Origin of the sequence: Methylobacterium sp. UNC378MF, assembly GCF_900103195.1 — a bacterium.
Taxonomy (GTDB): Bacteria; Pseudomonadota; Alphaproteobacteria; order Rhizobiales; family Beijerinckiaceae; genus Methylobacterium.
Genome location: NZ_FMWU01000018.1, coordinates 53,365 through 109,471, shown reverse-complemented (window position 1 = coordinate 109,471; position 56,107 = coordinate 53,365). Strand labels below are relative to the sequence as shown.

51 protein-coding genes (2 of these 51 running past the window's edge) are annotated in these 56,107 nt (G+C 70.3%); 22 read left to right on the top strand and 29 right to left on the bottom strand.

Features of this window, described 5'->3' with window-relative positions; all coding sequences use genetic code 11:
- Positions 1–912, top strand: partial view of a molybdenum ABC transporter ATP-binding protein gene (gene modC, locus BLT59_RS19420; protein WP_091784013.1) — the 3' portion only. The gene continues 192 nt to the left of window position 1, outside the view; only the last 912 of its 1,104 coding nucleotides appear in the window; its start codon lies off the left edge, out of view; its stop codon occupies positions 910–912.
- Positions 913–1,251: 339 nt separating this feature from the next.
- Here modC and BLT59_RS19415 read toward each other — a convergent pair whose 3' ends face one another.
- From BLT59_RS19415 to BLT59_RS19400, 4 genes are all read right to left on the bottom strand, one after another.
- Positions 1,252–2,412, bottom strand: coding sequence for a M20 aminoacylase family protein (locus tag BLT59_RS19415; protein WP_091784010.1), 1,161 nt, complete (start codon positions 2,410–2,412; stop codon positions 1,252–1,254).
- Positions 2,413–2,415: 3 nt separating this feature from the next.
- Positions 2,416–3,678: a GNAT family N-acetyltransferase gene (locus tag BLT59_RS19410; RefSeq protein ID WP_091784007.1), complete on the bottom strand. Its 1,263-nt coding sequence runs from the start codon at positions 3,676–3,678 to the stop codon at positions 2,416–2,418.
- Positions 3,679–3,832: 154 nt separating this feature from the next.
- Positions 3,833–4,582: a glycerophosphodiester phosphodiesterase family protein gene (locus BLT59_RS19405; protein ID WP_091784004.1), complete on the bottom strand. Its 750-nt coding sequence runs from the start codon at positions 4,580–4,582 to the stop codon at positions 3,833–3,835.
- 2 nt (positions 4,583–4,584) lie between these two features.
- On the bottom strand, positions 4,585–5,058 hold the full coding sequence (locus tag BLT59_RS19400) for a RidA family protein (RefSeq protein WP_091784002.1): 474 nt from the start codon (positions 5,056–5,058) through the stop codon (positions 4,585–4,587).
- Between the two features lie 374 nt (positions 5,059–5,432).
- Here BLT59_RS19400 and BLT59_RS19395 point away from each other — a divergent pair, with 374 nt between their 5' ends.
- The 4 genes from BLT59_RS19395 to BLT59_RS19380 all read left to right on the top strand — a co-directional run bounded on the left by BLT59_RS19395 (position 5,433) and on the right by BLT59_RS19380 (position 10,496).
- Positions 5,433–6,623 carry an aspartate aminotransferase family protein gene (locus BLT59_RS19395; protein WP_091784142.1) on the top strand — a complete coding sequence of 397 codons (1,191 nt, stop codon included), beginning with the start codon at positions 5,433–5,435 and terminating at the stop codon, positions 6,621–6,623.
- Between the two features lie 168 nt (positions 6,624–6,791).
- On the top strand, positions 6,792–7,772 hold the full coding sequence (argF, locus tag BLT59_RS19390; RefSeq protein WP_091783999.1) for an ornithine carbamoyltransferase: 981 nt from the start codon (positions 6,792–6,794) through the stop codon (positions 7,770–7,772).
- A 299-nt stretch (positions 7,773–8,071) separates the two neighbouring features.
- Positions 8,072–9,115: an Hsp33 family molecular chaperone gene (locus BLT59_RS19385; RefSeq protein WP_091783997.1), complete on the top strand. Its 1,044-nt coding sequence runs from the start codon at positions 8,072–8,074 to the stop codon at positions 9,113–9,115.
- Positions 9,116–9,284: 169 nt separating this feature from the next.
- Complete coding sequence (locus tag BLT59_RS19380; protein WP_091783994.1) at positions 9,285–10,496, top strand: hypothetical protein; 1,212 nt, start codon at positions 9,285–9,287, stop codon at positions 10,494–10,496.
- A gap of 197 nt (positions 10,497–10,693) precedes the next feature.
- Here BLT59_RS19380 and speG read toward each other — a convergent pair whose 3' ends face one another.
- From speG to apaG, 3 genes are read right to left on the bottom strand one after another with little or no spacing between them, the layout of a single operon-like run.
- Positions 10,694–11,245, bottom strand: a complete 552-nt coding sequence (gene speG / locus BLT59_RS19375) for a spermidine N1-acetyltransferase (RefSeq protein ID WP_280141061.1) — start codon at positions 11,243–11,245, stop codon at positions 10,694–10,696.
- Positions 11,246–11,259: 14 nt separating this feature from the next.
- The gene (argE, locus tag BLT59_RS19370) at positions 11,260–12,429 is read right to left on the bottom strand and encodes an acetylornithine deacetylase (RefSeq protein WP_091783988.1); all 1,170 of its coding nucleotides are present in this window, start codon (positions 12,427–12,429) and stop codon (positions 11,260–11,262) included.
- A gap of 34 nt (positions 12,430–12,463) precedes the next feature.
- Positions 12,464–12,856, bottom strand: a complete 393-nt coding sequence (gene apaG / locus BLT59_RS19365) for a Co2+/Mg2+ efflux protein ApaG (RefSeq protein WP_012319280.1) — start codon at positions 12,854–12,856, stop codon at positions 12,464–12,466.
- A 259-nt stretch (positions 12,857–13,115) separates the two neighbouring features.
- Here apaG and BLT59_RS19360 point away from each other — a divergent pair, with 259 nt between their 5' ends.
- Together BLT59_RS19360 and BLT59_RS19355 are read left to right on the top strand one after the other, a co-directional pair.
- Positions 13,116–14,264, top strand: a complete 1,149-nt coding sequence (locus BLT59_RS19360; protein WP_244514056.1) for a 2'-deoxycytidine 5'-triphosphate deaminase — start codon at positions 13,116–13,118, stop codon at positions 14,262–14,264.
- Between the two features lie 35 nt (positions 14,265–14,299).
- Positions 14,300–14,761 carry an Lrp/AsnC family transcriptional regulator gene (locus BLT59_RS19355; protein ID WP_091783984.1) on the top strand — a complete coding sequence of 154 codons (462 nt, stop codon included), beginning with the start codon at positions 14,300–14,302 and terminating at the stop codon, positions 14,759–14,761.
- A 17-nt stretch (positions 14,762–14,778) separates the two neighbouring features.
- On the opposite strand, the gene BLT59_RS19350 is transcribed toward BLT59_RS19355, so the two are convergent.
- The 7 genes from BLT59_RS19350 to BLT59_RS19320 form a co-directional block, all read right to left on the bottom strand.
- Positions 14,779–15,300, bottom strand: coding sequence for a cysteine dioxygenase (locus BLT59_RS19350; RefSeq protein WP_091783980.1), 522 nt, complete (start codon positions 15,298–15,300; stop codon positions 14,779–14,781).
- A 318-nt stretch (positions 15,301–15,618) separates the two neighbouring features.
- A complete protein-coding gene (gene pgl, locus BLT59_RS19345; protein ID WP_091783975.1) occupies positions 15,619–16,344 on the bottom strand; it encodes a 6-phosphogluconolactonase in 726 nt (241 codons plus the stop codon).
- Between the two features lie 16 nt (positions 16,345–16,360).
- The gene (gnd, locus tag BLT59_RS19340) at positions 16,361–17,338 is read right to left on the bottom strand and encodes a phosphogluconate dehydrogenase (NAD(+)-dependent, decarboxylating) (protein ID WP_091783970.1); all 978 of its coding nucleotides are present in this window, start codon (positions 17,336–17,338) and stop codon (positions 16,361–16,363) included.
- A gap of 282 nt (positions 17,339–17,620) precedes the next feature.
- Complete coding sequence (locus BLT59_RS19335; protein WP_091783964.1) at positions 17,621–20,467, bottom strand: bifunctional transaldolase/phosoglucose isomerase; 2,847 nt, start codon at positions 20,465–20,467, stop codon at positions 17,621–17,623.
- A 182-nt stretch (positions 20,468–20,649) separates the two neighbouring features.
- A complete protein-coding gene (tkt, locus tag BLT59_RS19330) occupies positions 20,650–22,725 on the bottom strand; it encodes a transketolase (RefSeq protein WP_091783959.1) in 2,076 nt (691 codons plus the stop codon).
- Positions 22,722–24,611: a glycoside hydrolase family 15 protein gene (locus BLT59_RS19325; RefSeq protein WP_091783954.1), complete on the bottom strand. Its 1,890-nt coding sequence runs from the start codon at positions 24,609–24,611 to the stop codon at positions 22,722–22,724. Before BLT59_RS19325 ends, tkt begins: the two co-directional genes overlap by 4 nt.
- 290 nt (positions 24,612–24,901) lie before the next feature.
- Positions 24,902–25,540 (bottom strand): hypothetical protein, encoded by a 639-nt coding sequence (locus BLT59_RS19320; RefSeq protein ID WP_091783948.1) that lies wholly within the window; start codon positions 25,538–25,540, stop codon positions 24,902–24,904.
- Positions 25,541–25,758: 218 nt separating this feature from the next.
- Here BLT59_RS19320 and BLT59_RS19315 point away from each other — a divergent pair, with 218 nt between their 5' ends.
- From BLT59_RS19315 to cysG, 7 genes are all read left to right on the top strand, one after another.
- Positions 25,759–26,346: an ANTAR domain-containing response regulator gene (locus BLT59_RS19315; protein WP_091783942.1), complete on the top strand. Its 588-nt coding sequence runs from the start codon at positions 25,759–25,761 to the stop codon at positions 26,344–26,346.
- Positions 26,343–27,344 (top strand): CmpA/NrtA family ABC transporter substrate-binding protein, encoded by a 1,002-nt coding sequence (locus BLT59_RS19310; protein WP_091783937.1) that lies wholly within the window; start codon positions 26,343–26,345, stop codon positions 27,342–27,344. Before BLT59_RS19315 ends, BLT59_RS19310 begins: the two co-directional genes overlap by 4 nt.
- Before the next feature lie 921 nt (positions 27,345–28,265).
- A complete protein-coding gene (locus BLT59_RS19305) occupies positions 28,266–29,534 on the top strand; it encodes an NAD(P)/FAD-dependent oxidoreductase (protein ID WP_091783931.1) in 1,269 nt (422 codons plus the stop codon).
- A 10-nt stretch (positions 29,535–29,544) separates the two neighbouring features.
- Positions 29,545–31,362 (top strand): NirA family protein, encoded by a 1,818-nt coding sequence (locus BLT59_RS19300; protein WP_091783923.1) that lies wholly within the window; start codon positions 29,545–29,547, stop codon positions 31,360–31,362.
- Positions 31,359–32,963, top strand: a complete 1,605-nt coding sequence (locus BLT59_RS19295; RefSeq protein ID WP_091783920.1) for a sulfite reductase subunit alpha — start codon at positions 31,359–31,361, stop codon at positions 32,961–32,963. The genes BLT59_RS19300 and BLT59_RS19295 overlap by 4 nt, the downstream gene beginning before the upstream one ends.
- Before the next feature lie 88 nt (positions 32,964–33,051).
- On the top strand, positions 33,052–35,748 hold the full coding sequence (locus tag BLT59_RS19290; protein WP_091783917.1) for a nitrate reductase: 2,697 nt from the start codon (positions 33,052–33,054) through the stop codon (positions 35,746–35,748).
- A gap of 205 nt (positions 35,749–35,953) precedes the next feature.
- A complete protein-coding gene (cysG, locus tag BLT59_RS19285; RefSeq protein ID WP_244514055.1) occupies positions 35,954–37,486 on the top strand; it encodes a siroheme synthase CysG in 1,533 nt (510 codons plus the stop codon).
- A 15-nt stretch (positions 37,487–37,501) separates the two neighbouring features.
- Here the strand turns inward: cysG and nudC are convergent, their stop codons facing one another.
- The 5 genes from nudC to BLT59_RS19260 all read right to left on the bottom strand — a co-directional run bounded on the left by nudC (position 37,502) and on the right by BLT59_RS19260 (position 41,666).
- A complete protein-coding gene (gene nudC, locus BLT59_RS19280) occupies positions 37,502–38,404 on the bottom strand; it encodes an NAD(+) diphosphatase (RefSeq protein WP_091783914.1) in 903 nt (300 codons plus the stop codon).
- Positions 38,405–38,411: 7 nt separating this feature from the next.
- Positions 38,412–38,831: an HIT domain-containing protein gene (locus BLT59_RS19275; RefSeq protein WP_091783911.1), complete on the bottom strand. Its 420-nt coding sequence runs from the start codon at positions 38,829–38,831 to the stop codon at positions 38,412–38,414.
- An 81-nt stretch (positions 38,832–38,912) separates the two neighbouring features.
- Positions 38,913–39,440, bottom strand: a complete 528-nt coding sequence (locus tag BLT59_RS19270; RefSeq protein WP_244514054.1) for a hypothetical protein — start codon at positions 39,438–39,440, stop codon at positions 38,913–38,915.
- A 186-nt stretch (positions 39,441–39,626) separates the two neighbouring features.
- Positions 39,627–40,490 carry a universal stress protein gene (locus tag BLT59_RS19265; RefSeq protein ID WP_091783908.1) on the bottom strand — a complete coding sequence of 288 codons (864 nt, stop codon included), beginning with the start codon at positions 40,488–40,490 and terminating at the stop codon, positions 39,627–39,629.
- Positions 40,491–40,571: 81 nt separating this feature from the next.
- Positions 40,572–41,666: an acyltransferase family protein gene (locus BLT59_RS19260; protein WP_091783905.1), complete on the bottom strand. Its 1,095-nt coding sequence runs from the start codon at positions 41,664–41,666 to the stop codon at positions 40,572–40,574.
- A 286-nt stretch (positions 41,667–41,952) separates the two neighbouring features.
- On the opposite strand from BLT59_RS19260, the gene BLT59_RS19255 reads away from it, so the two are divergent.
- Positions 41,953–42,654 carry a DUF4142 domain-containing protein gene (locus BLT59_RS19255; RefSeq protein WP_091783901.1) on the top strand — a complete coding sequence of 234 codons (702 nt, stop codon included), beginning with the start codon at positions 41,953–41,955 and terminating at the stop codon, positions 42,652–42,654.
- Positions 42,655–42,915: 261 nt separating this feature from the next.
- Here BLT59_RS19255 and BLT59_RS19250 read toward each other — a convergent pair whose 3' ends face one another.
- The 3 genes from BLT59_RS19250 to BLT59_RS19240 all read right to left on the bottom strand — a co-directional run bounded on the left by BLT59_RS19250 (position 42,916) and on the right by BLT59_RS19240 (position 44,986).
- Positions 42,916–43,581 (bottom strand): carbonic anhydrase, encoded by a 666-nt coding sequence (locus BLT59_RS19250; RefSeq protein WP_091783898.1) that lies wholly within the window; start codon positions 43,579–43,581, stop codon positions 42,916–42,918.
- Between the two features lie 44 nt (positions 43,582–43,625).
- A complete protein-coding gene (locus BLT59_RS19245) occupies positions 43,626–44,141 on the bottom strand; it encodes an NUDIX hydrolase (protein WP_091783895.1) in 516 nt (171 codons plus the stop codon).
- A 101-nt stretch (positions 44,142–44,242) separates the two neighbouring features.
- The gene (locus tag BLT59_RS19240; RefSeq protein WP_091783892.1) at positions 44,243–44,986 is read right to left on the bottom strand and encodes a DUF429 domain-containing protein; all 744 of its coding nucleotides are present in this window, start codon (positions 44,984–44,986) and stop codon (positions 44,243–44,245) included.
- Between the two features lie 106 nt (positions 44,987–45,092).
- Between BLT59_RS19240 and BLT59_RS19235 the strand changes: the two genes are divergently transcribed.
- Both BLT59_RS19235 and dut read left to right on the top strand, forming a co-directional pair.
- Entirely contained in the window at positions 45,093–45,974 is an 882-nt protein-coding gene (locus BLT59_RS19235) for an HpcH/HpaI aldolase/citrate lyase family protein (protein WP_091783890.1), read from the top strand.
- Entirely contained in the window at positions 45,971–46,441 is a 471-nt protein-coding gene (gene dut / locus BLT59_RS19230) for a dUTP diphosphatase (protein ID WP_091783887.1), read from the top strand. Before BLT59_RS19235 ends, dut begins: the two co-directional genes overlap by 4 nt.
- 6 nt (positions 46,442–46,447) lie before the next feature.
- Here dut and BLT59_RS19225 read toward each other — a convergent pair whose 3' ends face one another.
- Complete coding sequence (locus BLT59_RS19225; protein ID WP_091783885.1) at positions 46,448–47,323, bottom strand: ATP-binding protein; 876 nt, start codon at positions 47,321–47,323, stop codon at positions 46,448–46,450.
- Positions 47,324–47,489: 166 nt separating this feature from the next.
- On the opposite strand from BLT59_RS19225, the gene BLT59_RS19220 reads away from it, so the two are divergent.
- The 5 genes from BLT59_RS19220 to BLT59_RS19200 all read left to right on the top strand — a co-directional run bounded on the left by BLT59_RS19220 (position 47,490) and on the right by BLT59_RS19200 (position 51,234).
- Entirely contained in the window at positions 47,490–47,933 is a 444-nt protein-coding gene (locus BLT59_RS19220; protein WP_091783882.1) for an OsmC family protein, read from the top strand.
- 80 nt (positions 47,934–48,013) lie between these two features.
- Positions 48,014–48,379, top strand: a complete 366-nt coding sequence (locus BLT59_RS19215; protein WP_091783878.1) for a YybH family protein — start codon at positions 48,014–48,016, stop codon at positions 48,377–48,379.
- Between the two features lie 100 nt (positions 48,380–48,479).
- Entirely contained in the window at positions 48,480–49,826 is a 1,347-nt protein-coding gene (serS, locus tag BLT59_RS19210) for a serine--tRNA ligase (RefSeq protein WP_091784133.1), read from the top strand.
- The gene (surE, locus tag BLT59_RS19205; RefSeq protein WP_091783875.1) at positions 49,826–50,590 is read left to right on the top strand and encodes a 5'/3'-nucleotidase SurE; all 765 of its coding nucleotides are present in this window, start codon (positions 49,826–49,828) and stop codon (positions 50,588–50,590) included. Before serS ends, surE begins: the two co-directional genes overlap by 1 nt.
- A complete protein-coding gene (locus tag BLT59_RS19200; protein ID WP_091783872.1) occupies positions 50,587–51,234 on the top strand; it encodes a protein-L-isoaspartate O-methyltransferase family protein in 648 nt (215 codons plus the stop codon). Before surE ends, BLT59_RS19200 begins: the two co-directional genes overlap by 4 nt.
- A gap of 31 nt (positions 51,235–51,265) precedes the next feature.
- Here BLT59_RS19200 and BLT59_RS19195 read toward each other — a convergent pair whose 3' ends face one another.
- The 6 genes from BLT59_RS19195 to BLT59_RS19170 form a co-directional block, all read right to left on the bottom strand.
- Positions 51,266–52,144, bottom strand: a complete 879-nt coding sequence (locus tag BLT59_RS19195) for a phytoene/squalene synthase family protein (protein ID WP_091783869.1) — start codon at positions 52,142–52,144, stop codon at positions 51,266–51,268.
- Positions 52,144–52,542: an Mth938-like domain-containing protein gene (locus tag BLT59_RS19190; RefSeq protein WP_091783866.1), complete on the bottom strand. Its 399-nt coding sequence runs from the start codon at positions 52,540–52,542 to the stop codon at positions 52,144–52,146. Before BLT59_RS19190 ends, BLT59_RS19195 begins: the two co-directional genes overlap by 1 nt.
- Positions 52,543–52,554: 12 nt before the next feature.
- Complete coding sequence (secF, locus tag BLT59_RS19185) at positions 52,555–53,496, bottom strand: protein translocase subunit SecF (RefSeq protein WP_091783862.1); 942 nt, start codon at positions 53,494–53,496, stop codon at positions 52,555–52,557.
- Between the two features lie 226 nt (positions 53,497–53,722).
- Positions 53,723–55,327, bottom strand: a complete 1,605-nt coding sequence (gene secD, locus BLT59_RS19180) for a protein translocase subunit SecD (protein WP_091783859.1) — start codon at positions 55,325–55,327, stop codon at positions 53,723–53,725.
- 57 nt (positions 55,328–55,384) lie between these two features.
- Positions 55,385–55,717: a preprotein translocase subunit YajC gene (gene yajC, locus BLT59_RS19175; protein WP_091783856.1), complete on the bottom strand. Its 333-nt coding sequence runs from the start codon at positions 55,715–55,717 to the stop codon at positions 55,385–55,387.
- 132 nt (positions 55,718–55,849) lie between these two features.
- Positions 55,850–56,107: the 3' portion of an alpha/beta fold hydrolase gene (locus tag BLT59_RS19170; RefSeq protein ID WP_091783853.1), read on the bottom strand. It continues 624 nt past the right edge of the window; the window shows 258 of its 882 coding nt (coding positions 625–882); its start codon lies beyond the right edge, outside the window; its stop codon occupies positions 55,850–55,852.

Below are 56,107 nucleotides of genomic sequence, written 5' to 3'. Positions count from 1 at the left end.
ACCGCGACCGGGCTGATCCTGCCGCCGCATCGGCGGCAGGTCGGCGTGGTGTTCCAGGATGCGCGGTTGTTCCCGCATCTCAGCGTCCGGAGCAATCTCGGCTACGGCCGCGTCTTCGCGCGCCGCCGTGCCGATCCCGCGGCCTTCTCGGCGGTGACGGGGATGCTCGGCATCGACCATCTCCTCGAGCGGCGACCCGCGGGCCTCTCGGGGGGTGAGCGCCAACGGGTGGCGATCGGGCGGGCGCTGCTGGCCAAGCCGCGCCTGCTGCTAATGGACGAACCCCTCGCGGCCCTCGACGAGGCCCGCAAGGCCGAGATCCTCCCCTATATCGAGCGGCTGCGCGACGAGGCCGGCGTCCCGATCATCTATGTCAGCCACGCCGTGTCCGAGGTGGCGCGGCTCGCCACCACGGTGATCGTGCTGGAATCCGGGCGGGTGGCCGCCATCGGCCCAGCGGAAACGATCCTGCGCCGGGCCGATCTCGTGCCGATCCACGAGGCCGAGGCCGGCGCGCTCCTCGACATGGTCGTCGAAGCCGTCGATGGTGCGACGGGGCTCACATGCCTCACCGGCACCGCCGGGCGCCTCCTGGTGCCGGGGCTGTCGCGCCCCCCCGGGACGCGGCTGCGCGTCCGGATTCCCGCCCGCGACGTGCTCGTCGCCATCGAGCGCCCCCGCGGGCTCAGCGCCCGCAACGTGCTGGCCGGCCGGATCTGCGCATCGGCTCCCGTGGGCGCCGAGACGGCGCTGGAGATCGACTGCAACGGCGCACGCATCGTGGCGCGCGTGACGACGGCGGCCGTCCGTGAACTCGGGCTCACGCCGGGTTGCGACGTCCACGCCATCATCAAGAGTGCGGCCTTCGATCCCGCCGGGATCGGTCTGCTGCGGCCGCCGAGGGCGATCTGAGCGCCGCCGCGACCGACGATGTCGGGGCGGCGGGCGCCGCAGCGAGCGCCATCATCGAGCAGCGTCGCACTGCCTGCCGCGCCTTACCCGAGCTGCGTGAGCAGCGTGAAGGCGCCGAAAATCAGGACCGCTCCTACCGAAGTGGCTAGCAGGATAAGCGCCGCGCGCGATTCCCGTATCTCCGGTGACATTGCCTCCTCCCGTCGAGGCCCGCGTTGGTTCGCGGGCCTAGTCTGTCAGGATTCGCACCGTTCGGCCGGCCTGTCGACGGCCGCCCTGGCAGACGGGGCGACATCGCCCGCCATCCGGAAAGCCCGGCTGGCGCGGGAGGCCGGCACCTCAGGCGGCGGTGCGGCGCTCGACCATCCGCGCGAGGAAGGCGCTGCCGATCGGGATGATCGAATCGTCGAAATTGTAGGCGGCATTATGCAGCCCCGGTCCGGGATTGGCGCCGAGCCAGACATAGGCACCGGGCACCGCCATGGTCATGTCGGCGAAGTCCTCGCTGCCCATCTTCGGCACGACGTTGGCCTCGACCTTGTCCGCCCCCAACAGCTCGGTGGCGACCTCCGTGGCGGCGGCCGCCTGCTCGGGGGCGTTCTCCAGCACGGAGAACACGTCCTGCAGATCGACCGTGACCTCGGCGCCGTAGGCCGCGCCGAAGCCCGCCGCCAGCTCGCGCATGCGGGTACCGGCGAGCGCCCGGATCTCCTTGTCGAAGGTGCGGATCGTTCCGGCGAGATGGGCCGTCTCCGGAATGACGTTGTAGGCGGAGCCCGCCTCGATCCGGGTGATCGAGAGGACGATGGACTTCAGCGGATCGGCGTTGCGCGAGACGATCGACTGGAGCGCCTGCGCGAGGCCGGTGGCGATGATGATCGGATCGACGCCCCGGTGCGGCTGGGCGGCGTGGATGCCCTTGCCGCGAATGTGGATGTCGAAGAAGTCGGCCGCCGCCATGATCGGACCGGGCCGCAGCTTGATCATGCCGTGGCCGCCGCCGGGCTGGTTGTGCAGGCCGTAGATCTCGTCGCAGGGAAAGCGCTCGAACAGCCCGTCCTTCAGCATGGCCCGGGCGCCGCCGCGGCCCTCCTCGGCCGGCTGGAAGACGAACACCGCCGTGCCGTCGAAGTCGCGGGTCTCGGCGAGGTAGCGTGCCGCGCCGACCAGCATCGTGGTGTGGCCGTCATGCCCGCAGGCGTGCATCTTGCCGGCGTAGGTGGAGCGGTAGGGGAGGTTGGTCTCCTCCTCGATTGGCAGGGCGTCCATGTCGGCGCGCAGGCCGATGCGCCTCCCGTTGTCGGTGCGCCCCCTGAGCAGGCCCACCACGCCGGTGCCGCCGACCCCGCGATGCACCTCGCAGCCGAATGTTTCCAGCAGGTCGGCGACGATGCCGGCGGTGCGAACTTCCTCGAAGCCGAGTTCCGGGTGGGCATGCAGGTCGCGGCGCAGCGCCGTCAGCTCGTCAGCATAGGTCTGAATGCGGTCGATCGGGCTCATGTCTCAGGGGCTCTCGGGGGGTGATGGTTTGGAACGCACCGCGCCGTCGCAGGCGTCGCCCTCATCCGTACGCCGGAAGGGCGTCAACGTGTCGAGGACGTCCACCGCCTCGGCGACGTGGGCGCGTTCGCGCTGCAAGTAATCGGCCACCGCGCGGCGCAGCGCCGGGTCGGCGATGTCGTGGGCCGAGTGCATGAGGACGGGCCGGTAGCCGCGGGCGAGCTTGTGCTCCCCCTGGGCGCCGGCCTCGACGCGCTTCAGACCCCGGGCGATCGCGAAATCGATCGCCTGGTAGTAGCAGACCTCGAAATGCAGGAACGGGTGATCCTCGACGCAGCCCCAGTTGCGCCCGTAGAGCGCCGTGTCTCCGATCAGGTTGATCGCGCCGGCGATGTAGGCGCCCGCCCGCTTGGCCATCACGAGGAGCACCCGGTCGGCCATGCGCTCGGACAGAAGCGAGAAGAACCGGCGGTTGAGGTAGGGACGCCCCCATTTCCGGGAACCCGTGTCCATGTAGAAGGCGTAGAACGCGTCCCAATGGGCCTCGGTGATGTCGGCGCCGGTCAGGTGCTCCACGGTGATCCCGGGGGCGAGGGCGTCGCGGCGCTCCTTGCGGATGGTCTTGCGCTTGCGCGAGGCGAGGGCGGCGAGGAAGTCGTCGAAGCCCGCGTAGCCGTCGTTCTGCCAGTGAAACTGCTGATCGGTGCGCTGCAGGAACCCGGCAGCCCCCGCCCTGTCCCACTCCGCCTCGCGCATGAACGTGACGTGGATCGAGGAAGCCTTGGTCTCGCCGCGCAACGCCCGCAGGCCCGCAACGAGCCCGGCGGTGGCCTCATCCGGATCGGCGCCCGGGGCGATCAGGAAGCGCGGACCGGTCACCGGCGTGAACGGCACGCTTACCTGCAGCTTCGGGTAGTACTCGCCGCCGGCCCGCTCGTAGGCGTCGGCCCAGCCGTGATCGAACACGTACTCGCCCTGGCTGTGCGATTTCAGGTAGCAGGGCGCCAGGCCGAGACGCTCGCCGTCGCGCTCCACGGAGACATGGAGCGGCAGCCAGCCGGTCCTGCGCGAGACGCAGCCGGACTCCTCCAGCGCCGAGAGGAAGGCGTACGACACGAAGGGATTGTGGGTCTCGTCGCCGTCGGCCAGGGTCTCGGGTGAGAAGGCGCAGGCATCCCAATCCGCGGCGCCGATCTCCTTCAATCCGGGAAGCGCTCGCACGGTCAGTGCGGCGGTCTCCGGCGTCGGCCCGGGTGCTTGCTTCATGGGCGTGAGTCTAGCCCGTGCCCGGCGCGGAGCAAGCGGGCGGATGCGCGCGGCGGCGGTCGAAGCCTTGTCAGACGGCCGCGGACGTCACTCCGCCGGTTCGCCGAAACCGGATCCGCGCGCCGTCGCCATGACCGGGCCCGCCGCAGAATATTTACGGCACGAACCCCTCGAACACCATCTGGTCCGCATGCGCGGCGGCACGGGCACGCTGCTCCGCGGTCCGGACCGTCCAGGTCATCACCGGGATCCGCCCGAGCAGCCGGCAGAGATGGGTCGGCGCGCAGGGCAGGTCGTCCACCCGCCAGGACAGGAAGTCGGGCCGCGTCTCGGCGAAATGCAGCAGGTCGGAGAGCGACCTGCGGAGCGAAGGAGTCAGAGCCGCGTAGACCGGATCGTCCTGGGTCGTTTCCGCCACGATCCCCCGCGGGATCGTGGCCGGGCAGAGATCGCGCAGGGCCGCGACCACCTGCGGATCGAAGGATTTCAGCGCCACCGGCCCGGCATAGGCCGCGGCGATTTCGGCGCTGCGGGTCGCGAGCCGCAGGTCGCCGTCGTAGCGGGACTTCACCTCGATCACCACCGGGACCGCCCCGGCCACCGCCGCCAGGAAGGCCGGCAGGGTCGGGATCGTCTCCGCGGATCCCGCCACGGCCAGCGTCCCGAGTTCGGCGGCCGACCTGTCGGCTACTGCCTCGCGCGCCCCCGTGAGACGCCCGAGGGCGACATCGTGGAAGACCATGGCCTCGCCGTCGGCGCTCATCTGGACGTCGCACTCGATGCCGAAACCGCCCGCAACCGCCGCCCGGGCGGCCGCCAGCGTGTTCTCCGGCCGGCCCGCCGCCCGGTCGTGCAGACCGCGATGGGCGATCGGCCGCGCGGTGAGCCAGTCGGGGGCGGCCATGGTCAGCGGACCTCGAACAGGGCCTCGACCTCGACGGCGGCGTCGAGGGGCAGCTCCGCGACGCCGACGGTGGAGCGGGCATGGCGTCCGCGGTCGCCCAGCAGCTTGACCATCAGGTCGGAGGCGCCGTTCATCACCCCGGCCACGGCCGAGAAGCCCGGCGCCGCGTTGATGAAGCCACCGAGCCGCACGCACTGGACCACCGCGCGGTCGAGGTCGCCCACCGCCGCCTCGAGCTGGGCGAGGACGTTGAGCGCGCAGAGCCGGGCGGCCGCCTTCCCGGCTTCGGCAGTGACCCCGCCGCCGACCTTACCCTTGTGTTCGGCCGCGATGGCGCCGTCCGCGCCGAAGCAGACCTGACCGGAGATCACCACGAGGTTGCCGGTGCGCACGAACGGCACGTAGTTGGCGACCGGCGCCGCCGCCTTGGGCAGGGTGAGACCCTGCGCTTCCAGGCGTTCCTTGATCGTGCTCATCGGGATCTCCCAGCTTCCGTCGAATCCGCGGGAGCAGGAGCACGGCGGCACCCTGCGGCGCAAGGGCTGGACCGCCCGAAGGCTGGACGCGCGGCGGCGATGGCCTGTCCCGGCGGCGGCCTTCGGGCGTCCGTTCCGCGGGCGGGTGATTCGCCGACGGCGCACGGTAAGGCCCTACAGATCGGCCGCCGAGATCAGCGCTGTGCGAGCCCCGTGCAGGCCTGCCCGGCGGGTCCGCCGGCCATTGAAACGTTGACAGCGGCCGGCTCTTTCATAGTAATCGCGCGCGTGCCGCCCATCCCTGAGGCGGCACTTTCATTTGGAGCCGGCTCAACGCTGGCTCCGAGATCCTGCGTGAAACGGAGATGGGACCCGTGACGTCAGCCCTTCTGCCGACTTACGCCCGCGCGCCGCTCGCCTTCGAGCGCGGCGAGGGCGCTTGGCTCGTGACGGAGGGCGGCGAGCGATACCTCGACTTCGGCGCCGGCATCGCAGTGAACGGCCTCGGCCACGCGCATCCGCACTTGGTCGGCGCGCTGACCGAGCAGGCGGCCAAGATCTGGCACACCTCGAACCTGTTCCAGATCCCGGGCGGCGAGCGCCTCGGGCAGCGCCTCGTCGACGCGACCTTCGCGGACGTGGTCTTCTTCTGCAACTCGGGCGCGGAGGCCAACGAGGCGGCGATCAAGATCGCCCGCAAGTACCATGCGGCCGGCGGGCATCCCGAGCGCTACCGGATCGTCACCTTCGCGGGCGCCTTCCACGGGCGGACGCTGGCGACCCTCGCGGCCGGCGGCCAGCAGAAATACATCGAGGGCTTCGGGCCGAAGGTCGAGGGCTTCGATCAGGTCCCGGCCGGCGACTGGGCGGCCCTGGAGGCGGCGATCGTGCCGGAGACGGCGGCGCTGATGATCGAGCCGATCCAGGGCGAGGGCGGCGTGCGGGTCATTCCCCACGCAAATCTGCGCCGGCTGCGCGAGATCTGCGATGCTCAGGGTCTGCTGCTGATCATGGACGAGGTCCAGACCGGCGTCGGCCGCACCGGCCGGCTGTTCGCGCATGAATGGTCCGGCATCACCCCGGACATCATGAGCGTGGCCAAGGGCATCGGCGGCGGCTTCCCCCTCGGGGCGTGCCTCGCGACCCGAGAGGCCGCCCGCGGCATGACCGCCGGCACGCACGGCACGACCTTCGGCGGCAACCCGCTCGCCATGGCGGTGGGCAACGCCGTGCTGGACGTGGTGCTGGCGGACGGCTTCCTCGAACACGTCGCCCGCTCCGGCCTACTGCTCAAGCAGAAGCTCGCCGCCCTGCGCGACCGCCATCCGCATGTCATCGAGGAGATCCGCGGCGAGGGGCTGATGCTCGGCCTCAAGCTCGGCGTGCCGAACACGGATTTTGCCGCCGCCGCACGGGACGCGCATCTTCTGGTGATTCCGGCAGGCGACAACATCGTCCGCCTGCTGCCGCCGATGACCATCGGCGAGCCCGAGATCGACGAGGCGGTCCGGCGCCTGGACGCGACGGCATCCGGTTTCGAGGCCGTGCGCGGCGCGGCCGAGTAGCGCCGAGCCCCGAATTTGCGAACACCGCCCTCCGGACCTCGAAGGGCGGCCCGAAGCGTTTCCGGGTGCGGCCGATCCCGCCGCGCCTGACGGAAATGCCCCTGCCAGGAGGTAGAGTGCGGTTCATGATCAGGTGATCGTTGAGCAGACTCTAGTAATTGTGACGCGATGAAAGCCCAGATTGACGGCCGGGCACAGGCCCCGGCCAGGCACCTGAACGGTGCCGGCCCTCGTCATTTCCTCGATCTCAAGGATTTCTCCGGGGCGGAGCTGCGCCGGGTCCTCGATGCCAGCGCCGCCATCAAGGCGCGCCGCCGAAAGGGCGAGTTGGCCACCGAGCGCCCACTGGCGGGCAAGACCCTCGCCATGGTGTTCGACCGGCCCTCGACCCGCACCCGCGTGTCCTTCGACGTCGCCATGCGCGAACTCGGCGGCGAGACCCTGATGCTCACCGGCTCCGAGATGCAGCTCGGCCGTGGCGAGACGATCGGTGACACCGCGCAGGTGCTCTCGCGCTTCGTCGACGCGATCATGATCCGCATCCTGGACCACGGTCAGATGCTGGAACTGGCCGAATACGCCACCGTCCCGGTGATCAACGCCCTCACCAAGGTCTCGCACCCGTGCCAGATCATGGCCGACGTGCTGACCTTCGAGGAGCATCGCGGGCCGATCCGGGGACGGAAGGTCGCGTGGTCGGGCGATTCGAACAACGTGCTGGCGAGCTGGGTTCATGCGGCCGCTCGCTTCGACTTCACGCTCAACGTCGCGAGCCCGCCCGAACTCGCGCCGCCGCCCGCGCTTCTCGCCTGGGCGCAGCAGGAGGGCGCCGACGTCCACGTCACCACCGACGCCTTCGCGGCGGTGGACGGCGTCGATGCCGTGGTCACCGATTGCTGGGTGTCGATGGGCGACGACGACGAGGCCCACCGCCACAACCTGCTCAGCCCCTATCAGGTCAACGACAAGCTGATGGCGGCGGCGAATCCGGGCGCGATCTTCATGCACTGCCTCCCGGCTCATCGCGGCGAGGAGGTGACGGCCGAGGTGATGGACGGGCCGCGCTCGGTGGTGTTCGACGAGGCCGAGAACCGTCTGCACGCGCAGAAGGGCATCCTGGCCTGGTGCCTGGGCGCGAACGGGCTCTGATTCCGTCGCCACACGTCGCCGGGTCCGACCGCACCCTGTCCGGCCTCGCGCTGGCGGGGTCGGCGCACCATATAGGCGTGAGCGGGCGGCCCGTGCCGTCCGCCTCCCCATCACGGCTGCCGGAAGGCGGCATCCCGGCGACGAACGGAGCGCGCTGCGCCGCCGCTCCCGCTCCGGGCCGGACGGGGTGAGGGATCCGATCGCTCCGCCAAGGTCATCGCCTCACGCCGCCCGGCCGCCGGGAAGACGGATCCCCGCCTTGCCGGCATGAGCCGCCGGACGCATCGATCGGAGAGGGCATGACCTCAGGAACGCAGTCGCACCCCCAGTCGCCATCGCAGCCGCAGGTCCAGAACACCGGTAACGGCCATGCCGCTGCGGACGACGCCGTGCTGCCCTTTGCCGTCGAGGCGCTCGACGTGCGCGGGCGCGTCGTCCGGCTCGGTCCCGCCGTGGACACGATCCTGCGCCGCCACGGCTATCCCGACCCGGTGGCGCGGCTCCTCGGCGAGGCCGCGGCGCTGACGGTGCTGCTCGGCTCCTCCCTCAAATTCGAGGGCCGGTTCCAGCTCCAGACCAAGACCGACGGCCCGGTCACGATGATCGTGGTCGATTTCGAGGCCCCCGATCGGCTGCGCGCCACGGCCCGCTTCGACGCGGAGCGGGTCGCCGCCCTCGGCACCGGCCCGCTCCGGGATTCCGACCTGATCGGCACCGGCCATCTGGCCATGACGATCGACCAGGGTACCGCCGCCAGCCGCTATCAGGGCGTCGTGGCGCTGGAGGGCCAGAGCCTGGAGGAGGCCGCACACCAGTATTTCCGCCAGTCGGAACAGATCCCCACGCAGGTGCGCCTCGCCGTGGCCGAGGCCGTGGAGGAGGGGGCCGGGCACTGGCGGGCCGGCGGGCTGCTCGTGCAGTTCCTGCCCCAGTCGGTGGACCGGGCACGCCTCGCCGACCTGCCGCCGGGGGATATCCCGGAAGGCCACGCGCATCTCTCCGGCGGGGCGCCGGAGGACGATGCCTGGGTCGAGGCGCGCTCGCTGGTCACCACCGTCGAGGATCACGAGCTGGTCGATCCGCACGTGTCGAGCGAGCGGCTGCTCTACCGGCTGTTCCACGAGCGCGGGGTGCGGGTGTTCGATCGGCAGCCGGTCCACGAGACCTGCCGCTGCTCGCGCGAGCGCGTGATGGGCATGATCCGCTCGTTCTCGCCGCAGGAGCGGCACGACATGGTGGCGGATGACGGCCGCATCGTCATCACCTGCGAGTTCTGCTCCCGGCGCTACGATCTCGATCCGCAGGAGATCGAGGCGGAGATCGCCGGACAGCCGAGCCAGTAGAGAGCCGCTCCGCGGGCGCAGCGGACAGCATAGCTGCGCTTACGGCCAAGCTTTTTCGCGCGAAACGCCCGAAGTTCGGTATTCGTTGCGTAAATTTTTGGGACCTCCAGGCTGAACCGTTTCGCGACCTTTGACGTTGCGTGGCAGATTCAACATTGGAGGATTCGCTATGCGGACATTGTCGATCGGGTTGGCCGCGCTGCTGATCAGCACCTCGGCCTATGCCCAGCAGGGTGGGGCCGAGCGCGGCGCCGGGATGGGTGGACGCGGCGGCCAGGGCGCCGCCGAGTCCGGCATGAAGGCCGGCGGCGAGCGCGGCGGCATGCAGGGGGACATGAAGGGCGATCGTCAGGCCGCGTCCGACCGCTCCGGCGCCGATGCGGGCCGGGCCGCACAGGGACGCGACGCCGGCAACGAGGGCCGCATGGCCCAGGATCGAGATCAGAATCGCGATCGTGCCGGAGCCGAGCGCGGCGGTCGCGACGGTGCCCGCGCCGACCGGAACGAGCGCGGCGACCGTGACGGCGCCCGGGCCGAGCGTGACGACCGCCGCGGTGACCGCCGCGCCGACCGCACCGATTTCCGCGGCCGGACCGATGTCAGCCGGACCGACGTCCGGTCCGAGCGGGTCGAGGGCGGCTTCCGCCGCGAGGGCCGCTACGTGTTCATCGGCGGCCGCCGGGTCGTGTACGGCTCGCCGGAGTATCGCCGCCTGATCGTCACCGAGAACCGTGGTCCGCGCGCGCGCTACGTCGTCATCCGCGGCCAGCGCGTTCTGTACGGCTCGCCCGAGTACCGGCGTCTCGTCAGTGTCCGCGAGACGGGGCCGCGCGAGCGCTACGTGGTCATCCGCGGCCAGCGGGTCGTCTACGGGTCGCCCGAGTACCGGCGCCTCGTCTCCGTCCGGGAGGACCGCTTCGTGACGATCCGCGGCCAGCGGGTGCGCTACGGCTCCGACGAGTATCGTCGCCTGAGCGGCGGCGGCGCGGTCAGCGCAAGCTTCCGCTCCGAGCAGCGCGCCGGGGCGCACTTCGACAAGCGCGAAGGGCGGGACGGCGTCCGCGATGTGTCGCAGAAGGAAGGCCGCAACGACGGCCGCATGGACCGCACCGACCGTGGTCAAGACCGCGGGATGGATCGGGCGTCCGGCCGGGACGGCAAGAATGACGGCATGCGCAACAGCGACATGCGCGGCGGTCAGCAGGACGGCATCCGCAACGCGTCGGATCGCGGCGGCCAGCAGGGCGGCATGAAGTCCGGCGCCGAGGGCGGCCGGATGGGCGGCGCGGAGCGCGGCGGCATGAGCGGCGGCAATGCTGGCATGGGTGGTACCCAGGGCGCCGGCCGGACCGGCGGCCAGACGGGTGCCGGTCGCAACTGAGCGGAAGAGAACGGGGAGGGGCCGTTCGGCTCCTCCCTCATGGCGCTTCCGGCCGTTCGCTTCGCGATCGTCCCGGCAAGCGCTGCGGAGGAAGTCCGCGGCACCCCGCCCGCTGATGTCGCCTGACCTGAATTTATCGCCTCGCGCGTGCGGTCGGAAGGCGCAGCATCAAGCGGAGGTTTCAGGCGAAGGCCGTCTCACACCTTTAGGACGGGCTCCGCGATGTCGCCGCCCCCGCCGCGGGCCTTCAGATATTCGGGCTGGAACAGGCACATCCGCACCGCGTCGCGATAGCGCCCGTTCACGAAGAACTCGTCCTTCAGCACGCCTTCGGGATGGAAGCCGCAGCGCTCGTAGATGCGCACCGCCCGGGCATTGTCCCGGTCGACGTGCAGGTAGAGCTTGTGGATGTTGAGCACGCTGAATGCGTAATCCATGGCGATCCGCGTGGCCTGCCAGGCATAGCCGCGTCCCTGGAAGCTCGGGTGGATCGCGATCTGGAACTCGCAGCGCCGGTGCAGGTGGTTGATCTCCACCAGCTCGATCAGCCCGGCCGGCTCGCCACTGGGTTCGGCGACGATGAAGCGGCGCTCGGTCTGATTGTGGATATTGCGCTCGTAGAGCTGCTGCAATTCGGCGAAGGACTCGTAGGCCTCCTCGAACCAGTAGCGCATGATGCTGTCGTTGTTGTTGAGCTGGTGGACGAAGCGCAGGTCCTCCCGCTCCAGCGGCCGCAGCTTGATGGTGATTCCGGTCACCGCATTCATGACGCACTGGCCTCGATCAGTTTGCGCAGGAAGCGCTCCCCCTGGCCGAGGGCATCGAGGGTGATGAACTCGTCGGGCTGGTGCGCCTGGGCGATGTCGCCGGGGCCGCAGACCACGGTCGGCAGGCCCGCCGCCTGGAATCGCCCGGCCTCCGTGGCGTAGGGGACCGCGATGGTGCGGTTGCGTCCGGCGAAGCGCAGGCAGAGCCGCTCCGCCTCCGAGCCGGGCTCCGGGGCGAGACCCGGGATATCAACCTCCTCCAGGGTCTCGATCCGCCCGAACGCGCCATAGCGATTGAGGCGCTCGCGGGTCACCCGCTCGGCCTCCTGGGCGAAGAGGCGCGGAATCTCGGCCGGGTCGAGATCGGGCAGACCGCGATACTCCCAGTGGAAGCGGCACTCCTTCGCCAGGATGTTGCGGGCGGTGCCGCCGTGAATCGTCCCGACATGGATTGTGGTCGAGGCCGGGTCGAACCGGCCGGACGAGTCGCCGCGCTCGATCATCAGATCTGCGATCCGGTTGAGGCCGGCGACGAGGTCGCAGGCGGCCGACACGGCATTGGCGCCGAGGGCGGGCCGGGCGGAATGGGCCTCGTGGCCGTGAACGGTGGTGAGGCAGGTGACGATGCTCTTGTGGGCGTCCGCCACCTCCATCCCGGTGGGCTCGCCGACGATGACAGCGGCCGGCCGGGGCAGGTCTTCGCCGAACCGTGCGATCCCATCCAGGGAGCCGAGGCAGGTGGTCTCCTCGTCGTAGGAGAGCAAGATGTGGATCGGCCGCTTCAGGTCGGCGGCGAGCATGTCGGGCACCAAAGCCAGCGCCAGGGCATCGAAGCCCTTCATATCGACGGCGCCCCGGCCATAGGCCCGGCCGTCGGCGACGCGCAGCGTGAACGGGTCGCCGGTCCAGGCCTGCCCCGTCACCGGCACCACGTCTGTATGGCCGGAGAGGACGACGCCGCCATCGACCATCGGCCCGATCGTGGCCAGGATGGCCGCCTTATCGCCCGTAGCGTTCGGGAGGCGCAGATATGGCACGCCCCAGCCGTCGAGATAGGCGCAGACTGAGTCGATGAGGTCGAGATTGGACTTGTCGCTCTCCGTGTCGAAGGACACGAGGCGGGCGAGCATGTCGAGGGGGCTCTGCCGCTCGCCGGTCGCGGACATGTATTCCTCCGGGGCGAGGCCCCGGGCCGGGACCTCAATGCAGGCTGCGGCGGACGTGCGGGCTGTCGAGGGAGAAGGCGGGGATCTCGGCCTCGAAGCTCTCGCCGGCCACCGTCGCCATGGTGTAGCTGCCGGCCATCAACCCGTCGGGCGTGTTGAGCGGACAGCCGCTGGTGTAGCAGAAGGACTCGCCCGGCTCCAGCACCGGCTGCTTGCCGACCACACCGGTGCCGCGCACCTCCTGGCAGGCTCCGTGCCCGTCGATGATGCGCCAATGCCGCGAACGCAGCTGAACCTGCTCGCTGCCGTTGTTCACAATCTCGACCGTGTAGGCGAAGAAGTACCGGCTCTCGGTCGGCGAGGATTCCTCCTCGACGAAGCGAGATTGAACAGTCACACTTATTCCCCGCGTCTCGGCCTTGTACATCGCCCTAATAGGCCCTTCTTCGGACGGTGCGACTCGCTGAAGCCGAATGGAACACGCTTCCCGGCCGGTGGTAGTAGGCTGCGGAATCGCCGTCAATTGCGGGGACTACCTCGCGCGGCGCCGGACCGGGTGCCCCGATCGTCCCGGGCGCCGCAGTCTCGCGGAGCCCATCCATGGGTTAAGCCGGTATTAGCCGGTCCGGGCAGAAAACGGGCGGTGGACGCGGACCTGCCGGGGCGCGCGAGGGAGTCGGAGCGCGATGAACGCGGGCGCAGGCCAGGAGGGTACCAAGGAGGGTGCCGAGGGAGCCGCCAATCCGGGCGCGGACAGCCGCTCCGGCATTCTGCCGGCCCAGGCGATCGCCGCCCTGGCCAAAGCGGGCGGCATCCGCGCCGGAGCCCCCTTCGCGCCCGATCAGATCCAGCCCGCGAGCCTCGATCTGCGCCTGGGCGCCAAGGCCTACCGGGTGCGGACGAGCTTCCTGCCCGGTTCGGGACGAACGGTCCAGACCTGCGTCGACCGGCTGTCGCTGCACGCGGTCGATCTGCGCCCCGGCGCCGTCCTGGAGACGGGCTGCGTCTACATCGCGGAACTCCAAGAGAGCCTGGCTCTTCCCGGCAACCTGGCCGCGGCGGCAAATCCGAAAAGTTCGACCGGCCGCATCGATGTCTTCACCCGGGTCATCACCGACCGGGGTGAGGCCTTCGATCAGGTCGAGCCCGGCTATGACGGGCCGCTCTACGCGGAGATCTCACCGCGCACCTTCCCCGTCCTGGTGCGCAGCGGCTCCCGGCTGTCGCAGATCCGATTCCGCCGCGGGACGCCGCGGTTGACCGAGTCCGAACTCGGCCTGCTGCATGCCCGTTCGGCCCTGGTCGACGCGGGCAGCCCGTCCTTCCAGGGCGGCGTCGCGGTCTCGGTGGACCTCGCCGGCTTCGACGGCCTCGTCGGCTACCGGGCGAAGCGCCATACCGGCCTCGTCGACGTGGATGCGCCCGGCCGCCACCGGGCTGCCGATTTCTGGGAGCCGCTCGCCGCCGACGGGTCGGGCAGCCTGATCCTCGACCCCGGGCAGTTCTACATCCTGGCTTCCAAGGAGGCGGTGCAGGTCCCGCCGGACCACGCCGCCGAGATGGTGCCGTTCGATCCCCTGGTGGGCGAGTTCCGGGTCCACTACGCGGGCTTCTTCGACCCGGGCTTCGGCTATGCCGGGGCCGGCGGGGCGGGGGCGCGGGCCGTGCTGGAGGTCCGCTCCCGCGACGTGCCGTTCCTCCTGGAGGACGGGCAGATCGTGGGCCGCCTCGTCTACGAGCGCATGCTCGACCTGCCGGAGACGCTCTACGGGGCGGGGGCGGGCTCGAACTACCAGGCTCAGGGGCTCAAGCTCTCGAAGCATTTCACGCTGTAATCCGGCCCGGACCCGTCGGCGGGAGCATCGATCGCATGGACGCGGTGGACCGGAAGATCCTCGACCTGCTCCAGCAGGACGCGACGCTCCCGATCGCCGAGCTCGCCGAGCAGGTCGGGATCAGCGCGGCGCCGTGCTGGCGCCGGGTGAAGAAGCTGGAAGCCTCCGGCGTGATCCGGCGACGGGTCGCCCTGGTGGATCGCCGCAAGGTCAACGTCCCCACCACAGTGTTCGTGGCCGTGAAGGCGCCGCGCCACGCCGCCGACTGGTCCGACGCCTTCCGGCGGGTGGTGGCCGGCTTCCCCGAAATCGTGGAGGCCTGGCGCCTGACCGGCGAGATCGATTACCTGCTGCGGATCGTGGTGCCGGACATCGAGGCCTACGATGCAGTCTACCAGCGCCTCATCGCCAAGCTCGACTTCTCGAACCTGTCCTCGTCCATCGCCATGGAGGAGATGAAGTACACGACCGCCGTCCCGACGATCTACGTGACGTGATCGCGCCGCGGCGGACCTCAGCCCGCCGCCACCGCGTAGGTCCGGTGGATCGAGGTATCCTGCGCCCGGTGGTCGTAGCCGTAGACGTGGATCGAGACGGCCACATCCGGTCCGTCATTGGCGATCCGGTGCAGGTTCGGCCCCGAAGGCATCATGCAGGCGACGAAGCCGGGCTCACGGACGACGTCCTGCGTCGCCACCGCGTGGGTCTCGCTGATCGGGCGATACCACGTCTCCCGCAGGCTGCCGCGCAGCAGGCCGAAGCAGCACGAGCAGTGATGGTCGTGGACCGGCGTCACCGCGCCGGGAGCCCAGACCATCGCCCAGACGCTGATCGCCTCGCTGCCGAACAGAAGATTGCGGCTCAAGCCCGGACCGCGGCCGAGCAGCTTCGTCGAGTCGAGAAGGTCCGGCCGAGCCAGGATGCGGAGCAGAGCGGCGCGCGCCGAGGCCAGATAGGCATCCGGCGAGCGGCGCGCGGAGCGGGCGAGACTCGCCAACATCGCCTCGACATCGGTCGGGCTGGTCGTCTGCGGCATCGGCGGGTCTCCTTCGGCGCGCTTCGCGAGGCTGTGCAAAGGGTACCGAAAGGCCGACGCTGCCGGATTGCGTTGTTGCGCGCATTTCCCCCCGACGCGGCAATGACATTGCGTTCCAGGGCTCATTTGCGGAATGCTGTTGCGCGCTTTGCGCGCGCGCTGCGAAGCCGCCGCCGAAACAGGGGATCGTGCTGCGGACGCGACTCTCTTTGCGCCACTCAGGTCCTTCGCGGCACCGAGGCAGTCCAGCGCGCGGTCTCTGCCGCGCACAGCTGCAGACGGTCCGTGCAGCGCCGAGGGGAGAGTACCCCGGGGGTCTTAACCCGCCGCGGCCTCATCGAGCAGCCACGCCACCGCGCCCGTGCTGGTTACGCGACCGGCGGGCAGGTCCTCACCCGCGGCGAGCCGGGTGAGGGGCGCCCTCTTGCCGGCACCCGTGACCAGGAACAGGACGTGCCGCGAGGAGGCGAGCGCCGGCAGCGTCAGGCTGATCCGCGGGACGAAGGGCTCCAGACCGGCCTCGGGCACGGGGGCTACGAGCCGGTGGGTCTCGTCGACGGCGGGCTTTCCGGGGAACAGCGAGGCGGTATGCCCATCCTCGCCGAGGCCGAGCAGCACGAGGTCGAACAGCGGCCGTGCCGGATCGAGGCGCTCGGCGCCGTAGAAGTCCAGGAGTGTCCGCTCATAAGCGCGGGCCCCCACCTCCAGTCCCAGGTCGGAGGGGATGAAATGGAGATGCGTCGGCGGGATCCGCGAGCCGTGACTGAACGCCTCGCGGACCATCCGCACGTTGCTGCGGGCATCGTCCCAGGGGACCGCGCGGTCGTCGCCGAAGAACCAGTGGATCCGCTCCCATGGCACACGCGTCGCGTAGTCCGGCCCGGCGAGCAGACCGTATAGAAGCTTCGGCGTCGAGCCGCCCGAGAGGCTGATCGCGATCCGCTCGGAGCGGCTCTCGCCGCAGGCCGCGATCAGCCGCTCGGCCGCCTCCCGGGCGACCGCCTGCGGATCCTTCAGGACGTGGGTGCCGATGGGAAGGCTCACGCGCTGACCCCTTTCTCTACGTCTTCGGCTCCTGGTGGCCGCCGAAGCCCTTGCGCATCGCCGAGAGCAGCTTGTCGGCGTAGCTGGCGTGCTCGCGGGAGCGGAAGCGGCGGTAGAGAGCGGCGGAGAGCACCGTCGCCGGGACGCCCTCCTCGACGGCGGCGTTGATGGTCCAGCGGCCCTCGCCCGAATCCTCGACGTAGCCCGAAAAGTCGGTCAGTTGCTCGTCGCCGGCCAGCGCCTGGGCGGTCAGGTCGAGGAGCCACGACGACACGACGCTGCCGCGCCGCCAGACCTCGGCGACGTCGCCCATGTTGAGGTCGAAGCGGCGCTCGGCCGGAAGCTCCGCGGCATTGGCGTGGCGGAGGATGTCGAAGCCCTCGGCATAGGCCTGCATCAGGCCGTACTCGATGCCGTTATGGACCATCTTGACGAAGTGTCCGGCGCCAGTCGGGCCGGCATGGATATAACCCTGCTCGGCCCTCGGGTCGCGACCCTCCCGGTTCGGGGTCTTGGGGATGTCGCCGACCCCCGGCGCAAGGGTCTTGAAGATCGGATCGAGGCGGTCGACAGTCTCTTTGTCGCCGCCGATCATCATGCAGTAGCCGCGCTCCAGTCCCCAGACGCCGCCCGAGGTGCCGACATCGACGTAGTGCAGGCCCTTTTCCTTGAGGGCGAGGCCGCGGCGGACATCGTCGCCGTAGAAGGAATTGCCGCCGTCGATGATGCAGTCGCCGGACTGCATCAGGTCCGAGAGGGTCTGGACCGCCTGCTCGGTGATCGCGCCCGCCGGCAGCATCACCCAGGCCGCCCGCGGCACCTCCAGCTTGGAGACCAGATCCTCCAGGCTGGACGCGCCGACCGCGCCGGCCTCAACCAGGGCCGCAACCGCGGCGGGGTTCTGGTCGAACACCACGGCTTTGTGGCCATCGCGAAGGAGACGCCGGACGATGTTGCCGCCCATCCGGCCGAGGCCGATCATGCCGAGTTGCATTGCTGCCCTTCCTTACCGGTCGACCCCGCGAGGCGGGGTTGAGGTTCTACGGCTTCGCCGACGTCAAACCCTGAAACGCGACGCTTTCCCGGACCCCTGGAACGCCGTGGACGGTGATCCAGGACCCGGCACGAGACGTGCCGTGAAACGGCTCCGAACACCTAGCCATCTTCATCCGGATGCTGCGCGTCTCCTTGTGCCGGGTCCCGGCTGGCATTCCGCTGGCGCTGCATGCGCCCGGCAAAGGGCGGCGACCACCGGCCGCCGCCCCTTCCCGACGCATCACGCCACTGCGGCCTTGAGCGCCGCCGCAACGCGCTTCAGCCCCGTCTCGAGATCACCCTTGATATGGACCCGCAGCGCCCGCCGGCCGCGTTCGGCGAGAACCGCGAAATCGCCTCGCGCCTGTGCGGCCACAACGGTGGCGAAGCCGAGCTTCCGGCCGGGGATCGGCAGGTCGCGCGTCGGATCCGCGGTGATCTGGAGGAACACGCCGCTATCCGGTCCGCCCTTGTAGGCTTGCCCCGTGGAGTGGAGGAACCGCGGACCGAATTCCAGGCAGGTTGCGACCTTGCGGGCGTCTCGCACGGCGATCCGCGCCTCCTGCAGGATACCGGCGGTCGTGGCATCGCGCGGCACGTAGGCGAGGAGCCCGAGATAATCGCCGTCCTTGAGCCGGGCGAGCTGCGCCTTGAGGGCGGGCTCCAGGCCGTCGGCCGCCTGCTTCAACCCTTCCGCATTCTGCGGGTCGGCGTAGAGGGCGATCGCGTCGTCCGCGTAGAGCGGCGTCTCCGCCGGGAGGGCGCCGCTCGCCTCGGCCTCCGCGAACAGCTTCTTGGTCTCGACCTTGCTGGCCTCGACGTCGGGCTGGTCGAACGGATTGATGCCGATCACCGCGCCGGCCACCGCGGTCGCCATCTCCAGCCGGTAGAATTCCTGCGGCAGCTGCTCGATCGAATCCAGAGTGATGCGGGCGACCGGGTGGCCGTCGCGCTCCAGAGCACGCAGTGCCTCGTCCTGCGTGGCCTCGGCGTTGCCGTCGAGGCGGAGATAGAGGAAGAACCGGTCGTGGCCGTAGACCGCCGGCACCCCCACCGGCTCGCCGTCCACCGGGACGAGGCCCTTGCCCTGCTTGCCGGTCGATTCCGCGATCAACTGCTCGGCCCAGGCGCCGAAGCTGGCGATCGCCGGTGAGGCGATGACCGTCACCTTGTCGCGCCCGGCGCGCGCGGCGGCGCCGATGGCGGTGCCGAGAAGGACGCCCGGGTTCACGGCCGGAGGCACGGCCGGGCCGCAGGAGCGGACCATGATCCGGGCGGTCTCGAGGAGCGCCTTCACGTCGAGGCCCATGGCGGCGGCCGGCACGAGGCCGAAGGCCGAGAGCACCGAGTAGCGCCCGCCGATCTGCTTCACGCCGTAGAAGATCTTTTTGAACCCATCCGCCTTGGCGGCGCGCTCCATGTCGGAGCCGGGATCAGTGACCGCCACGAAATGCTCGCCGGCCCTCTCGCCCAGCACGTCCCTCGCGCGGGCCAGGAAGTAGTCGCGGAAGACGTTGGGCTCCAGGGTCGAGCCGGACTTCGACGCGACGATGAACAGCGTCTTGCCCAGGTCGATGCTCGCCTCGAGGGCGCGGACCTGATCCGGATGGGTCGAGTCGAGGATCTGGAGCTTCGGGAAGCCCTCGCGCTGGCCATAGGTCAGGCTCAGAACCTCCGGACCGAGGCTCGAGCCGCCCATGCCCAGCACCACCGCGTCGGTGAAGCCTTGCGCCTTCACCCAGTCGGAGAAGGCGGCGTAATCCGCGGCCTTCTCCAATTCCTCCTCGACGATGTGCAGCCACCCGAGCCAGTTCGCCTCGTCATGGCCGGACCAGACCGAGGCGTCGCCCGCCCAGAGCCGGCGGATCGACCCGCTCGCGCGCCAGGATTCGACCGTCTTCTTCGCCTCGGCCGCGAGGGACTCGTCCAGGGCGAGGCTCTGGCCGTCCAGACGGTGCCCGAGGAGGGCCAGCCGCTTGCCGGCGACCGCGCCCAGCAGGTTGTCGGCCGCGTCGATGAAGAGCTGCACGCCCTCCTTCACTAGCTGCTCGGCGATCTTTTCGATCTCGATGCCGCTCCGGGCGAGCCGTGCCATCACGGCCTCGGCGCCGGGGACATCCTCCTCGATCGTCGCCCGCACCACGCCGTGGTCGCGGAACGCGTCCATCGTTGCCGGCGGCATGGTGTTGACGGTGTTCGGTCCGATCAGCTCCTCGACGTAGAGGACGTCGGAATAGGCCTTGTTCTTCACGCCCGTCGAGGCCCAGAGGAGCCGTTGCGCCTTGGCGCCCTTCTCGGCGAGAGCCGTCCATTTCGACTCGGCGAAGATGCGCTTGTAGCGCTGGTAGGCGAGCTTGGCGTTGGCGATCGCCACCTTCCCCTTGAGCTGCTCCAGGGCGATCTTCTCGTCGGGGTCGTTCGCCTGGGCGATCTTCTCGTCGAGGAGCTTGTCGACCAGCACGTCGATGCGGCTGATGAAAAAGCTCGCCACGCTGGCGATCCGCGAGACGTCGTGACCGGCCTTCGCGCGCTCGTCGAGACCGTCGATGAAGGCGCGGGCCACGGCCTCGTAGGCCTCCTGCGAGAACAGCAGGGTGACGTTGATCGAGATGCCCTCGGCGGTGAGCTGGCGGATCGCCGGGATTCCCTCGGGGGTCGCCGGCACCTTCACCATCAGGTTGTCGCGCGAGACTGCCTTGTGCAGGCGCCGGGCTTCGATCAACGTCGCCTCGGTATCGAGGGCGAGGTAGGGCGAGACCTCCAGGCTAACGTAGCCGTCGGCACCGTCACTCGCCTCGTAGACCGCGCGGAGCACGTCGGCGGCCGCCTGGATATCGGCGATGGCCAATCCCTCGTAGAGGTCGATCACGCGGCTGTCGCCGGTCGCCTGCACGGCCTTGAGGCTGTCGTCATACTCGTCCGAGTGGCCGATCGCCTTCTCGAAGATCGACGGGTTGGAGGTGACGCCCCGCAGGCCGTCCCGCTCCACGAGTTGCTTCAGTTCGCCCTTCGCGATGAATCCGCGGGCCACGAAGTCGAGCCAGACCGCTTGATCCTGTTCGTCGTGCAGGGCCTTGAGCGCGTTCATGTCGGTTCCTCGTCTCGCGTACCGCGTCCCGGACCCGGAACGCGCTCTCCTCCTTGCGGGGAGGAGTTTGGGGATCGAAGATCCCGCCTGGGGGTGGCGCAGGAACGAGCGCATCGGTGCCTTCTGCACCACCCCCACCCCTGGCCCCTCCCCACAAGGGGGAGGGGGGAATGGCCGTCGGGCTACTTCTTATGCTTGGCCACCTGCGCCTTGGCGGCCTCCAGGACCTTCTCGGGGGTAAAGCCGAACTTGGTCTGGAGATCCTTGATCGGCGCCGAGGCGCCGAAGGTGTGCATGCCGATGATCGCGCCCTCGGAGCCGGCATAGCGGTCCCAGCCGATGACGCTGCCCTGCTCCACGGCGACCCGGGCCTTCACGGCGGGCGGCAGAACCGAGTCGCGGTAGGCCGCGTCCTGCCGCTCGAACAGGTCCCAGGACGGCATCGACACCACCCGAGCCTTCACGCCCTGGGCCTTCAGGGATTCGTAGGCACCGATGCAGAGCTGCACCTCGGATCCCGAGGCCAGCAGGATGACGTCGGGCGTGCCGTCGCAATCGGCGAGCACGTAGCCGCCCTTGGCGGTGCCCGAGGCCGCACCGTACTTGGTGCGGTCGAGAGTCGGCAGCGGCTGGCGCGAGAGGGCGAGCACCACCGGCTGGTTCCGCAGCGAGAAGATCACCCGGTAGGCCTCGGCGACCTCGTTGGCGTCGGCCGGCCGCAGGGTCACGAGGCCCGGGATGCACCGCAGCGACAGGAGCTGCTCCACCGGCTGGTGGGTCGGCCCGTCCTCGCCCACGCCGATCGAGTCGTGGGTGAAGATGTGGAAGACCGGCAGCTCCATCAGCGCGGCGAGCCGGATCGGCGGGCGCATGTAGTCGGCGAAGACCAGGAAGGTCGCCCCGTAGGCCCGCAGGCCGGAGAGGCCCAGGCCGTTCACGATCGAGCCCATGGCGTGCTCGCGGACGCCGAAATGCAGGTTGCGGCCGCCCGGCGAGAACGGACCGAACGAGCCCGCGCCCTCGAAGGTCAGGTTCGACTTGTTGGACGGCGCCAGATCCGCCGAACCGCCGAGCAGGAACGGCACGTGCTGGGCAATGGCGTTGAGCACCTTGCCGGAGGATTCGCGGGTGGCGAGCCCCTTGGCGTCCGGCTCAAAGACCGGGATGTCCTTGTCCCAGCCCTCCGGCAGGCGGCCCTCCAGGAAGGCGTTCAGCTCCTCGGCGTGCTCGGCATCAGCCTCCTTGGCCTTGGCGAGCAGACCCTGCCACGCGTCGTAGAGGCCGGCGCCGCGCTTGCCGATGCCGTCGCGGAAGTTCTCCTGCACGCCGTCCGGCACGAGGAACTGGGCGTCCTCGGGCCATCCGTAGGCGCGCTTGGCGCCCTTGACCTCGTCCTCGCCGAGCGCGTCCGAGTGGGCCTTCGAGGTGCCCTGCTTCTTGGGCGCGCCGTAGCCGATCACCGACTTGACGATGATCAGCGTCGGCCGGTCGTTGGTGGCGAGGAACGTCTCGATGGAGCCCGCCAGCGCGTGCACGTCGTTGGCGTCGGCTACGCGCAGCACCTGCCAGCCATAGGCCAGGAAGCGGGTCGCCACCTCCTCGCCGAACGCCAGTTCGGTGTGACCTTCAATGGTGATGGTGTTGTCGTCGTAGATCCAGCAGAGGTTGGCGAGCCGCAGGTGGCCGGCGAGCGAGGCAGCCTCCGAGGCGACACCTTCCATCAGGTCGCCATCCGAGCAGACGGCGTAGACGTTGTAGTCGAACAGCGGCAGGTTCGGCCGGTTGAGGTGCTGGCCGAGGAAGCGGCTGCCCATCGCCATGCCGACCGAGTTGGCCACACCCTGGCCGAGCGGGCCCGTAGTGGTCTCGACGCCGGTGGTGAAGTGGTATTCCGGGTGGCCCGGGGTGCGGCTGTCGAGCTGGCGGAACTTCTTGATGTCCTCCAGCGACACCGCCGGAGCGTTGCCGCCGTCGCTTTCGGCGACGCCCGCGAGGTGCAGGAGCCCGTAGAGCAGCATCGAGGCGTGGCCGCAGGACAGCACGAACCGGTCGCGGTTCGGCCAGTGCGGATGCGCCGGGTCGTAGCGCAGATAGCGGTTCCACAGGGTGTAGGCGACCGGCGCCAGCGCCATGGGCGCGCCGGCATGGCCGGAATTGGCCTTCTGCACCGCGTCGATCGCGAGCGTCCGGATCGTGTTGATGCTGAGGGTATCGATCTCAGCGAGGGCCGCCTTGGCCGGAGTGTCAGCACCGCTCATGATGTCGCGTCTTCCAGTTCGCCTCTCGCGGTCCGCTTGGCGGCTTCGCGCTGCCGCAGGACGGCGGGAGGAGCTCCGTTGGCCTTACCACCCTGCCGATCCGCCGGCCCTTCGCCGCGCGTATAGCTGAGCAGCGTGTTGACAAGCGCGACATGCGTGAACGCCTGCGGGAAGTTACCCACAAGACGCTTCGCTTGCACGTCGTATTCCTCGCTGACGAGGCCGAGATCGGTGCAGATGCCGATCAGGCGCTCGATCAGCGTCGCCGCCTCGTCGCGGCGCCCCAGGCCGATCAGGTTGTCGGCGTACCAAAAGGTGCAGGGCAGGAAAGCCCCCTCGTTGCCGGTCAACCCGTCCGTGGTCTGCCCCTCGGTCTCGTAGCGCAGGATGAATCCGTCCCGCATCAACCCCTTGCCGATCGCCTCAACGGTGCCGATCACCCGGGGATCATGCTGCGGCAGGAAGCCGGTATGGGCGATGAGCAGCAGGCTCGCGTCCAGCGCCTTCGAGCCATAGGACTGGACGAAGCTGTTGAGCGCGGGATCGAAGCCCTTCTCGCAGACCTCGGCGTGGATCTCGTCCTTGATAGCGCGCCAGCGCGCGGCCTGTTCCTCGGTAGCGCCGTTCTCGTGCATCTCGTGCATGCGCAGGGCCCGGTCGAACGCGACCCAGGCCATGACCTTGGAATGGGTGAAGTGGCGCCGTCCGCCGCGCACCTCCCAGATCCCCTCGTCGGGCTGGCGCCAAGCCTGCTCCAGATGGCCGAGGATCGCGAGGCCGACCCGTATTCCGTCCTTGCTCACCGGCAGGCCGCGCGCATGGGCCTGATAGAGCGCGTCGAACAGCTCGCCGTAGACGTCGAGCTGGAACTGGCTGGCGGCGGCGTTGCCGATCCGGACCGGGCGGGAATTCTCGTAGCCGGGCAGCCAGTCCAGCTCGATCTCGGGCAGAAGCCGCTCGCCGCCGATCCCGTAGAGGATGTGCGCCTGCTCTGGGTTGCCGGCAACGGCCCGCAACAGCCAGCCCAGCCAGGCACGCGCCTCGTCGATATAGCCCCCGTCCATCAGGGCGATCAGCGTCAGCGTCGAATCGCGCAGCCAGCAGAAGCGATAATCCCAGTTGCGGATCCCGCCGAGCCCCTCCGGCAGGGACGCCGTGGGCGCCGCCACGATGCCGCCGGTGGGTTCATAGATCAGCGCCTTGAGAGTCAGGAGGGAGCGCTGCAGCACCCGGTCCCAGGCGGTGCCGCCGGTGCAGCGCGAGGTCCATTCGCGCCAGTGCTGATCCGTGGACACGAGGGCCCTGCGGGGCTCGATCGGGGGCGGGTCGTCCTCGTGCGAGGGGCCGTAGCTCAGGACGAACCGGTGCTTCTCGCCGGCATGGATGGTGAACTCGGACACCGTGGTCTGCGCGTTGGATCCCTTGAGATGGACGTCGCTGCGCAGCACGACCTTGTGCGGCCCCGAGACGGCGCGCAGGTCGCCGAGCTCCGAGCGGGACACCCAGGGCACGGCCGAGCCGTAATCGAAGCGGACCGCCATCTCCATCCGCATCGCGACCCGCCCATGCACGCCCTCGACGAGTCGCACGAGATGGGACCCGTCGCCGACCGGCATGAAATCCGTAACCAGGACCTCCCCCTGCCGCGTGCTGTGGCGGGTCTCGAGGACGAGGCTACCCGGCCGGTAGGACCACCGCGTCTCGACGTTCTCGGCCTCGGGAAAGATCTTCCAGAATCCGTGCGCCTCGGTTCCCAGCAGGCTGGTGAACAGCGCGGCCGCATCGAAGCGCGGCCAGCACAACCAGTCGACGCTGCCCTGCCGGCTGATCAGCGCCGCGCTGCGGCAATCCCCGATGAGCGCGTAATCCTCGATGCGTGCAGCCATCCGGCCCCGGCTCCGGTCCGCGGACGGCAGCCCGGGCCATCCGCTGCAACGCACCTAGGACGGGATGCCGGGAGATCCAGAGGAGCCCGGACCTTGAGGGGATCTCCGGGGGCGGACCTCCGGAAATCCCTCCGATGCGGAGACGTGCTGCGACCGCGGGTCTGCATCCCGGTTCCGCCCTGCGAGCCAAGCGGTTGCCGACATGTCCTCCCGAGAACGAGGCCGGAGATCTGCATGCCTGCGGAACAACACGGGTCGGTCGGGTGCGGCTCTCGGGGAAGATCCGCCCGTCAGCGCAGGCAGTCGGCCACCGCCAGGGACACGGACCCCTTCATCGCCGCCGCGCCGCTGCGCACGAGATCGGCTGCGTCGCCGACAACCCGCGCGGCGGGCGCCAATGTCTCCGCCACCGTCTCGACGAAGGGGAGGGCCGAACCCGGAACCGGTCCATCTCCGCCCGGCTCCGCAGCCTCCGCATGCGCGGCAACGAACGGATCCACGGCGCGTTGCGGAATCTCCGGGCAACGGCGACCCGGGCAGGCGCGGCGGTTCACGGCGAGGCGGCCCGCCGGCCGGGTCGGGCTCCCCGTATGCAGGGCCACGGCCTTCGAGGCCGAGCCGTCGAGCGGATAGGCTTCAGCGAAGGCGATCGAGGCCGGCACACGGGCAGGCGCCGGGACGAGGGCAGCCGATCTGGCGAAATCGGTCGGGAAAGGCGCCGTCCGGGCGGGAGCCGGTCCGACGGATTCAGTCGTAAGCGGATCGCGCAGCGCAAGGTTCGCCTCGGCGCCGGGCCGGACCGGATTTGACGATGGGCAGTAGAGCGAGGCCAGGCCCAGGAGCCCCACGACAGCCAGCGTCGGCAGGAAGGGCATGGACACGCGGCCGTTCGCGGTATCCGTCAGGGCGGGCTTATCTGGCCTGCGCATCCGAATCACCGATCTCCATGACCGCCTCGAGGCATAGAGAATGCGGCCAGCATTGCGGCGGAAGCTGGACCGTTTCATTGCGCGTCGGTTACCGGCGCAGTCGAGTCGGAGTCGGCGTGGTCGGCGGCGGGCACGAGCATGGGCATGGGTCTTGCTACGATTGCGGCGGCCCGATCCGGGCAGGCCTCCAGCGAAGACCCGCCCTGTTCCGGGCCACGATGACCGAAACCAATCTCACCGTCGCCGTGATCGATCCGAGCCGTGCCCGCGCGGCCATTCTCGAAGAGGGCCTGCGGGCCGCCGGGATCGGGCGCGTGGTCGTGATCCCCGACACCGCCGATCTCATGGAGCGCGTGGCCGCGCTGAAGCCCGACGTGGTGGTGATCCATCTGGAGAGCCCGAGCCGGGACATCCTCGAACAGATGTCGGGTGTCTCCCGGCAGGTCGAGCGGCCGGTGGCGATGTTCGTCGACCGGTCGGATTCGACCATGATGCAGGCCGCCGTCGATGCCGGGATCTCCGCCTACGTGGTGGACGGGCTAAGGGCCGAGCGAATCAAGTCGATCCTCGATATCGCGATCCTGCGCTTTAACGCCTTCGCGCGGCTCCAACGCGAGCTGACGGAGGCGCGGGGTGAACTCGCCGACCGCAAGCTGATCGAGCGGGCGAAGGGCATCCTGATGAATCTGAAGGGACTTTCCGAGGACGAGGCGTACAAGCAACTGCGCCGCAAGGCCATGAACGAGAAGCGCAAGATTGCCGACATCGCCCGGGCGATCGTCACCACCGCGGACCTGCTCGGATGAGGCTCCAGCTCGGTTACGTTCCGCTCTGCGATGCGGCGCCTCTGATCGCGGCCCACGAACTGGGCTTCGCCCGGGCCGAAGGGCTCGACCTCGACCTCACAGCCGAACCGTCCTGGGCGACGCTGCGCGACCGGCTGGCGCTGGGTTACCTCGACGCTGCGCACATGCTGGCACCTCTGGCGTTGGCAAGCCGGCTCGCCCTGTCCGGCCCCCCTTCGGATCTGGTCGTGCCGCTCCAGCTCAGCGCCAACGGCAACGCCGTCACCCTGTCTCGCAATCTCTGGAACGCGATGGCTCCGGACAGCGAGGCTCCGGCGGATGTCGCCCGTGCCTTCGCCGGCGTCGCCGAAGCGCGGCATCGCGCCGGCAGCACCGTCACCCTTGGCACCGTCCACCCCTTCTCGTGCCACAGCTATCAGCTGCGGCTGTTCGCCGAGGCGGGCGGGCTCGATCCGGCGGCGCTCCGGACGGTTGTGGTCCCGCCCCAACATTGCGTCGAGGCTCTGGCTCGCGGTCTCGTGGACGGATTCTGCGCAGGCGCGCCCTGGAACGATGTGGCGGCCGCGGCTGGCCATGGGCGGATCGCGGTGCAGGGGAGCGCCCTGGCGCCGGATGTGGTCGAGAAGGTTCTGGCCGTCTCGGCACGGCTCGACGACGCGATTCTGCCACTGGTGCGTGCGGTCGCGCGGGCGGGACGCTGGTGCGCCGATCCGGAAAACAGGACCGAGCTGATCCATCGCCTGGGCCGCCGGACTTATCTGGACCTCGATCCGGCCCTGATCGGCCGGGCCTTTCCCGGCGATCCGGACGCACCCGCCGGGACCGGCATGGGCCTTCGCCTCGGCGAGCCTGTCCAGGAGCCACGGGCGGAGCATGCCCGTTGGGTTCTGGAGCAGATGCACGCGTCGCAGCAGCTTCCCCCGCATCTGGACATCGCGGCAGCGATTGAGACCGTCTACAGACCGGATCTCTACCGTGCGGCGATCGCGGATCCTTGAGGTCGGCGACACTTCATGCCGTTCGTCACCAGCCCGCCGAAACGGCCCGAACGGTGGTGGAACGCCAGGCAGGCTCGCCCGTTGTGCCTCCGCCATGCCTGGATGTCGCAAACTCGAAACTGGATTGTCGATGTCGCATCCGCGTGGGCGGGTCGAACTTCGACGCTACGTGAACCGGGGCGGCCGGGTGCCACGCGCCTGCAACGACAACCGCCGGGCCGGGGCACATCCCGCCTGGTATTGGGCTCTGGTAGCAGGAGCGATGCCGACTTTGGGCCTCTTGGCGATGCTGTCGACGTTCCTCTAGCGAAGCGTGAAGTCAAACTTACGAATTCGTCCTACCAATTCGTCTTGTGTTTCCGAGAGCGGGTCAGTGTTTGTCCACGCCGACCGTCCGGCAACTACGTTGTGATCTACCGCTTTCCTGTAACGTTCAGCAGAATAATTGCTGAGTCAACCAACGGGACGCGCCTTCCATTGGGATCGCGCTGGTGTCCTGCCCGGCGCGCATCGGGGACCTGGGTCGTGATCGACCGAGTGTAGCCGCTGCGTCCTTCCTCTCCTCCTCCCCGACACATCGGGCATCGCCGCCCCTTACTGGCCACCTTGCCGGCGCGTGACCGGTTTTGTGCCGGCCCGCACAGTTTTTGTGCAGCGCCGCAACGCGTCAGCCTCGCGGCCTTGCTCGTAGCGGCGTCCACCAATCCGAGAGCATCCCCTGCCCCTCGCATCGCACGCGTCGGTTGGCACGGAACCTGCAATTCCTCCCTCGTCCGTCAATGGCGACGGACAGCGCCGTCAGCGAGGCCGCTGATCCGGTTCTCCCTGAGGCTGCAGCCTGCTGGGAGACGACCGGCAGCGGCTTTTTCGTGGGCGGTCCGCCAACGACCCTGCACTCGAGGTTCCAGACGCGATCGAGCGATGGCGATATCTCCCAAGGACACACGCGGACACGACGCGCGCGCCGGGTCGGGCCTGCCGCGCGAACGGCTCGTCGTCGTCGGCAACGGCATGGCCTCCCTGCGCTTCCTGGAGCGGCTGACGGAGGTTTCCCCGGGCCGCTTCGACATCACCTGCATCGGGGCCGAACCTACGGCCGCCTATAACCGGGTCCTGCTCTCCTCGCTGCTCGGCGGTGAGGTCGATGAGGCGGCCTGCGCCTTCCGCGGCCTCGACTGGTACGCGGATCACGGCATTCGCCTGATTACCGGCGCGCCGGTGACGCAGATCGACCGGGAGAACGGGCTCGTGATCGTGGGCGAGACCCACGTTCTGCCCTTCGACAAGCTGGTCCTCGCGGTCGGCTCCTTGCCGATCCGTCTGCCGAAGCCCGGCATGGACCTTCCGGGCGTCATCACCTTCCGCGACCTCGCCGACGTGGTGGCGATCCGCAAGGCGGCCGTGCAGCACGCCCGCGCCGTCGTCATCGGCGGCGGCCTCCTGGGCCTCGAGGCAGCGGTTGGGCTCGCCCGCCTCGGCGTCGAGACCACGCTGCTGCACGTCATGGACCGGCTGATGGAGCGCCAGCTCGACCACCACGCGGCCGGGCTGGTGAAGCGGGCCATGGAGGCGCGGGGCGTTCAGGTGATTCTCAAGGCCGACACCGATCGGATCGAGGGCGCGTCCCGCGTCGAGAGGCTTGTCCTGACGGACGGCACCGTGCTGCCGGCCGATCTCGTGGTGATGTCGGTGGGCGTGCGCCCGTCGGTGGCGCTGGCGAAGGAAGCGGGATTGACGATCGGCCGGGGCATCACGGTCGATGACCGGATGACGACGTCGGACGCGCGCATCTTCGCCCTGGGGGAATGCGCCGAGCACCGGGGCCAGATCTATGGCCTGGTGGAGCCGGCCTACGAGCACGCTGAGACGCTGGCCCGCCATCTCTCCGGTCAGCCAGCCGAGTACCGGGGTACGGCTTTGTCCACGAGCCTGAAGGTTTCGGGCTTGCCGGTCTTCTCGGCCGGGATCGTGGACACACCCGACGACGCCGAAGCGATCGTCCTCTCGGATCCCGGCGCCGGCCTCTACCGCAAGCTGCTGGTGCGCGAGGGTCGGCTGATCGGTGCGGTGTTCGTCGGCGACATTGCCGAGCAGGGCGCCTGCAAGGACCTGATCCGCTCCGGTGATCCGATCACGAATGTGGACGACTTGATGTTCGGGCGCGCCGCGCCCGAGCCGCTGGCTGCTTGAGGAGGCGCGGATGTCCCAGACCACCACCCAGACCGCCGCCGGCGCATTCGAGGCCGAGCAGAAGCGCTACCTCGAGGGCTTCGCCTCCGGCATTGCTGCCGTCCGCCTGACCGGTGGCCTCGCCTCGGGCGGGGCCGGGGCGGCCGCGCCGCCCGCCGAGCCTACGGGCCCGGATGCGATCCACATCAAGGCGCAGGACCGGACCGTCAAGGAGGGCGGCAAGCTCTGCGAGCAGGAGAAGTGGAAGCGCGCCGAGAACCCCTTCGACGGCCATAACCGCCTGATCCAGGAGGCCGCCGCCGGCAAGCAGCCGAAGCCCGAAGACAATTTCCGCTGGCGCTACCACGGCCTGTTCTGGGTCGCCCCAAACCAGGTCTCCTACATGTGCCGGCTGCGGATCCCGAACGGGATCCTGCACCATTGGCAGTTCGCGGGCGTCGCCGACCTCGCCGATGAACACGGCGGCGGCTACGTCCACGTGACGACCCGGGCGAACCTGCAGGTGCGGGAGATCAGCCCGGAGCACGCCCAGCCCTTCCTCGACGGGCTGACCGATATCGGCCTCACCGCCCGCGGCGCGGGCGCCGACAACATCCGCAACGTCACCGGCTCGTCGACCGCCGGCATCGATGCCCAGGAGCTGCTGGACACGCGCCCGCTCGCCAAGTCCTGGCACAACTGGATCCTCAACGACCGCTCGCTCTACGGCCTGCCGCGTAAGTTCAACGTCGCCTTCGACGGCAGCGGCGTCATGCCGACCCTGGAGGAGACCAACGATATCGGCTTCCAGGCGGTGGAGGTTCTCGAGGGCGCTACCGTGCCGCCGGGCATCTACATGCGCCTCGTCCTCGGCGGCATCTCGGGCCACCGGGACCTCGCCCGCGACACCGGGATCGTGCTGAAGCCGGAGGATTGCAACGCGGTCGCCGACGCGATCATCCGGGTGTTCATCGAGAACGGCGACCGGACCAACCGCAACAAGAGCCGGATGAAGTACGTCCTCGACGCCTGGGGCTTCGACAAGTACCTCGCCGCCGTCGAGGAGAAGCTCGGCCGCAAGCTCGACCGGGTCGCGCCGGAGCACGTGGCGCCGCGCAAGCCCACCGATCGGTTCGCCCATGTCGGCGTCCACGCCCAGAAGCAGCCCGGCCTCAACTGGATCGGCGTGGTCCTGCCGGTCGGCAAGATGACGAGCGATCAGGTGCGGGCGCTGGCCAAGATCGCCGCCGAGTGTGGCGACGGCCAGATCCGCCTGACCGTCTGGCAGAACTTCATCTTCTCCGGGGTGCCGGACGCGAAGGTCGCCGAGGTCGAGGCCCGGGTCGAGGCGCTGGGGCTCACCACTAGGGCTGCGGGCATCCGCTCCGGCCTCGTGGCCTGCACGGGCGCGAAGGGGTGCAAGTTCGCGGCCTCCGACACCAAGAGCCACGCCCTGATCATCGCCGACCACGTCGAGCGGGCCGTGCCGAACCTCGACGTCCCGGTGAACGTCCACCTCACCGGCTGCCACCACAGCTGCGCCCAGCACTACATCGGCGATATCGGGCTGATCGGCGCCAAGGTCGTCGTCTCGGAGGAGGGCGACACCGTCGAGGGCTACGACGTCGTGGTCGGCGGCGGCTTCGCCGAGAACCCGAAGATCGGCACCGAGATCTGGAAGGCCGTCAAAGCCGAGGATGCGCCCTCCCGCGTCGAGGCGCTGCTGCGCGCCTACCTCGCCCTCCGGCAGGGCCCCGAGGAGAGCTTCCAGGCCTTCACTAGCCGCACCGGCGCGGAGGCGCTCCGCGACGCCGCCGAGGACCAGCCTGCCCTGAGGGCCGCCGCATGACCCAGCACGTCTCGCCCCCCCTCGTCCTGATCCCCGAGACCGCGCCCTTCAACGAGGACCAGCGCGCTTGGCTGTCGGGCTACTTCGCGGCTCTGCTCGGCCCCGCCGTCGCGGGTGCCACGGCGCTGGCCTCCGGCGAGGCGCCGGCGACCGGCCCGAAGCTGGCCGACAACGACGACGCGCCCTGGCACGACCCCTCCGTGCCGATCGGCGAGCGGATGGAGATGGCCAAGGATCGCCCCGAGCCGCAGAAGCTGATGGCCGCCATGGCCCAGCAGGATTGCGGCCAGTGCGGCTACAACTGCGCCGACTACGCCAACGCGATCTTCCTCAAGAACGAGGCGCGCCTGAACCTTTGCCAGCCCGGCGGCAAAGAGACCCTGCGCATGCTCAAGAAGCTGGACGAGGAGTTCGGCGCCGCCGGCGGCGCCCCTGCCGCGCCGAGGGCGGAGGACGACGCCCCGAAGGCAGCGGCCGATCTCGGTCCGCTGGGCTATTGCCGCGAGAACCCGGTCGAGGCGCTGTTCCTGTCCCGCCGCCGCCTCAACGATCCGGGCGGCGAGAAGGAGACGTGGCACATCGAGATCGGCCTCGACGGCACGCCGATCCAGTACGAGGTCGGCGACTCCCTCGGCCTGTTCCCCGCCAACGCCCCGGCGCTGGTCGACGCCGTGATCGCGGAACTCGGCGCCCGACCCGAGCGGGTGATCGGCGACAGGACCCTGCGGGAGCACCTGCTGATCAACTACGCGCTGGGCGCCGCGCCCGACAACCTCTACCAGCTCCTGTCGCTGCTCACCTCGGGGCCGGCCCGCAAGAAGGCGCAGGCGCTCGCCTCCGGCGAGGATCCGGACGGCGATGCCGCCTATCTCGACGTGCTCGGCGCGCTGCACAAGTTCCCGGGCGCACGGCCCGACGCCGAGGTGTTTCTGGAGGCGCTCGACGAGTTGCAGCCGCGGCTCTACTCGATCTCATCCTCGCCCAAGATGGATGTCGGCCGCGTCTCGCTGACCGTGGATGCGGTGCGCTACAACCACCGCTCACGGCTGCGGCTCGGCGTCGCCTCGACCCATCTGGGCGAGCGCCTGCCCGAGCAGACCAAGGTGAAGGTCTACCTCCAGAAGGCGCACGGCTTCGGCCTGCCGGCCGACCTGTCGAAGGACGTGATCATGTGTGGCCCCGGCACCGGGATCGCGCCGTTCCGCGCCTTCCTGCGCGAGCGCGCTGCCACGCAGGCACCGGGCCGCAACTGGCTGTTCTACGGCCACCAGCGGCAGGCCTCGGACTTCTTCTACAAGGACGAGTTGAACCAGTTGAAGGACGACAAGGTGCTCACACGCCTGTCCCTGGCCTGGTCCCGGGACGGCAAGGAGAAGACCTACGTCCAGGACCGGATGCGCGAGAACGGCGCCGAGCTGTGGAAGTGGCTCGAGGGCGGCGCGCATTTCTACATCTGCGGCGATGCCAAGCGCATGGCCAAGGACGTCGAGCGGGCGATCATCGACGTGGCGGCGCAGTTCGGCGGCAAGAGCCCCGAGGACGCGGTGGCCTATCTCGCGGCTCTCAAGAAGGCCGGTCGGTATCAGGCCGACGTGTACTGAGCGCCGGGACCCCTCCCCGCAAGGGGAGGGGGGAAACGGCGGCGCGAAGCTTGCTCCCATCCGGGACGACCCTTCGAGGACTCGAGCTATGACCCAGCCAGTGGCGGCGCCGACGGTGCGGACCACCTGCCCCTATTGCGGGGTCGGGTGCGGCGTGCTCGCGACCCCGGACGGGCAGGGCGGCGCCACCATCGCGGGCGATTCCGAGCACCCGGCCAATTTCGGCCGCCTGTGCTCGAAGGGCTCGGCGCTGGGCGAGACCCTGTCGCTGGAGAACCGGCTGCTGCACCCGCAGGTCGACGGCGCCCAGGTCTCGTGGGACGCGGCCCTCGACACGGTCGCGAAGAAGCTCAGCGCGATCGCCGCGGAGCACGGGCCGGACGCGATCGCCTTCTACCTGTCGGGCCAGCTCCTCACCGAGGATTACTACGTCGCCAACAAGCTCGCGAAGGGCTTCATCGGCACGCCGCACGTGGACACCAACTCGCGGCTCTGCATGTCGAGCGCGGTCGCGGCCCACCGGCGGGCCTTCGGCTCCGACACGGTTCCGGGCTGCTACGAGGATCTCGACGAGGCCGACCTGATCGTGCTGGTCGGCTCCAACACCGCGTGGTGCCACCCGATCCTGTTCCGCCGCATGGCCGACGCCAAGGAGCGCCGCGGGACCAAATTCGTGGTGATCGACCCCCGCCGGACCCAGACCGCCCAGGAATCCGACCTGTTCCTCGGCATCCGGCCGGGCACTGACACCGCCCTGTTCTCGGGCCTGCTGGTCTACCTGTCCGACCACGGTTTTCGCGATCGCGCCTTCGTCGATGCCCACACGGCCGGCCTCGACGGCGCCCTCGACCGCGCCCGTCAGATCGCGCCGGATCTCGCGGCGGTCGCCGCCGTCACCGGCGTGCCGGAGGCCGACATCGCGGCCTTCTACGCCCTGTTCGCCGGCACGCGCCGGGTGGTCACGGCCTTCTCGCAGGGGGTGAACCAGTCGGCGCAGGGGACCGACAAGGGCAACAGCATCATCAACTGCCACCTGATCACCGGCCGCATCGGCGAGACCGGGATGGGCCCGTTCTCCCTGACCGGCCAGCCCAACGCCATGGGCGGGCGCGAGGTCGGCGGTCTGGCCAACATGCTGGCCGCCCACATGCACTTCACCCCGGAGGAGGTGGACCGGGTACGCCGCTACTGGGGTGCCCCGCGGATCATCACCGGCGAGGGCATGAAGGCGGTAGCGCTGTTCGAGGCGGTCAGCCGGGGCAAGATCAAGGCGCTCTGGGTGATGGGCACCAACCCGCTGGTCTCGATGCCGCGGGCCGATGCGATCCGCGAATCGCTCGCCGGACTCGACCTCTACGTGGTGTCCGAGGCGGTGGCGGATTCCGACACCGCCCGGGGCCGGGGTAGGACCACCGTGCTGCTGCCCGCCCAGGCCTGGGGCGAGAAGGACGGCACCGTCACCAATTCCGAGCGGCGGATCTCGCGCCAGCGCCGCTTCCTCACGAGCCCCGGCGAGGCGCGGCCCGACTGGGCGGCGCTGGCCGACGTCGGCCGCCGTCTCGGCCACGGAAGGGCCTTCGCGTTCGACTCCGCCGCCGCGATCTTCCGCGAGCATGCCGGGCTCTCGGCTTACGAGAACAACGGTACCCGCGACTTCGATCTCGGCGCACTCGCGGAGATCAGCGACGCCGCCTACGACGTGACCCTGCCGGTGCAGTGGCCCATCCCGAAGCGCTCCGGCTTCCGGGGTGCACCGCAGGGCAAGGCGCGGCTGTTCGGCGACGGCCGGTTCTACACCTTCGACCGGCGCGCCCGCTTCGTGGCGGTGCAGCCGCCGGGCCTCGCCCAGGAGGTCTCGGAGGCGTTCCCCTTCGTGCTCAACACCGGTCGGGTGCGTGACCACTGGCACACGATGACCCGCACCGGGAAGAGCCAGCGCCTGTCGGCGCACCGGGCCGTCCCGTTCGTGGAGGTCCACCCCGAAGACGTTGCCGCCCGGGGACTCGCCGACGGCGCCATCGCCCGGCTGACGACCGAGCACGGTGAGGCCGAGCTGGAGGTGATGGTGACCGACGCGGTGGCGCCGGGCAGCCTGTTCATGCCGATGCACTGGGGCAGCGCCTTCGCGTCGAAGGCCCGGGTCGGCGCGCTGGTGCGCGGCATGCCGGACCCGGTGTCCGGACAACCCGAGCTGAAAGCGGCACCGGCCTCCATCGCGCCGGTCGCCTACCGGGCCAGAGGCTTCCTGCTGACGCGCCGGCAGGTGGCGATGCCCGAGGGCTGGTGGTGGGCGCGCGCCGCGATCACCGGCGGATGGGGCGCGCAGTTCGCCACCGCCGACAGCTCCCGGGCGGTGGCGCTGATGGTGCGCGGCCTGATCCAAAGCGAGGCGCTGTCGGGCTGCGAGCTGGCGGAATATGCCGACCACGCCCGCGACCGCTACCGCTGCGCGGTCTACGACGGCGACCGCCTGGTCGCCTGCCTCGCCTACGCGCCCGCCGGGGAACGGCCGGGCTGGGAGGCCGCCAAGGCCCTGTTCGCCACCGAGGCGCCCGACGCCGCCGCGCGGCGGGCGCTGCTCTCGGGCCGCGCGGCCACCGCCTCGGCGGGGCCGGTGGTCTGCGCCTGCCACGGCGTCGGCGCCGACGTCATCGCCACGACCGTGGCCGGGGGCGCCACCTCCGTGGAGGCGGTGGGCGCCGCCTGCAAGGCCGGAACGAATTGCGGCTCGTGCATCCCTGAGATCCGCAAGATGCTGGCCGCGCAGACCGCCCGCGCCGCGTGATCTTCTGATACACTCGTCGGCGAGGACAGACCGGCCCGTCCTACCAGACCACCGCATCCTGAGGTGCGGGCGCGCAGCGGCCGCCTCGTAGGAGCCTCCAGCCGGCCGCGCGATCCCTGGAGCCCTCCTTCGAGGCTGCTGCGCAGCACCTCAGGATCAGGGGGCCTACGGGAGAGGCCGGTTCGAGACGATTCAGGACAGGCCCGTGACCGATACTCCCCTGCGCGCAGCCCGCGCGCCTCGCGAGACCAAGGCCGCCGGCCTCGAGCCGCTGGCGGTGCTGCCCGTCTTCGTGCCGCTGCGCGGCAAACGGGTGGTGCTGGCCGGCTCCTCCGGCGGCGCGCCCTGGAAGGTGAAGGTCCTCGCCGCGGCCGGCGCCCATGTCGACGTCTACGCCCCCGAGCCCAGCGAGGAGCTGCGCGCGGTGCCGGGCGAGATCGTCGACGGGCAGGTGGTCCTGCACGAACGGGCGTGGAGCCCGGACGATCTCTGGGGCGCTGCCTTCTGCATCGGCGCCATGGAGGACGAGGCCGAGTGTGTCGCCTTCGTGGCGGCCGCCCGCGGGGCCGGCGCCATCGTCAACGCGGTGGACCGACCGCATCTCTGCGACGTGAAGTTCGGCGCCATCGTCAACCGCTCGCCGCTCGTGGTCGGCATCTCGACCGAGGGCGCCGCCCCGGTTTTCGGCCAGACCGTGCGCGCGCGGATCGAGGCGATGCTGCCCCGCGGGTTCAGTCGATGGGTCGCGGCCGCCCGCGACTGGCGCGACGGCGTCACCGCCCGCTTCCACGGGTTCGCCGACCGACGCTTCTTCTGGGAGCGCTTCACCGACCGGGCCTTCGCGGAGCCGGACCGCGCGCCGTCCGGTACGGACCTCGCGGAACTGCTCGGTGAAACGGAAGCCGCCCCGAAAGGCGGCGCGGTGACTCTGGTCGGAGCTGGCCCGGGCGATGCGGAGCTTCTGACCCTCAAGGCGCTGCGGGCGCTCCGCAATGCCGACGTGATCCTGTACGACGACCTCGTCGCTCCCGAGATCCTGGACTACGCCCGCCGCGAGGCCCGCACCATGCTCGTGGGCAAGACCGGCCACGGCCCGTCCTGCCGTCAGGACGACATCAACGCGCTGATGGTCCAGCTCGCGCGCTCGGGAAAGCAGGTGGTGCGGCTGAAATCCGGCGACCCGCTGGTCTTCGGCCGGGCGGGCGAGGAGATCGAGGCCTGCCGGGCGGCCGGCATCCCTGTCAGCGTGGTGCCCGGCGTCTCCGCCGCGCAAGGCGCAGCGGCCAGCCTCGGCCTGTCCCTTACCCATCGCGACGCCGCGCGCCGGCTCCAGTTCGTCACGGGTCACGACCGCCGCGGCGCCCTCCCGGACGATCTGAACTGGGGCGCGCTCGCCGATCCGAGCGTCACGACGGTGGTCTACATGCCCAAGCGCACCTTGCGGGCGCTGCTGGCGCGGGCGGTGGAAGAAGGGCTGGCGCCATCGACCCCGGCGCTCCTCGTGTTCAACGCCACGCGGCCGAACCAGCAGGCCCTGCGCGGCACGGCCGCCGATCTGGCTGACCGGATCGAGGCGGCGGGGACCGACGGACCGGCGCTGCTGATGGTGGGCGAAGCCTTTTCCGAGATGCGGGGCGCTCTCCCGGTTCAGGCGGAGCAGAACGGCTCCGGTCCGTTCGGGCTGAACGACATCGACCCCACGGACAATCCGAGCCGGAGCGCCGGCAAGCCCGGCTAGCCGAGCCGCTCGGGATCAGGTCTCGCCGGCCACGAAGGCGCGCATCAGGTAGTTGGCGATCGCCATGGGCGGCGGGGCCTGGATCCCTTCCGGATGCGCACCCGCCAGCATGGCCGCGACGTCGGTCCGGGTGAACCAGCGGGCATCCTCCAGCTCGCTCGGATCGGTCACAATCGCAGCGTCGAGGCCCTCGGCGGCGCAGCCGAGCATCAGCGAGGACGGGAACGGCCAGGGCTGCGACGTCCGGTAGGTGACCGCGCCGACGCGGATCCGCGTCTCCTCGAACACCTCGCGGCGGACCGCGTCCTCGATAGTCTCGCCGGGCTCCAGGAAGCCCGCGAGGCAGGAATACATGTGCGGCCGGAAATGCGGCCCGCGGCCGAGCAGGCAGGTGTCGCCCCGGCGCACCAGCATGATCACCACCGGGTCGACCCGGGGGAAATGGTGGGCGCTGCAGCTCGGGCATTCGCGCCGAAAGCCGCCGGCCCTTGCCACGGTGGCGGTACCGCAATTGGCGCAGAAGCCGTGGCGGGCGTGCCAGTCGAGCATCGACTTGGCCACGGCGAGAAGGCCGAGCTCCTCAGCCTCCACGGCGGATTCGGTGGCGATCGACCGGAGGTCGAGGGTGCGGGTCGGCGCGGCGGCGAAGCGCTCCGCCGCTTCGGCGGGCGCGGCGGCGGCGAAGACGGGCCGCCCGTCCCGGTGCCCGAGGAAGATGCGCGTTCCGCCTTCGAGGCCGACGGCCTCCGCAGGGGCGATCAGCGCGGTCTCTCCGCGCAGCACGATCCGGTCGCCACAGATCAGAACGAGGCGGGCTTCGGCGGTGTCGAAGGCGGGCACCGACTCCTCGGGCTGCTCGGCCGAGTGGCGTACCAGGCAGTTGCGGACGAAGCCGAGGGTGTCGCGTGGATCGGTCATGCCAAGGTCAGGCCGCGGAGAAGAGGGCGCCGGCGCGCTCGAGGAGCTGGGCGCGGGCGTGGAGCGGGTAGGGCTTGCGGGTCTCGAATCCCCAGACCGGCCCCGGCCAGGCGGGATCCGAGCGGAAGCGGCCCACGATGTGGACGTGGAGCTGGGACACCACATTGCCGAGAGCGCCGAGATTTACCTTGTCGGGCTTGGACAGGGCCTGCATCACCCCCGTGGCGAGATGGATCTCCTGCCAGAGCGTGGCAGCATCGCCCTCGGAGAGGTCGGTGATCTCGGTGAGGCCGGGGCGGCGCGGCACCAGGATCAGCCACGGGAACCGGGCATCGTCCATCAGCAGCACGCGGCACAGGGCGAGGTCGCCCACTTCGGCCGTGTCGGCCGCGAGGCGGGGATCGAGGGTAAAGGCTGGCTCGGTCATCGCCGACCGATGTAGCGCAGCTTCCGCTTCGGCGCGCGAATTTGCTGCGCCGTCGGTGACACAGCGTCCCGGCCGGCCGGGTCAGAGCCCCGGCACGACGCCCTGGCGACCCACCGCGATCGTCCCGGCCTCCAGCCCGCCGTCGGTGCCGGAGCGCGCAAAGATCGTCACGGCGGCGCCGGGCTGGAGCATCGCCTTCTCGCCGGGGGAGAGCTGAGTCACCGGCGTGTCCTCGGGAATCGCGAAGGAGGATTGGCCGCCCCCGTAGGCGAGCGTCAGCCGCATCGGCGTCCCCCGCTGCAGGTCAGCGACCCAGCCGGCGGTCAGGCTCGCGCCCTGCGCCGTGTCCCAGGGCTGGCTGCCCGCCTCGAAGCCGCGTTCAGAAGGCGAGTACAGCGTCACCGCGGCCGCCTGCCGCGGCTCGGAGCCGGGTGCGCCGAGGACGCTGACGTAGCTCTCCGGCTTGATACCCCGGAGGCTGGCGCCGTTGACTGCGTAGATCCGGGTGCGCGGGCTCATCCGCACGGCGAGGGTGCTGCCGCTGGCGCGGCGGACGTCTAGGCGCTCCGAGTCGGCCCTGACCACGATTCCCCGGAACCGGACCGTCATCGGCTCGGCTCGTGCGCAGGGAACGGCTGCGATCGCCAGAAGGCCAGCGAGGAAGAGACGTCTCACGGGGCTCGTCACGGGGCTCCTTTCCAGGCGGCGCGCCATCCAGATGCGGGAGCCGAACGCCAAGGACGGGCGCCGGTTCCCGGTGCGTCCCAGGATGCAATCGGTTCGGTCGCGCTCCGCTCAATGCGCCATCAGCACCGGCATGTCGGCATAGGCGAGAACATGGCTGGTGACGCCGCCGAATATCATCTGGCGCAGGCGGCTCTGGGTGTAGGCGCCCTTGATCAGCAGGTCGCAGCCGAAGGCCTTCGCCTCCACCAGGAAAGTCTCGCCGGGCACCCGCCGGCCGGCCGGCAGGGCCCGATGCGACGCGTCCACACCCTCGCAGGCCAGGGCCTGAGCGAGATCCTGGGCAGTCGGGCCCGGCACCATGCCGCCTTCGACGCTGAGCACCAGCACCCGCTCGGCCCGTCGCAGGAACGGCATCGCGAACGCCACCGCCCGGGCCGTCTCGGTGGATCCGTTCCAGGCGATGACCACCGCGTCCCCGAGGCTCGTGGGCGCGGTGGGCGGCGCCAGCAGGATGGGCCGGCCGCTCTCGAACAGGGCCGTCTCGAAGGTGGTCATGCGCGGGGCGTTATCGGTCGTGCCTGGACGTCCGACCACCGTCGCCGAGAACAGCCGCGCGTACTGGCCCAGGAATGCGTCCCCCGTGGGTACGTCCTGCCGCCAGCGGTAGCGTGGGCCGGCATCCGGCACGCGGTCCGGTATGCAGAGCCCGTCGCGGGCATGCCGCGGAATGCCGGCCCCATCCATGAAGGCGACGAAGCGGCCGCCCGCTTCCTCGGCCTCGGCCCGGTCGGCCTCCTCGTCACGCAGCCAGGTCATGCCGCCGACCATGTCGACGGGCACGTACTCGGCAAGCGCAGGGCGCAGGGACACGCCCTCGATCAGACTGCCGAAGCGCGTCGCCGCCAGCCGCGTCGTCTCGAAGACGGAGGGCAGGGCGTCGTGCATCGCGACGGGTACGAGCAGGGTCTTCATGCTGGCCTCCTCCTCGGGCCCGCGAGGCTAATCCGACCGGCCGCCCTGTGGAACCGGGGTCGACGCGGCACGCACACGGTTTTACGGCGCGCCCGGATCGAGCCGCTTCCGGAGGGCGCGGGTGAGGGGCCGTTCGACGCGGCGGTGGATCGCCAGCGACGCCGCGACGCTGACCGCGAGCATCAGCGTCATGCTGCCCCAGGGATGCAGGGCAGGGGCCAGGCCGAACCGGAGCAGCCCCTCGCGCACGAGGCGCAGCGCGAATGGATGCACGAGGTAGAGGGCATAGGACGCGTCGCCGAGCCCGACGAGGCCGCGCATGGGGGATGGCAGCCGAGCGACCTGCGCGACGTCGCGGGCCGGCCCGAGGGCGGCGGCCACCAGCAGGACGGCCGGCCCTCCGACGAGGAGCGGGCGCAGGCCCCCGTCGGCCTCGCCGAGGCCCGCGAGCACCCGCGCCGCCAGGACCAGCCCGAGCACGCCCAGGATCGCGAGTGCGATGCGCACGGGCAGGGCCGGCCGGAACCCTGCGCGATAGGCGAGGGCGAGTCCGGCGCCGGCGGCGAATTCGAGCACGATCGGATCCGACCAGAAGCGCAGAGGCACCGGCAGGCCCGGCACGAGGGCGCCGACGGCCACGAGGACGGTCAGGGTCCCGCACAGCCAGGCGACGGCGCCGCGCCGGCCGAGGCCGAGGCCCGCGGCGAAAAGTACGTAGAAGAGCGCCTCGTAGTTCAGGGTCCAGCCGAGGCCGTAGAGCGGCTGGATGGTGCCGTCGGGCCGGGCCGCCGGCCAGAACAGGAAGCTCGCGACGAGGGCGGAGGGATCGCGCGCCAGCGCTGCCGCCTCCCCGAGCAGATCCGGCCGCGTCAGGGCGAGGGCGAGGTAGAGCAGGCTCACCAGCCAGTAGAGAGGCACAACGCGGGCAACCCGGTGGGCGAGGAAGCGGACATGCGCGCCCGGCCGCCCGGCCAGCCGGCCACCGGCATGGACGATGACGAAGCCGGATATGACGAAGAACAGATCGACCCCGCCCCACCAGGGCAGGAGGGTCGCGGAATCAAGGGTCGGGCCGGCTCCCCGACCGGCCATCAGCCCAGCCTCGTGCCGCGCGTGGTGCCACGCCACCATGAGGGCGGCGGCGCCGCGCAGGATCTGAACCGCGGCGAAGGTCACGGGACGCTCGCATGCCTCAACGGCCGCGCCGCAGTGAGCCTGCACCGGCCGCGGCCGAAGCCCGGCCGGATGGCCGTCAGCAAGCCCGGTCGGCGGCCCGCACGCGGGAGCGGCTCCAGTCGGGCACGACGGTGTCCGGGGCAAAAACGGCAGGAACCATAAGCCCATACCCTCGTTGACGCACCAATCCGCGAACGTTCCGGCGCCAAGTGTGTCGCCAAGCCTTCCGTGCTGCGCATGCGGCGCCTTTCCGCAGTTCGCGAGTCCATTTCGAACAGAGGTCCCGATGCTGAAGAACTACGCTGCCGCGTCCGCGCTCGTCCTGGCGCTGTCGACCCCGGCCCTGGCTCAGAGCGCCAACGACTTCCGTCTGCAGTCGATGCAGGCGAACGCCTTCGAAATCCAGTCGTCTCAGATTGCCTTGTCCAAGTCGCGCAACCCGAAGATCCGCTCCTACGCCCAGGAAGCGATCCGTGACCACCGCGCCGCCAACGTGGCCCTGGCCGGCGGCCAGATGAACGGCGTTGCGGGCGATCCCGGCCTCGGCGGTCTGGTCACGGCGCCGATCGCGGTGGCCGGCAGCGCTGTGGGCGCCGGCGTCGGTGCGGCGACCGGCGTGGTCGGCGGCACGCTGGCGGGCGGCCCGGTTGGCGGTCTTGAGGGCGCAGGTACCGGCGCGGCGCGCGGCGCCGCCGCGGGCGCCCAGATCGGCCGGGGCGACGTGGGGGCCACGGGTGCTTCGACGATCGTGCCGCCGACCCCCGAGCAGCAGGCGATGCTGGCCGAGCTGGCGGCAACCCCGCCCGGTCCGCGCTTCGACCGCCTGTATGCCAACCAGCAGATCCAGGCGCATCAGATGAGCATCGCGATGACCCAGGCCTACGCCCAGGGCGGCCCGAACCCAGCGCTGCGCAACTATGCCCAGCAGGCCCTGCCGGCCCTGGAGATGCACTACGCCCACGCCCAGCGTCTCCCGGGCGCGATGTAAGGCGGAACGCACTCGCGACCCGGCCTCGGCCGGGTCGAACGGAGGGCGGCGGGCGCGAGCCCGCCGCCTTTGTCGTTTGGAAGTCCCAGCCGCGGCACGCCGGGCTGACGCAGCGGGCGGTGCGTGACGCGGTCCCTCCGCGGACAGTCCGGACCCGTGGGTCCGGACGGAACGGGCGGAGCGCGTCACGGGAACCGGTCGGAGACCGGACTCCCGCAGGACCGCAGGCCCGTCCCGCGCTTCAGCGACGGCCCCGTGCGCTCACTCGCACGCGATGGCGGCGACGGAGCGGACGGCCTGGCCGGTCGTGTCGATTGGCGGTTTGAACGCGCCGGTCTCCGGGTCGCGCACCAAGAGGGAGCCGCTGGCCACGCCGAAATGTGCCCCATGGATCTCCAGGCGGCCATCATCGACCCGCTCCTTCACGAACGGGAAAGTGAGCAGGTTCTCCATGCTCTGGACGACCACGGCGTGTTCCAGCTTGGTCAGGTAGTCCGGCGCGCCGGGATCACCGGCCTTGCCCTCGGCCTGCCCTACGAGCGAGACCCACTTGCCGATGAAGTCGCCGGGCGAGAGCGGCTTGGCCTTGTTGGCGTAGGCCTTGATGCCGCCGCAGGTGGCATGGCCGAGCACGACGATATGCTTCACTTCCAAGGCCTGGACGGCGAATTCCAGGGCCGCCGAGGTGCCGTGATACTGCCCGTCGGGCTGGTAGACCGGCACGAGATTGGCGACGTTGCGGATCGTGAACAGCTCGCCCGGGCCGGCATTGAAGATCGCGCTGGGGGAGACCCGACTGTCGCAGCAGCTGATGACCAAGATCTCCGGGTTCTGACTGGACGCAAGCTGCGCGAAGCGCCGGCGCTCGGTCGGGAAGCGATCGAGGAGAAAGGACCGGTAGCCTTCGGTCAGGTAGACGGGGAACATAAAGTCGTCTCCAGTTGAACAATTCCGCGACAGCGGGAGTGAACTCAAAGTTCTCGCCAAGCAAGAACGCGCGGCTCGGCCGGAATAGTCCCTCGCGCGAGATCCAACGCGAGATCGGCCAGACCGGCCGGCTCGAAATGCTCGCCGCTGGCGCGCAGCTCGTCGATCGGCCACCAGCGCGTCCCGATCAGCGGGTTGTCCTCGGTCTCGGCAAGGCGGCTGGTGTCGACCCGGTCGTCGGGCAGGCGGACGAGGAAGTAGCGCTCCCGGGCGTCCCGCGCCTGCCGGAACAGGTGGAACGGGCCGTCACAGGCGGCGACCTGCGGGCCGATCACGACATCGCCACGGCCGATCTCTTCCTCCAGCTCCCGGCGGCAGGCGGTGACATGATCTTCGCCAGGCTCAAGGCCGCCGCCAGGCATGAACCAGAACCGGAGCGGCTTCCCGTCCGGCCCTTTGGCATGGACCGAGGTGTAGGCGATGAGCAGGATCCGATCCTGCGGATCGAGGACGATCGCGCGGGCGATGTGACGGACGGGCAGGGGATTCGCGGCGCTCATGCAGCGAGAGTTAGAGCGCGTCCCGTAGACGGACACCGGCCGCGTTCGCGACAGCGTGCAAAACAGCACGCTGGGGCAGATGCCGCGCCCGGTGCCCCGGCTCAGGGAGGCCTGCGCAAGGCCGGCGCCCAGATTACGACAGGAAGCCCGAAGGCGTCCTGCTCCGGCGGGTCCGGCAGCGGCACGGCCAGCCCGAGGCTGATGTCGCGGGCCACCACCAGGGCGGCCAGCGCGTCGAGATGATCGTCCTCCGGAATGCCCTTCACCCGGGCCTCGATCAGCGCGTCCGGCAGACCCGCCGCCAAGAGGAGCGCCCGCCGGAGGTCCAAGCCCTCCCGGGCGCGCTTACCCTTCTTCGGCAGGCCGAGCGGCCGGCCGCCGTTGAGGGCATGAAAGGCCACCTCGGGATGGACTTCGTACACCCGTGCACGCACCTCCGGGCGCTGCCGCAGGAGCGTGTCGACCGCGCGGACGTAGCGGAAGATGTTGTAGCCCTGGATCGAGGGTGCGAAGGGCGGGTCGCTCGCATCCCGCGAGGCCGCCTTCGCGGCCGCGTAGTCGGAGGCGTAGACGGCGCGCCGCGGCGGCATCGGAAACACCGACGACCGCGCCGGCCCGAGCCGGACGCGCGCCGCCCGATCGGCGGCCCGACCGCCGCCGGTGATCCGGTCGGGCAAGCCGATCGGCACGTCGATCCCGACGATGCCGGGCCGCTCCGGCGAATCGAGGAGCGCGGCAACGTCCCGGAACAGGGCGCAGCGGTATCGGTCGGGATCGTCGAGGTCGAGGAGTGAGCCCGCCCAGGATCCGCGGCAGCCGTCCAGTCCCGCGATCCAGCGCGCCATATCGATTCTCGCTGTCGTTCCGCATGCGCGACCCGCGTTCTTGCCGGGATGCGCGGGGAAAGCTATCCGCGTCGCCATGGGGCGCCGCCGGCCCGGGAGAAGCGTGATGAGCGAGATCCGTCCCCGTCGCAGCGTTCTGGCGATGCCGGGCTCCAACGCCCGGGCACTTGAAAAGGCGCGGTCGCTGCCCGCCGACGTGATCCTGATCGACCTCGAGGACGGCACCGCTCCCGCCGTGAAGGCGGCAGCCCGCACCCAGGTCGCCGCCGCGGTGGCCGCGCGCGGCTTCGGCCAGCGCGAGATCGTGGTCCGGATCAACTCGCCCGAGACCGAGGACGGCGAGGCCGATCTCGTCGCGCTCGCGCCGGCCGCCCCGGACGCGATCCTGGTGCCGAAGGTCCGCACATCCGACACGTTGATCGCCGTGGGCTCACGCCTGCGCCGGCTCGGGGCGCCCCTGGCGACGCGGGTCTGGGCGATGATCGAGACGCCGATGGCAGTGGTCAACGCCGCCGAGATCGCCGGCGCGGCCCGGGACGTGGACGGGCGGCTCGGCGCCCTGGTAATCGGCCCGAACGACTTGCTGAAGGCATCCCGGATCCGGCCGCCGGGTCGGGCCGCCCTGATCCCCTGGCTGATGACCGTGCTGGCCGCCGCCCGGGCCTACGAGATCGAGGCGATCGACGGCGTCTTCACCGACCTTAACGACGCGGACGGGCTCGAGGCCGAATGCGCGCAGGGGCGCGACCTCGGCTTCGACGGCAAGATGCTGATCCACCCGAGCCAGATCGGCGCTGCCAACGCGGCCTTCGGGCCGGATGCCGACGAGATCGCGCGGGCGCGCCGGTTGATGGACGTCTTCGACGCGCCGGAGAACCGTGAGCGCGGGGTCGTCGCGGTGGATGGGAAGATGGTCGAGCGCCTCCATGTCGAGGCCGCCCGGCGGACGCTCGCCATGGCCGCGGCGATCGCGCGGCTCGGCGCGTGAGCGGCCTTCCCGAGGTCGGCCTGCGGCTGCTCGATCCGCGACTGACCGGCTGGGGCTTTCCGCGCTGGGGGACCGCCGCATCGGCAGGCCTCGACCTGTACGCCTGTCTCGACGCGCCGCTGATCCTGCCGCCGCGGGCCCAGCCGGCCCTCATTCCGGCGGGCTTCAGCGTGCTGATCCGCGACCCCGACTGGTGCGGGCTGATCTTCCCCCGCTCGGGGCGCGGCCACCGCGAGGGCCTCGTGCTCGGCAACGGCACCGGCGTCATCGATGCGGATTACGAGGGCCCGCTGATGATCTCCGCCTGGAACCGCAGCGACGCGGAACCGGTCCAGATCGCGCCGGGCGAGCGGATCGCGCAGCTCGTCTTCACGCGGATCACCCGGCCGGTGCTGACGGTCCTTGAAGGCGCGCCCGGCCCCGGCTCAAAGCGAGGCGCAGGGGGATTCGGGTCGAGCGGGCGCTAGACCTCGTCAGTCCAGCGTCTTGCCGAGCCGCCCGGCCAGATCCTGGATGAACTGGAAGGCGGTGCGGCCCGAGCGTGAGCCGCGCGTCGTGGCCCATTCGAGGGATTCGGCGCGCAGCTGCTCCTGCGGGACATCCAGGCGATAGCGGTCCGCATAGGCGCGGATCATCGCCAGGTACTCGTCCTGGCTGCACTTGTGGAATCCGAGCCAGAGGCCGAACCGGTCCGAGAGCGAGACCTTCTCCTCCACAGCCTCGCCGGGATTGATCGCAGTGGAGCGCTCGTTCTCCATCATGTCGCGGGCGAGGAGATGCCGGCGGTTGGAGGTGGCGTAGAATAGCACATTGCCGGGCCGCCCCTCGATACCGCCGTCGAGGGCGGTCTTGAGCGACTTGTACGAGGTATCGTCGGCGTCGAAGGAGAGGTCGTCGCAGTAGACCAGCCAGCGATGCGGGTCGGGGCGCAGCAGAGCCATCAGGTCCGGCAGGGCCTCAATGTCCTCGCGGTGGATCTCCACGAGCTTCATCGGCAGGCTGCCGGCGGGGCGGCGGGCATTGATCTCGGCATGCGCCGCCTTGACCAGCGACGACTTGCCCATGCCGCGGGCGCCCCACAGCAGGGCGTTGTTGGCCGGCAGGCCGCGGGCGAAGCGCTCGGTGTTCTCCACCAGGGTGTCGCGCGCGCGGTCGATGCCGGTGAGCAGGCCCATCTCCACCCGCGCCACCTGCGGCACCGGGGTCAGCCGGCGCTCGGGCCCCCACAGGAAGGCGTCAGCGGCATTGGGGTCGAAGGCCGGCGGGGCGGCGGGCGCGGCCCGCTCCAGCGCGGTGGCGATGCGCTCCAGGAGGGGCATCAAGGTATCGAGGGTCGCGGGGCTCGTCATCGGATCGGGGGGTTCGCATGCAGGTCGGTCAGGCGGCCGGTTCTACGGGGAAGATCAGGGGAAAGCATCCGTAACCGGATGCATGGCGCGGACCTTCCGAACGCGAACCCGGATCGAGCGTTGGATATCCCGGCAGGTCGAGCCACGCGCCTGCCGGGGAGCATCGATGGATACGGGGCCGACGATCCGGATTACCCAAGTCGCGGATTACGTCTTCACCGTTGATTTCAGCACGGCCCTGCCGGCGCTCATCACCGACGAGGCGCCGCCGATCGGCGGCGGGACCGGGCCGTTCCCCGAGCAGTTGCTGATCTCCGGCGTCGCCAACTGTCTCTGCGCCAGCCTCGTCTTCGCCCTGGGCAAATTCCGCCAGGACGCGCACGGCGTCGCGGCCGAGGCGTCCTGCCGGGTGGAGCGGAACGCCGAAGGGCGATTGCGCATCACCGGGATCGGCGTCCACATCCGGCTAGGGGCTGTCGCCGCCGACATGCCGCGGATCGACCGGGTGCTCGCGCAGTTCGAGCGGTTCTGCACCGTCTCGGAGAGCGTGAAGGCCGGGATCCCGGTCGCCGTCTCGGTGGCCGACCGCGACGGCACGCGCCTGAAATGACCGGCGCGCCGGGGACAAATCGGCCGCCCGGCGCATTGCCGCAACATCAACCGGCCGCCGAAGCCGGACGAGGAGACGCCATGACGGATCACACGCGAGAGCCCGCCCGCGCCCCCGAGGACCTCGCTGCCCTGTTCAACCGACGCGCCAATGCCGGCGACGTCGAGGGTCTCGTCGCCCTCTACGAGCCCGACGCGGTGCTGGCGGCGGGCCGCGTCGTCGCCACGGGTCACGCCCAGATCCGGAGCTTCTACGCCGACCTGCTGGCGCGCAAATCCGATTTCCCGGCACCGGAGACGCCGCCGCCCCTGCGCAACGGCGGGCTGGCCATGACCTTCGCGCGGCTGCCCAACGGCGCGTTCTCGGTGGAGGTCGCCCGCGAGCAGCCGGACGGGACGTGGCTCTGGGCGATCGACCAGCTCAAGCTCGCGCCGCCGAAGGGCTGACGGGCGGCTCGGACGCTGCCGCGCGCTTGTCCCACCGGACGCGATGCGGCAAAGCGGGGCCCGCGCGCTCGACGCCGCGCAGAAGACCCGAGCCGACTCGATGCACGACATCCGCGCCATCCGGGAGAACCCGGACGCCTTCGACCGCGACCTCGCCCGCCGGGGCCTCGCGCCGCTCTCGGCCGAGCTGATCGCGCTCGACGAGGCGCGGAAATCGTCCGTTTCGGCCGCGCAGGCCAATCAGGAGCGGCGGAACGCCCTGGCCAAGGAGATCGGCGGCGCCAAGAAGGCGAAGGACGAGGACCGCGCTACCGCCCTGATGGCGGAGGTCGCGGCTTTGAAAAGTGCCGAGCCGGAGCTGAAAGCCGCGCAGGACGCGGCCGACAAAACCCTGGCCGACCGGCTCGCCGCGATCCCGAACCGGCCGAAGCCCGACGTGCCGGACGGCGCCGACGAGCACGGCAACGTCCTTTATCGCAGCCACGCCGCGACGCGCGAGCGGCTGAACGAGGGCAAGGAGCATTTCGAGCTCGGCGAGGCCTCGGGCCTGATGGATTTCGAGGCGGCGGCCAAGTTGTCCGGCTCGCGATTCGTGGTGCTGAAAGGTCAGCTCGCGCGGCTCGAGCGGGCGCTCGGCCAGTTCATGCTCGACCTGCACACGCAGGAGCACGGCTACCTGGAGGTGGCGCCGCCGGTGCTGGTGCGCGACGCCGCCATGTTCGGCACCGCACAGCTGCCGAAGTTCGAGGACGATCAGTTCTCGGTCTTCAAGGGCCTCGATTATGTCAAGTCGCTGCAAGGGCAAGCCGGCGCGGAGTCCGCGCCGGTCAGCGACGAGCATTTCTGGCTTGTCCCCACCGCCGAGGTGCCGCTGACGAACCTCGTGCGCGAGTCCATCCTCCGCGAAGAAGAGCTGCCCCTGCGCTTCACCGCGCTCACCCCATGCTTCCGGGCCGAGGCCGGGGCGGCGGGGCGCGACACCCGCGGCATGCTGCGCCAGCATCAGTTCAACAAGGTCGAGCTGGTCTCGATCACGACGCCGGAGGAATCGGCCAACGAGCACGAGCGGATGCTGACCTGCGCCGAGGCGGTGCTGAAGAAGCTGGATCTGCCCTACCGGGTGATGACCCTGTGCACCGGCGACATGGGCTTCGCGAGCCAGAAGACCTACGACATCGAGGTCTGGGTTCCGGGCCAGCGCACCCACCGCGAGATCTCGTCCTGCTCGGTCTGCGGCGACTTCCAGGCGCGGCGGATGAACGCCCGCTACCGGGGCAAGGACGGCAAGCCGGCCTATGTTCACACCCTCAACGGCTCGGGCGTCGCGGTCGGCCGCGCGCTCATCGCCGTGATGGAGAACTACCAGAACCCGGACGGGAGCATCACGGTCCCGTCGGTGCTCCACCCCTACATGGGCGGGCTCAACCGGATCGAGGGCACCCGCTGATGCGCATCCTGGTCACCAACGACGACGGCATCCACGCGCCGGGGCTCAGTACCCTGGAGGAGATCGCCCGGGAGCTCTCGGACGACGTCTGGGTGGTGGCGCCGGAGAGCGACCAATCCGGCGTGTCGCATTCCCTCTCACTCAACGACCCGCTGCGGCTGCGGCAGGTCTCGGAGCAGCGCTTCGCCGTGAAGGGCACCCCGTCGGACTGCGTGATCCTGGGCGTGCGCCACATCCTCGGCGAGCATGGGCCGGATCTCGTCCTGTCCGGCGTCAACCGCGGCCAGAACGTCGCCGAGGACGTGACTTATTCCGGGACGATCGCGGCCGCCATGGAGGGGACAATCCTCGGCATCCGCTCTATCGCGCTGAGCCAGGCCTACGGCGCGGGCGGGCGCGGCGCGCTCAAGTGGGCCTGCGCCCGGACGCACGGCGCGAAGGTCGTCCGGAAGATCCTGGAGACCGGGATCGAGCCCGGCATCCTGGTCAACGTGAATTTTCCGGATTGCGAACCGGCCGACGTGCAGGGCATCGCGGTTGCGGCGCAGGGCTTCCGCAACCAGGCGCTGCTGTCGATCGACGCGCGGGTGGACGGGCGCGGCAACCCGTATTTCTGGCTGGCCTTCGCCAAGGCCCGGTTCGAGCCGGGCCACGGCTCGGATCTCAAGGCCATCGCGGAGAAGCGGATTTCGGTGACGCCGCTACGTCTCGACCTCACCGACGAGCCGACCCTGACGCGCTTCGCGCAGGCCTTCGCCGAGTGATCGATCTGGGCAGCCTGGAGGAGGCTGCCGGCAATGCGGCCTTTGTGATGGCGCTGCGCGGGCGCGGTCTGCGCGACACCGCGGTGCTGAGAGCCATGGAACAGGTGACGCGGGACGCCTTCGCGCCGCCGCAGCATCGGGAGCATGCACGGCGCGACATCGCTCTGCCCCTGCCCTGCGGCGCGTCGATGACGGCGCCGTCAACGGTGGCGCTCATGCTGACGCTTCTGCGCCTCGAGTCGGGCCAGCGCGTCCTGGAGATCGGCACGGGCTCGGGCTACGTGACCGCCCTGCTGGTCCAGCTGGGCGCGGGGGCGGTGCTCAGCCTGGAGCGCTACACCTCGCTGGCCGGGGCGGCGACGCGGCGGCTCGCCGCCCTGTCCGAAGTGCATATCGTCCGGGCCGACGGGCTCGCCCCGGAGCTGCCGGACGGGGGCTTTGACCGCATCCTGGTCCACGGCAGCGTCGCGGCGATTCCGCCGCATTGGCGCGCGGCCCTCGAACCCGGCGGCCGGCTGGTGACGGGTCTCAACAGCGCGGGGGGTTGCCGGGTCGCCGTGCTGGCGACGCCGGAGGCCGAGCCGGAACCGGGCGCGCCGGCCCGTCTCCCGAGGCTGGTCCCGGGGATGGCGCAGCTTCTCTGACGCCGAGCCGTCATCGCGAGCGCAGCGACCTTTACCCCACCCGTCGCGCCGCCCGCCAGAGCCGCCACAGGCGGCGCCAGCGCGGCAGCTCGGTGGGCGTGTTGAGCGGGTCGTACGAGGCCCGCTCCATGGCGGAAAGGTAGGGCTCCGCCAGGGCCACCGGCAGGAACGCGGCCCCCGCCGAGGGCGCGATGGTCGGGCGCGCCGCCTCGAAGGCCTTGAGATGCTGGCGGGCGAGGTCGCGCAGGTCGGCACAGGCCCGGCGTAAACCCGGGCCGCCGCGGCCGGTGACGATGTCCTCCCGGGTGACGCCGTAGCGGCCGAGGATGTCGGCGGGCAGGTAGACCTGCCCCGCGCGCGCGTGCCAGGGCAGGGCCCGCAGGAGCCCGGTGATCCCGTAGGCGACCCCGGCATGGCCGGCCGCACCCGCGCCGCCCGGCTCGGTGCCGTTGCCGATCACGAGGCTCGCCAGCCGGAACAGGGCCGAGGCGGTCTCGCCGCAATACCCTTCCAGGTCGTTCACCCGCGGCATCGGATCCTCGTAGAGGTCGAAGACACGCGCATCGATCAAGTCGACGAAAGGCTGCCGTCCGAGGCGGTTCACCCGGATCGCCTCTTCCAGGGCGGCCGCCACCGGGTTCGCGCGCACGTCGCCCCGCGCCTCGCCCTGGAGGGCGTCGCGCCACCATTGCAGGCGGATCTCGCCGGCCATCGGGTTCGAGACGGCCTCGCGAACCCGCGCGATGGTCAGGCTGAAGGCGTAGAGTGCGAAGAGATGCGGCCGTGCGGCGGCCGGGGCGAACAGAGTCGCGTAGTAGCGGTCCGGGTCGCCGGTCCGCACGAGATCCTCGCAATGAGACTGCGCGAAGGCGAGTCCAGTCTCAGCCGTCCTGCCGTCGACCTCCGGCATCAGGCCACCGCGATCAGCGCGGCCGCGACCTTGCGGTTCTCGGCCACGAGGATGTTGTAGGTGCGGGCAGCGGCCCCGGTCTGCATCACGTCGAGTCCGACGCCGAAATCCCTGAGCCAGCCCCGCAGGGCCGGGTCGATCGCCGCGATGTCGAGGCCGGTGCCGACGAGCAGCAGTTCGATTCCTGCCGCCTCAGCCTGGACCGGGCGAAGCGCCGTGCGGTCGATCGCCCGGGGCTCCAGCACGTCCCACGCGCGCACGCCCGAGGGCAGCATCAGGATCGAGCCGCGATGCGACATGCCGGCGAAGCGGAAGCCGCCGTTGCCGTAGGTGTCGATGATGTGGCGCCCCGGCACGAAGCCGGATTCGAAGCTCTTCGGGGTCTCCCGCTCGGCCATGTTCGAAACAAACTACTCCGCGGGTTGCGGGACGCCCGACCGCTCGGCCGCCGCGCGCGCGCCCGAGAGCATCAGCCCCAGGTAGATCAACACCGGCGTCGAGATGAAGATCGCCGAGTAGGTGCAGATCAGGACGCCGCAGAGCATCACCACGGCGAAGCCCTTGATCGCCTCGCCGCCGAACAGCACCAGCGCCAGCAGCGACAGGGAGGACGAGATCGACGTCATCACGGTGCGCGACATGGTCGAGTTGATCGACAGGTTGAGCAGGTCGACGGTGGGGATGGTCTTGTACCGGCGCATGAGCTCGCGGGTCCGGTCGAACACCACCACGGTTTCGTTGAGCGAGTAGCCCACGATCGTCAGGATCGCGGCGATCGAGGTCATGTTGAACTCGATGCGCGTGATGATGAACACGCCGACCGTCAGCACGATGTCGTGGAGGGTGCCCACGATGGCGCCGAGCGCCAATTCCCGCTCGAACCGGAACCACAGGTAGAGCAGCACCGCCACGACCGAGAGCACGACGCCGAGCGTGCCGGACTGGACCAGTTCGCCGGAGACGCGCGGACCGACGGTCTCGGTGCGGCGGAAATCGTAATCCTTGTCGAAGGCGGCGTGCGCCTTGTTCATGACCGCGGTCTGGCCCTGCTCGCCGGGCTGGAGCGGCAGGCGGACCAGCACGGTGCCCTGGTTACCGAGCTCCTGCACCTCCGGCTCACCGAAGCCGAAGCCGGCGGCCGTGTGCCGGATCGACGCCACATCGGCCGTGCCGGACTTCGCCTGCAGCTCGACCAGGGTCCCGCCCTTGAAGTCGATGCCGAAATTCAGCCCGATCGACAGGAACAGCGCCACGGTCGCGAGCGACAGCACCGCCGAGAGCGGGAAGGTGAAGCGCCGGAATCGCATGAAGTCGAAATGCGATTCATCGGGCCAGAGGCGAAGCAGGCGCATGGAAACGGACCTAACGTTTGGGAGATCTCAGCACCGACCCGTTCGTCCCACCTTCACCCTCATCCTGAGGTGCCGTAGCGAAGCGGAGGCCTCGAAGGAGGCTTCCAGGGATCGCTGCGCCTCCTGGAGCGCTCCTTCGAGGCCCGCTGACGCGGGCACCTCAGGATGAGGTGATGGTCTGGAGCGGCCTTTCCGCCGGTGATGCGTCTCCCGAAAGTGAACTCGTTCAGAACGGCAGGGCCTTCGGCCGGAAGGTCTTGTACCACACCGCGATCATCATCCGGGTCAGCGTCACGGCAGTGATGACCGTCGTCAGGATGCCGAGGATGAAGACCACAGCGAAGCCCTTCACCGGGCCCGAGCCGAGGAAGAACAGGATCAGGGCGGCGATCGCCATGGTCGAGTTCGAGTCGATGATCGTGGCGAAGGCCCGGTCGAAGCCCGCCTGGAGCGCCGAGATCAGCGAGCGGCCGGCATGGCTCTCCTCGCGCATGCGCTCGTAGATCAGCACGTTGGAATCGACCGCGGTGCCGATGGTCAGCACGATGCCGGCGATGCCGGGAAGCGTCATGGTCGCCTCCAGCACCGACATCAGGCCCAGGATCAGCCCGACATGGACCATGAGGGCGATGTTGGCGATGAAGCCGAAGGTGCCGTAGGTGGCGAACATGAAGGCGACCACGAGGGCCGCCGCCACCAGGGTCGCGAGCTTGCCGGCCTCGATCGAGTCGCGGCCGAGCCCCGGTCCGACGACGCGGCGCTCGACCACGGTGAACTTGGCCGGCAGCGCGCCGGCCCGGAGCAGCACCGCGAGGTCATTGGCCTGCTGGACCGTGAAGTTGCCGGTGATCTGGCCCGAGCCGCCGGTGATCGCCGAGCGGATCACGGGCGCCGACACCACCTCGTTGTCGAGCACGATTGCCATGCGCCGACCGACATTCTCCGAGGTCGCCTGCCCGAAGCGCTGAGCCCCGCGCAGGTTGAACTTGAAGCTCACCATCGGCTCGTGAGATTGCTGGTCGAAGGACGGCTGCGCGTCGGTCAGTTCGCCGCCATCGGCCATCACCCGGCGCTCGACCGGCACCTTCGCGCCCTTCTCGTCCTTCGACGGCAACATGTCGACGTCGCCGGACGGGCTGTCGGCGAGCATGCGGAACTCGAGCTTGGCGGTGGAGCCGAGGAGCCTCTCGAGCCGCTCGGGGTTCTGCTCGCCCGGCACCTGGATCAGGATCCGGTCGGCGCCCTGCTGCTGGATCGAGGGCTCGGTGGTGCCGGTGGAATCGAGGCGGCGCCGGATGACCTCGATGCCCTGGCTCACCGCCCGGCGGGTCCGGTCGGTGATCCCGGCATCGGTCAGCGTCAGGCGGATCACGCCGCCGGGCTGCTCGGAGATATCGAGGGTCCGGGCCGCCGTCTGGCCGAGCGACGTGGTGATCGGCAGCGACAGTTCCTGAAGCTTCGGCAGGACCTTGGCCCGGGCCGCGTCGTCGGCGACCTTCACCTGGACGCCACGCTGGAGCAGGCCGATGCCGCCGTCGGCGCGGACGTTCTCCTGCTGAAGAACCCGGCGCACGTCGTCGCGCAGGGCCTTGGCCTGGGAGGCGATCAGCTCGTTCTGATCGACTTCGAGCAGGAGCTGCGAGCCGCCCTGCAGGTCGAGGCCGAGCACGATGGCGCGAGTTGGCACCACCCAGCTCGGAAACCACGAGGGCAGGCTGGCGACGAAGCCCTTGCGCTGCTCGGGCGAGAAGAAGCTCGGCACGGCGAGCATCAGCCCCACCAGGATCAGGCCCAGCGTCGCGATGATCTTCGCACGGGAGAAGCGCAGCATCGGCCGTCTTTTTCTCTTGTGGGCCGGCGCGTTACGCCGGCCAGTTCAAACGGAAGCTCAGGCGGCCTTCACCGAGCCCTTGGCGCGGACCTCGGAGATCATCGAGCGGACCACGCGCACGCGGACGTTGGGGGCGATCTCCACCTCGATCTCCGGCTGGTCGTCCGCCGCTTTGGTCACGCGCCCGACGAGGCCGCCATTGGTCACGATCGTGTCGTCCCGGCGCACGGACTTGAGCAGGGTCTGGTGGTCCTTGACCCGCTTCTGCTGCGGTCGCAGGATCAGGAAGTACATGATCACGAAGATCAGGACGAACGGGATCACCTGAAAGGCGATCTCCGCTCCGCCAGCGGCCGTACCGGCCCCTTGCGCGAAGGCGGGGGTGATCAACGAGCGTCTCCTGCAAATGGCGATCGGGCCTGCCGCCGGTTTTCGGCGTGGGCAGACCTGTCGAAAAGCGCGCGGACTATAGCCAGGGGCTTCCCGAAAGCAACGTCGAAGCGACGGGCATCGGCGGCGGCGTCACAGCAGGGCGCGCACCGCCGCCGCGAAGGCGTCGGGTGCCTCCTGGGGAAAGTTGTGGCCCACCCCCGCGACGATCTCACGCCGGTACGGACCGGTAAAGTGGCGGGCCTCCGTGTCGGCCGCGGACGGCGGCGCGACGCCGTCGTCGGCGCCGAGCAGCACGATCGACGGCACGGCAATCGTCGGCTGGGCCGCCAGCCGCGCCTCGATCTCCACCAGCGCCGGATCGCCCGGCACGAGCCCGAAGCGGTGGCG

Excerpts from the sequence above, each read along its gene's own strand:
- gnd (WP_091783970.1), bottom strand. The coding sequence starts at position 17,338 with ATGCAACTCGGCATGATCGGCCTCGGCCGGATGGGCGGCAACATCGTC.
- nudC (WP_091783914.1), bottom strand. The coding sequence starts at position 38,404 with ATGACCGATCCACGCGACACCCTCGGCTTCGTCCGCAACTGCCTGGTA.
- BLT59_RS19405 (WP_091784004.1), bottom strand. The coding sequence starts at position 4,582 with ATGGCCGCCCCCGACTGGCTCACCGCGCGGCCGATCGCCCATCGCGGT.
- BLT59_RS19400 (WP_091784002.1), bottom strand. The coding sequence starts at position 5,058 with ATGAGCACGATCAAGGAACGCCTGGAAGCGCAGGGTCTCACCCTGCCC.
- BLT59_RS19245 (WP_091783895.1), bottom strand. The coding sequence starts at position 44,141 with ATGAGCGCCGCGAATCCCCTGCCCGTCCGTCACATCGCCCGCGCGATC.
- argF (WP_091783999.1), top strand. The coding sequence starts at position 6,792 with ATGAAAGCCCAGATTGACGGCCGGGCACAGGCCCCGGCCAGGCACCTG.
- BLT59_RS19305 (WP_091783931.1), top strand. The coding sequence starts at position 28,266 with ATGGCGATATCTCCCAAGGACACACGCGGACACGACGCGCGCGCCGGG.
- BLT59_RS19310 (WP_091783937.1), top strand. The coding sequence starts at position 26,343 with ATGAGGCTCCAGCTCGGTTACGTTCCGCTCTGCGATGCGGCGCCTCTG.
- serS (WP_091784133.1), top strand. The coding sequence starts at position 48,480 with ATGCACGACATCCGCGCCATCCGGGAGAACCCGGACGCCTTCGACCGC.
- BLT59_RS19225 (WP_091783885.1), bottom strand. The coding sequence starts at position 47,323 with ATGACGAGCCCCGCGACCCTCGATACCTTGATGCCCCTCCTGGAGCGC.
- BLT59_RS19320 (WP_091783948.1), bottom strand. The coding sequence starts at position 25,540 with ATGCGCAGGCCAGATAAGCCCGCCCTGACGGATACCGCGAACGGCCGC.
- BLT59_RS19250 (WP_091783898.1), bottom strand. The coding sequence starts at position 43,581 with ATGTTCCCCGTCTACCTGACCGAAGGCTACCGGTCCTTTCTCCTCGAT.
- BLT59_RS19335 (WP_091783964.1), bottom strand. The coding sequence starts at position 20,467 with ATGAACGCGCTCAAGGCCCTGCACGACGAACAGGATCAAGCGGTCTGG.
- BLT59_RS19380 (WP_091783994.1), top strand. The coding sequence starts at position 9,285 with ATGCGGACATTGTCGATCGGGTTGGCCGCGCTGCTGATCAGCACCTCG.
- BLT59_RS19190 (WP_091783866.1), bottom strand. The coding sequence starts at position 52,542 with ATGGCCGAGCGGGAGACCCCGAAGAGCTTCGAATCCGGCTTCGTGCCG.
- BLT59_RS19410 (WP_091784007.1), bottom strand. The coding sequence starts at position 3,678 with ATGAAGCAAGCACCCGGGCCGACGCCGGAGACCGCCGCACTGACCGTG.
- secD (WP_091783859.1), bottom strand. The coding sequence starts at position 55,327 with ATGCTGCGCTTCTCCCGTGCGAAGATCATCGCGACGCTGGGCCTGATC.
- BLT59_RS19220 (WP_091783882.1), top strand. The coding sequence starts at position 47,490 with ATGGATACGGGGCCGACGATCCGGATTACCCAAGTCGCGGATTACGTC.
- BLT59_RS19385 (WP_091783997.1), top strand. The coding sequence starts at position 8,072 with ATGACCTCAGGAACGCAGTCGCACCCCCAGTCGCCATCGCAGCCGCAG.
- secF (WP_091783862.1), bottom strand. The coding sequence starts at position 53,496 with ATGCGCCTGCTTCGCCTCTGGCCCGATGAATCGCATTTCGACTTCATG.
- BLT59_RS19355 (WP_091783984.1), top strand. The coding sequence starts at position 14,300 with ATGGACGCGGTGGACCGGAAGATCCTCGACCTGCTCCAGCAGGACGCG.
- BLT59_RS19290 (WP_091783917.1), top strand. The coding sequence starts at position 33,052 with ATGACCCAGCCAGTGGCGGCGCCGACGGTGCGGACCACCTGCCCCTAT.
- BLT59_RS19325 (WP_091783954.1), bottom strand. The coding sequence starts at position 24,611 with ATGGCTGCACGCATCGAGGATTACGCGCTCATCGGGGATTGCCGCAGC.
- BLT59_RS19275 (WP_091783911.1), bottom strand. The coding sequence starts at position 38,831 with ATGACCGAGCCAGCCTTTACCCTCGATCCCCGCCTCGCGGCCGACACG.
- BLT59_RS19265 (WP_091783908.1), bottom strand. The coding sequence starts at position 40,490 with ATGAAGACCCTGCTCGTACCCGTCGCGATGCACGACGCCCTGCCCTCC.
- BLT59_RS19270 (WP_244514054.1), bottom strand. The coding sequence starts at position 39,440 with ATGACGGTCCGGTTCCGGGGAATCGTGGTCAGGGCCGACTCGGAGCGC.
- BLT59_RS19295 (WP_091783920.1), top strand. The coding sequence starts at position 31,359 with ATGACCCAGCACGTCTCGCCCCCCCTCGTCCTGATCCCCGAGACCGCG.
- BLT59_RS19240 (WP_091783892.1), bottom strand. The coding sequence starts at position 44,986 with ATGGCGCGCTGGATCGCGGGACTGGACGGCTGCCGCGGATCCTGGGCG.
- BLT59_RS19315 (WP_091783942.1), top strand. The coding sequence starts at position 25,759 with ATGACCGAAACCAATCTCACCGTCGCCGTGATCGATCCGAGCCGTGCC.
- surE (WP_091783875.1), top strand. The coding sequence starts at position 49,826 with ATGCGCATCCTGGTCACCAACGACGACGGCATCCACGCGCCGGGGCTC.
- BLT59_RS19350 (WP_091783980.1), bottom strand. The coding sequence starts at position 15,300 with ATGCCGCAGACGACCAGCCCGACCGATGTCGAGGCGATGTTGGCGAGT.
- BLT59_RS19255 (WP_091783901.1), top strand. The coding sequence starts at position 41,953 with ATGCTGAAGAACTACGCTGCCGCGTCCGCGCTCGTCCTGGCGCTGTCG.
- BLT59_RS19215 (WP_091783878.1), top strand. The coding sequence starts at position 48,014 with ATGACGGATCACACGCGAGAGCCCGCCCGCGCCCCCGAGGACCTCGCT.
- argE (WP_091783988.1), bottom strand. The coding sequence starts at position 12,429 with ATGTCCGCGACCGGCGAGCGGCAGAGCCCCCTCGACATGCTCGCCCGC.
- tkt (WP_091783959.1), bottom strand. The coding sequence starts at position 22,725 with ATGAGCGGTGCTGACACTCCGGCCAAGGCGGCCCTCGCTGAGATCGAT.
- BLT59_RS19300 (WP_091783923.1), top strand. The coding sequence starts at position 29,545 with ATGTCCCAGACCACCACCCAGACCGCCGCCGGCGCATTCGAGGCCGAG.
- BLT59_RS19195 (WP_091783869.1), bottom strand. The coding sequence starts at position 52,144 with ATGCCGGAGGTCGACGGCAGGACGGCTGAGACTGGACTCGCCTTCGCG.
- BLT59_RS19360 (WP_244514056.1), top strand. The coding sequence starts at position 13,116 with ATGAACGCGGGCGCAGGCCAGGAGGGTACCAAGGAGGGTGCCGAGGGA.
- BLT59_RS19415 (WP_091784010.1), bottom strand. The coding sequence starts at position 2,412 with ATGAGCCCGATCGACCGCATTCAGACCTATGCTGACGAGCTGACGGCG.
- apaG (WP_012319280.1), bottom strand. The coding sequence starts at position 12,856 with ATGTACAAGGCCGAGACGCGGGGAATAAGTGTGACTGTTCAATCTCGC.
- BLT59_RS19235 (WP_091783890.1), top strand. The coding sequence starts at position 45,093 with ATGAGCGAGATCCGTCCCCGTCGCAGCGTTCTGGCGATGCCGGGCTCC.